At 60.3% G+C, this 45,643-nt stretch carries 34 protein-coding genes and 1 tRNA gene; 24 read left to right on the forward strand and 11 right to left on the reverse strand.

The features are described from left to right. Positions 1-284: 284 nt before the first annotated feature. Positions 285-1,007 carry a GntR family transcriptional regulator gene (locus tag AB5750_RS07790; protein WP_368145973.1) on the reverse strand — a complete coding sequence of 241 codons (723 nt, stop codon included), beginning with the start codon at positions 1,005-1,007 and terminating at the stop codon, positions 285-287. A 205-nt stretch (positions 1,008-1,212) separates the two neighbouring features. Between AB5750_RS07790 and AB5750_RS07795 the strand changes: the two genes are divergently transcribed. The 12 genes from AB5750_RS07795 (at position 1,213) to AB5750_RS07850 (ending at position 14,932) form a co-directional block, all read left to right on the forward strand. Further along, a complete protein-coding gene (locus AB5750_RS07795; protein ID WP_368145974.1) occupies positions 1,213-2,205 on the forward strand; it encodes an SIS domain-containing protein in 993 nt (330 codons plus the stop codon). Positions 2,206-2,566: 361 nt separating this feature from the next. Continuing rightward, positions 2,567-3,649: a DMT family transporter gene (locus AB5750_RS07800; RefSeq protein WP_368145975.1), complete on the forward strand. Its 1,083-nt coding sequence runs from the start codon at positions 2,567-2,569 to the stop codon at positions 3,647-3,649. Between the two features lie 182 nt (positions 3,650-3,831). Continuing rightward, positions 3,832-4,758 (forward strand): PTS sugar transporter subunit IIAB, encoded by a 927-nt coding sequence (locus AB5750_RS07805; RefSeq protein WP_368145976.1) that lies wholly within the window; start codon positions 3,832-3,834, stop codon positions 4,756-4,758. 36 nt (positions 4,759-4,794) lie between these two features. Next, the gene (locus tag AB5750_RS07810; RefSeq protein ID WP_117629035.1) at positions 4,795-5,589 is read left to right on the forward strand and encodes a PTS mannose/fructose/sorbose/N-acetylgalactosamine transporter subunit IIC; all 795 of its coding nucleotides are present in this window, start codon (positions 4,795-4,797) and stop codon (positions 5,587-5,589) included. Between the two features lie 13 nt (positions 5,590-5,602). Further along, entirely contained in the window at positions 5,603-6,436 is an 834-nt protein-coding gene (locus AB5750_RS07815; RefSeq protein WP_368145977.1) for a PTS system mannose/fructose/sorbose family transporter subunit IID, read from the forward strand. 195 nt (positions 6,437-6,631) lie between these two features. Beyond that, complete coding sequence (locus tag AB5750_RS07820; RefSeq protein ID WP_368145978.1) at positions 6,632-7,615, forward strand: SIS domain-containing protein; 984 nt, start codon at positions 6,632-6,634, stop codon at positions 7,613-7,615. A gap of 160 nt (positions 7,616-7,775) precedes the next feature. Continuing rightward, positions 7,776-8,405, forward strand: a complete 630-nt coding sequence (locus AB5750_RS07825) for an HAD family hydrolase (protein ID WP_368145979.1) — start codon at positions 7,776-7,778, stop codon at positions 8,403-8,405. A 355-nt stretch (positions 8,406-8,760) separates the two neighbouring features. After that, positions 8,761-9,768, forward strand: coding sequence for a YitT family protein (locus AB5750_RS07830; protein WP_022095157.1), 1,008 nt, complete (start codon positions 8,761-8,763; stop codon positions 9,766-9,768). 218 nt (positions 9,769-9,986) lie between these two features. Then, positions 9,987-10,706: a GntR family transcriptional regulator gene (locus tag AB5750_RS07835; protein ID WP_022095156.1), complete on the forward strand. Its 720-nt coding sequence runs from the start codon at positions 9,987-9,989 to the stop codon at positions 10,704-10,706. Positions 10,707-11,078: 372 nt separating this feature from the next. Beyond that, positions 11,079-13,061 (forward strand): RecQ family ATP-dependent DNA helicase, encoded by a 1,983-nt coding sequence (locus AB5750_RS07840; protein ID WP_368145980.1) that lies wholly within the window; start codon positions 11,079-11,081, stop codon positions 13,059-13,061. 2 nt (positions 13,062-13,063) lie between these two features. Further along, positions 13,064-13,819, forward strand: coding sequence for a GntR family transcriptional regulator (locus AB5750_RS07845; protein WP_006235127.1), 756 nt, complete (start codon positions 13,064-13,066; stop codon positions 13,817-13,819). 144 nt (positions 13,820-13,963) lie between these two features. Then, complete coding sequence (locus tag AB5750_RS07850; protein ID WP_006235126.1) at positions 13,964-14,932, forward strand: SIS domain-containing protein; 969 nt, start codon at positions 13,964-13,966, stop codon at positions 14,930-14,932. Positions 14,933-15,065: 133 nt separating this feature from the next. Here the strand turns inward: AB5750_RS07850 and AB5750_RS07855 are convergent, their stop codons facing one another. Further along, positions 15,066-16,043, reverse strand: a complete 978-nt coding sequence (locus AB5750_RS07855) for an L-lactate dehydrogenase (protein WP_117563734.1) — start codon at positions 16,041-16,043, stop codon at positions 15,066-15,068. 211 nt (positions 16,044-16,254) lie between these two features. Between AB5750_RS07855 and metA the strand changes: the two genes are divergently transcribed. Further along, positions 16,255-17,181, forward strand: a complete 927-nt coding sequence (gene metA / locus AB5750_RS07860) for a homoserine O-acetyltransferase MetA (protein WP_368145981.1) — start codon at positions 16,255-16,257, stop codon at positions 17,179-17,181. Positions 17,182-17,223: 42 nt separating this feature from the next. Here the strand turns inward: metA and AB5750_RS07865 are convergent, their stop codons facing one another. After that, positions 17,224-17,820 carry a 5-formyltetrahydrofolate cyclo-ligase gene (locus AB5750_RS07865; protein WP_270225934.1) on the reverse strand — a complete coding sequence of 199 codons (597 nt, stop codon included), beginning with the start codon at positions 17,818-17,820 and terminating at the stop codon, positions 17,224-17,226. Positions 17,821-17,954: 134 nt separating this feature from the next. After that, positions 17,955-20,987: an insulinase family protein gene (locus AB5750_RS07870; RefSeq protein ID WP_368145982.1), complete on the reverse strand. Its 3,033-nt coding sequence runs from the start codon at positions 20,985-20,987 to the stop codon at positions 17,955-17,957. Between the two features lie 505 nt (positions 20,988-21,492). Between AB5750_RS07870 and AB5750_RS07875 the strand changes: the two genes are divergently transcribed. Then, positions 21,493-22,959: an ATP-binding protein gene (locus tag AB5750_RS07875; RefSeq protein ID WP_368145983.1), complete on the forward strand. Its 1,467-nt coding sequence runs from the start codon at positions 21,493-21,495 to the stop codon at positions 22,957-22,959. 100 nt (positions 22,960-23,059) lie between these two features. Here AB5750_RS07875 and AB5750_RS07880 read toward each other — a convergent pair whose 3' ends face one another. Further along, positions 23,060-23,551, reverse strand: a complete 492-nt coding sequence (locus AB5750_RS07880; RefSeq protein WP_238022903.1) for a hypothetical protein — start codon at positions 23,549-23,551, stop codon at positions 23,060-23,062. 125 nt (positions 23,552-23,676) lie between these two features. Next, positions 23,677-24,939 (reverse strand): DNA (cytosine-5-)-methyltransferase, encoded by a 1,263-nt coding sequence (gene dcm / locus AB5750_RS07885; protein WP_138113926.1) that lies wholly within the window; start codon positions 24,937-24,939, stop codon positions 23,677-23,679. A gap of 140 nt (positions 24,940-25,079) precedes the next feature. Here dcm and AB5750_RS07890 point away from each other — a divergent pair, with 140 nt between their 5' ends. Then, positions 25,080-26,585 carry a Sau3AI family type II restriction endonuclease gene (locus AB5750_RS07890; protein WP_238022902.1) on the forward strand — a complete coding sequence of 502 codons (1,506 nt, stop codon included), beginning with the start codon at positions 25,080-25,082 and terminating at the stop codon, positions 26,583-26,585. A gap of 55 nt (positions 26,586-26,640) precedes the next feature. On the opposite strand, the gene AB5750_RS07895 is transcribed toward AB5750_RS07890, so the two are convergent. Then, positions 26,641-27,327 (reverse strand): DUF5710 domain-containing protein, encoded by a 687-nt coding sequence (locus AB5750_RS07895; protein ID WP_368145984.1) that lies wholly within the window; start codon positions 27,325-27,327, stop codon positions 26,641-26,643. Positions 27,328-27,609: 282 nt separating this feature from the next. Continuing rightward, positions 27,610-27,684: transfer RNA gene (locus AB5750_RS07900), tRNA-Val, on the reverse strand. Positions 27,685-27,973: 289 nt separating this feature from the next. On the opposite strand from AB5750_RS07900, the gene AB5750_RS07905 reads away from it, so the two are divergent. From AB5750_RS07905 to glmM, 3 genes are all read left to right on the forward strand, one after another. Beyond that, complete coding sequence (locus AB5750_RS07905; protein ID WP_368145985.1) at positions 27,974-28,996, forward strand: DMT family transporter; 1,023 nt, start codon at positions 27,974-27,976, stop codon at positions 28,994-28,996. A gap of 149 nt (positions 28,997-29,145) precedes the next feature. Beyond that, entirely contained in the window at positions 29,146-31,467 is a 2,322-nt protein-coding gene (locus tag AB5750_RS07910) for a DUF4012 domain-containing protein (protein ID WP_368145986.1), read from the forward strand. A 12-nt stretch (positions 31,468-31,479) separates the two neighbouring features. After that, positions 31,480-32,811 (forward strand): phosphoglucosamine mutase, encoded by a 1,332-nt coding sequence (gene glmM / locus AB5750_RS07915; RefSeq protein WP_368145987.1) that lies wholly within the window; start codon positions 31,480-31,482, stop codon positions 32,809-32,811. A 99-nt stretch (positions 32,812-32,910) separates the two neighbouring features. On the opposite strand, the gene AB5750_RS07920 is transcribed toward glmM, so the two are convergent. Further along, positions 32,911-34,494 carry a carboxypeptidase M32 gene (locus AB5750_RS07920; protein ID WP_368145988.1) on the reverse strand — a complete coding sequence of 528 codons (1,584 nt, stop codon included), beginning with the start codon at positions 34,492-34,494 and terminating at the stop codon, positions 32,911-32,913. 504 nt (positions 34,495-34,998) lie between these two features. Between AB5750_RS07920 and pheS the strand changes: the two genes are divergently transcribed. The 6 genes from pheS to AB5750_RS07950 all read left to right on the forward strand — a co-directional run bounded on the left by pheS (position 34,999) and on the right by AB5750_RS07950 (position 42,483). After that, positions 34,999-36,075, forward strand: a complete 1,077-nt coding sequence (pheS, locus tag AB5750_RS07925; protein WP_215694869.1) for a phenylalanine--tRNA ligase subunit alpha — start codon at positions 34,999-35,001, stop codon at positions 36,073-36,075. A 63-nt stretch (positions 36,076-36,138) separates the two neighbouring features. Beyond that, on the forward strand, positions 36,139-38,592 hold the full coding sequence (gene pheT, locus AB5750_RS07930; RefSeq protein ID WP_368145989.1) for a phenylalanine--tRNA ligase subunit beta: 2,454 nt from the start codon (positions 36,139-36,141) through the stop codon (positions 38,590-38,592). A 246-nt stretch (positions 38,593-38,838) separates the two neighbouring features. After that, on the forward strand, positions 38,839-39,924 hold the full coding sequence (gene cbiM, locus AB5750_RS07935; RefSeq protein ID WP_368145990.1) for a cobalt transporter CbiM: 1,086 nt from the start codon (positions 38,839-38,841) through the stop codon (positions 39,922-39,924). Next, positions 39,902-40,738, forward strand: a complete 837-nt coding sequence (locus tag AB5750_RS07940) for an energy-coupling factor transporter transmembrane component T family protein (RefSeq protein WP_368145991.1) — start codon at positions 39,902-39,904, stop codon at positions 40,736-40,738. The genes cbiM and AB5750_RS07940 overlap by 23 nt, the downstream gene beginning before the upstream one ends. 44 nt (positions 40,739-40,782) lie before the next feature. After that, positions 40,783-41,490 carry an energy-coupling factor ABC transporter ATP-binding protein gene (locus AB5750_RS07945; protein WP_368145992.1) on the forward strand — a complete coding sequence of 236 codons (708 nt, stop codon included), beginning with the start codon at positions 40,783-40,785 and terminating at the stop codon, positions 41,488-41,490. 144 nt (positions 41,491-41,634) lie between these two features. After that, entirely contained in the window at positions 41,635-42,483 is an 849-nt protein-coding gene (locus AB5750_RS07950) for a hypothetical protein (RefSeq protein WP_368145993.1), read from the forward strand. Here AB5750_RS07950 and AB5750_RS07955 read toward each other — a convergent pair. After that, positions 42,480-43,553 (reverse strand): putative endonuclease domain-containing protein, encoded by a 1,074-nt coding sequence (locus AB5750_RS07955; protein ID WP_368145994.1) that lies wholly within the window; start codon positions 43,551-43,553, stop codon positions 42,480-42,482. The two genes, AB5750_RS07950 and AB5750_RS07955, sit on opposite strands and share 4 nt — an antisense overlap. A gap of 426 nt (positions 43,554-43,979) precedes the next feature. Further along, the gene (gene pyk, locus AB5750_RS07960) at positions 43,980-45,440 is read right to left on the reverse strand and encodes a pyruvate kinase (protein ID WP_368145995.1); all 1,461 of its coding nucleotides are present in this window, start codon (positions 45,438-45,440) and stop codon (positions 43,980-43,982) included. Between the last annotated feature and the right edge of the window lie 203 nt (positions 45,441-45,643).

Here is a 45,643-nt window from a genome sequence, read left to right on the forward strand (position 1 = left end):
CTGCGACGCGGAAATCGCGCGCTGTTGACGCGCCCCCGCAGTGCCCGCTTCCCCCAAGGACAATTATCAGTGCAGGTCACAGAGGTGACAGTTTTTGGTGTGCTCGACAGGTCACGAAAAGTCTACTCACTTAGATTTGCGGTACTGGATATTCTGAGCAGGAACAGTTGAGCTTGGACGGCGCGTATTGCCAGGCGATGTTGGCATTTGTGCCATGCTGGCTTGAGATTTAATAAAACCGCAGGTAAAACGTTCATCAGGTACAGTTTGCCTCGTTTGGTGCGCTAGCCGATGGGTTCGGTGTATTTGGCGCGGTCGGTGCGTTGGATGCGCTTGGAGACATGGAGCGGGCGGCCGTCGGTGTCGTAGACGTAGTCGGTGATCAGGATCAGCGCCTGCCCACGCTCAACGTTGAGCAAAAACGCCTCGTTTTGCGAGGCATAGCACACCTCAAAGGTCTTGTGCCCCTGTGCCGGCGCGCGATGGAATTCTTGGCGCAGCGTGGCGTAGAGCGAACCGTTGATATCGCGGTCGATGAGTGCCTCGAAGCTTGGTGGCAGATAGGTGGTCTCCAGGCACAGCGGCGCATCGTCCAGATAACGCAGACGGACAAGTTTGACGAGCTTGCTGCCCACGGCGGCGTCAAAGAACTTAGCTATGCTGCCGGCCGCCTTGGCAAAGCCCGAGTCCACGGTGCGCGTGGTGGGCTTCATGCCCTGGCCTTCGACCTGTTTGGTATAGCTCGAAAACACCAGGTTGTTCTCGTGGAGCGCCGGCGTGTCGGCCACAAAGGCGCCGCGCCCGCGCTCGGTTCGAACCAGACCCTCATCAACGAGCACCTTAAGGGCATGGCGCACGGTGCTGCGCGACAGCCCCGATTCGTCCATGAGTTCCATCTCGGACGGCAGCTTGTCTTCGCGCGCGTAGACGCCGGCGGCGATGCGGTCACGCAGCATGCCCGCCAAGCGCTCGTATTGGGCCAGTTTCTTTTTAGACGAAGCGTTCATGCGATCAACCTGTATCTAACTTGTATGTGAGTCTAATCAAGCATGTATTCAATACAACAACAAAACAGCTGGTAGCTAGTAATCGAAAACCACATCAGCAAAATTTCTAAGACAAATATAGCATACAACTAGTCGACATAGCCAAAACATGTATGTAACTTGTATGCCATCGAGAGCATCAAACGAGAAGAAAGGCTGATGCACGATGACTACTCAGGAACAGGTTAAGGATGTCGTTTCCCAGGTTTTGGCTGACAAGGCAGACAAGGGCGGCATCAAGCGCGTCGTGTGGATTGGCGCCGGCGGATCCAACGGCGGCAACTATCCTGCTCAGTACTTTATGGAGCACGAGGCCACGCAGGTCGTGAGCTCCAGCTACACCAGCAACGAGTTCGTGCACGCAACCCCCGCCTACGTTAACGAGAACACCCTGGCCGTCGTCGTGTCCATGCGCGGCACCAAGGAGACCATCGTCGCCGCCCAGGTCGCCAAGGACCACGGCGCCAGCACCATCGCCATCTATGTCGACGAGTCCGGCCTCACCGAGGTCTGCGACTACAAGATTCAGTATGACAGCCTGGCCGTCGACGAGTCTTGCATGGGCCGTACCAACTCCGCCGTCGTGACCATGATCGCCATGGAGCTTACGCAGCAGACCGAGGGCTATGCCGAGTACGAGACCGCTATGGCTGCGTTCGACTTGGTTGACCCCATCTATCGTAAGGCCGTCGAGTACACCCGTCCGCTCGCTGCCAAGTGGGCCGAGCAGAACGCCGACAAGCCCTGCATCAACGTGATGGCTCAGGGTCCGCTCTTTGGTGCCGCCTACGTCTTTAGCATCTGCAACGTGCAGGAGATGCTGCAGATTGACTCCTGCACCATCAACACCTGCGACTTCTTCCACGGTCCCTTCGAGATCCTGGACAAGCGCACCTCGCTGTTCCAGCTCATCAGCGTCGGCCGCAGCCGCTGCAACGACGAGCGCGGTATCCGCTTCGTCAATCAGTACGGTGGCGAGCGCGTCTATCAGCTCGACGCCAAGGAGCTCGGCCTCAACGACATCAAGGACAGCGTGAGCGAGTACTTCAACCACCTGATCTTTGCCCCGGTCCTCAACAACGTGTACATGCGTGCGCTCTCTGCTGTCACCCACAAGGACTACATGACGCGCCGCTACATGTGGAAGCTGGACTACTAAGAGTTACGCGGTTTTACCAAACCGCGTAACGGGCCGACGCTGCGCGGGCCGCATTTGGACAATCTGACGTTCAACTTCAAGGGCGCGACCAGAAGGTCAGCGCCCTTTCGTTTCACGTCACCTTGTCTCAAATGCGACCCGCTCGCTGATTTATGCTCAACCAGCGGCGCTTTAGTCGTTGGGGACGTACTTAAACGACTAGGCATTCAGGAACGTCCCCAACGACAGTTCATTTAAGAACATCCCCAATGAGTATGCTGGGAAGCAGATTTTTCCGTTCGGCGATTTGTGTCTTGAAAAATGTATATAACGACTATAACGTAGTGTGAAACATATTGGAAACAATACCGAGGAGGCTGCGTTGAAGAAAAGCAATCTGGGCTATGTGCTGGTGCTGGTCGCCGCGCTTATGTGGGGCAGCATCGGAATCTTTGTAAACGGCATCTCGGCCATGGGCGTTTCGTCCCAGAGCATGGCTGCCTTTCGCTTGTTGGTCGGAGCGCTTATCTTGGCGCCGGTCCTGATGTTTATGGGCTGCCGTCCGGGTGAGGGGTCTACCGTGGCTCAGGGTCCGCTGGCCCTGTTCAAGGCAAGCCCTAAAGAGCTTGTTCCCTGTGCGCTTGTCGGCATCGTCGGTTTGGCCGCCGCCAACACCTGCTATTACGAGTGCATGGGCGAGGTGGGCATGTCCACGGCCTCGGTGCTGCTCTACACCTCGCCGGTGTTTGGCGTCATGCTCGGCCGCGTGCTTTATCGCGAGGACGTGACCCCCAACAAGCTCGTTGCCATTGTCTTTAACATCGTAGGCTGCGTGCTTGCAGTGACCAATGGCGACCTTTCCGGTTTTCATTTTTCGGTTTGGGGCGTCACGTCGGGCGTGATTGCAGGCCTTTGTGGTGCGTCGCTCGCGGTGTTTAGCCGAATAGCAACCAAGACGGTCCACCCGCTGGCTGTCACGTTTTGGGGCTTTGTTTTTGGCGGTGCGGTTATGGCGGCTATCGCGGCTCCGTGGCCGGATGTCGCCGCGGCAATGTCGCCACAGCTGCTGCTGCTGTTCCTTGGCTTTGGACTCATCCCCACAGCCGTTGCTTACATCTTATATATGCAGGGTCTGTCCATGGGGCTCGAGACATCGAAAGTTCCCGTCGTAATGTCTTTCGAGACGGTCGTCACCGTACTGGTGGGCATTGGTGTCTACGCCGAGCCCGCCGGCGCGATTAAAGTCTTGGGCATCGTGCTGGTGCTCGCGTCCATCCTGATTATGAACACCGACTTCTCCAAGCTGCGCAACAGCGCCTTTGTCGGCCATATCGTTGAGAGCATGACCTTTAAGCCCAACGCGTGGTGGACCGAAAAATCTCAGGACATGGATCTGTTTAAGGAACGCACCGGCATTGCGCTGGAACCCACCGTACAGGAAAGCCCCTGGTACTTCGTGCGATAGGGGATTGCGCGCAGGGTCTGACCTGGGGTTATCCAGCTAGCGCCGGCCTACCCAGCCCAACGTTTCGAGTACGTTAAACCCGTCAACGGTCGATTTTCACCCGCGAACGGTCTTTATACTAATTAGCAATATAAGCAACGTATAAGACGTTATAATGACCATAACGAAAAGGAGGAGGCAAGATGAATCAGATCATTCTCGCATCTCATGGCGGCCTGGCCGCAGGCGCCAAAGACACGCTCGAGATGGTTCTCGGCGACGTGTCGAACGTCCACGTCGTTTCGCTTGCTCGTGACGACAAGGAGCCCATCACCAATAAGGTTGAGGCTATGATCGCCACGTTCAACGCGGACGACACCGTCTATGTGCTGACCGATATGCTCGGCAGCTCGGTCAACAACAACATGGTCGAGCTTTCCAAGAACGGCACGAAGTTCACGGTTGTCAGCGGTTTCAACATCCCGCTGGCGCTCACGCTCGCTATGAGCCCCGTCCCCGTCAAGGGCGCCGAGCTCGCGGCCCTCATCAACGAGGCCCGCACCGGTCTGACCAACCCCAACGCACCGGTCGAGGTTGCTCCCGCAGCCCCCGCCAAGAAGGCCAAGGCGTCCCGTCACAGCTCCGCTCCCGCCAAGATCGTCCTCGCACGTCTTGACTACCGTCTGCTGCACGGCCAGGTCGTCTTTACCTGGACCACCAAGGTTCAGGCCGAGCGCATCATCGTCGTCGACAACGCTGCCGCCAACGATGACATCAAGAAGGGCGCTCTTAAGCTGGCCAAGCCCCAGGGCGTGCGCCTGAATGTCTTCACCGTCGAGCGTGCCCTCGCCAAGATGGATAAGCTCAACACCCTCGGCGAGCGCGTCATGTTCGTCTTTGGCAACACGGCCGAGATGCTGCAGTTTTGCCAGGGCTACAAGCTCGACGCCATCAACCTGGGCGCCACCGCCAACCACGACGGTGCCGATCAGGTCGGCGGCAAGGACAGCTCCGTCTTCTTCGACGCCGCCCAGAAGGCCGACGTCAACCAGCTGCTCGACATGGGCATCAAGCTCTATGTCCAGCAGACCCCTACGTATCAGAGCGTCGACATCGACGCCAAGCTGTAATCAACCAGGCTTTTGCCTGACTGAAAGGAGAAGGGTATGAATACGTTCATCAGTGCGGTGCTCGTCGGCCTCGTCGGCGTGTTCTGCATGTGGGACTCCCGCCTGCTCGGTCGTCTTAACTTCGAGCAGCCCCTCGTTGGCGCTACGCTCGTCGGTCTGCTGCTGGGCGATGTGCCCACCGGCCTCGCCGTCGGTGCCGCCGTCGAGCTCGTGTCCATGGGCCTGGTGCAGGTCGGCGCAGCCGTTCCGCCCGATATGGTCCTGGGTGGCATCGTGGCCGCTGCCTTCGCATGCCTGACCGATGCTTCCGCCGAGACCGCCATGACGATCGCCATCCCGGTCGCCGTTCTGGGTCAGCTCCTCGGCATTGTCTTCCGTTCCATCATCGCCGCTCTCACCCACGTGGCCGATAGCGCGATCGATAACGGCAAGTTCAAGACCGCCTACCGCATGCACATCTGCGCCGGCTCCGGTCTGTACGCCATCATGTACTTCCTGCCGATCTTCCTGGCCGTCTTCGTCGGTACCGACCTGGTCCAGGCCATCGTCAACATGGTTCCCGAGTGGCTGTCCGTTGGTCTGAACGTCTCGACCAAGATCATGACCGCCTACGGCTTGGCCCTGCTGCTCACCATGATGATCAAGAAGGGCATGACCCCGTTTCTGTTCATTGGCTTCCTGCTCGCCGCCTACCTCAACCTGTCCGTCATCGCGGTCGCTCTGATCGGTGTGTGCCTGGCTATCGTCTTCATGGGCTTCAAGTTCAACGGTTCCCATGCTGCTGCCGGTGTCGATTCCGACTACGATCCGCTCGAAGACGACGAAGACTAAGGAGGAACACACTATGGCAACCGCAACCAAGGACGTGTCCCTGAACAAGAAGGTCAGCCAGTTCTTCTGGCGCTCCTGGGCCATCCAGGCCTCTTGGAACTACGAGCGTCAGATGAACATGGGCTTCCTCTACGGCATGGTTCCCACGCTCGACCGCCTCTATCCGGATGAGTCCGACCCCAAGCAGCTCGCTGCTAAGAAAGAGGCTTACCACCGTCACATGGCGTTCTACAACTGCACCCCGCAGACGAGCGCCTTCATCCTGGGCCTCTCCGCTTCCATGGAGGAGGAGTACGCCAAGGATCCCGAGAACTTCGACCCCGATTCGATCAACGCGGTCAAGACCTCCCTCATGGGCCCGCTTTCCGGTATCGGTGACTCCTTCTTCCAGGGCACCATCCGCGTCATCGCCTTTGGTCTGGGCGTTCAGCTGGCTCAGCAGGGCTCCATCATGGGCCCGATTCTGGCCATGCTCATCTCCATCGTCCCCTCCGTACTGATCACTTGGTTCGCTGCCAAGATGGGTTATCAGGGCGGCCACCAGTACCTGAGCAAGCTCCAGGGCGGCGACCTCATGGAGAAGCTCGTGTATGTCTGCGGCATCGTGGGTCTTATGTCCGTGGGCGGCATGATCGCCACGCTGATCGGCGCCACCACCCCGCTGCAGTTCGCTGACGGCACCGTCGTTATCCAGGACATCCTGGACGGCATGATGCCTCAGATGATCTCCCTCGGCCTCACTGGCCTTATGTATGCGCTCATCAAGAAGAACGTCAACACCGGTTGGCTTCTCGTGATCGCCATCGTGGGCGGCATCGCCCTCTCCGCGGCCGGCATCCTGGCCTAGTCGCGATCGAGCGTCTAATCGCTTTCCCCCGGGGGCCTGCCTGGCATTCCATACCCCAGGCAGGTTCCCATCCCTAAAATGTGACAAAGGGATTGTTCCTTTGTTGCGCACGAGCCGGCGATTCGGCTCATATCACGGTAACCCTGCGAGCGTCCGGCAAAGTGGCGCCGCAAAAATTCGAAAGGAATGTGTCAGATGTACGAGATCGACCTTAACCTCCCTAAGCAGATCGTCGCTGACGTCCTGTCCAACCACGAGATCCACAGCGTCGCTTTCGTCGGCTGCGGTGCCTCCATGTCCGATCTGTACCCCGCCAAGTACTTCCTGGCCAACAACACGGACAAGCTGAACGTTCAGATCTTCACCGCTAACGAGTTCAACTACGACACGCCTTCTTGGGTCAACGAGCACACCTTCGTGATCACCTGCTCCCTCGGTGGCTCCACGCCCGAGACCGTCGAGGCCAACAAGACCGCCAAGAAGCACAACTGCCCGGTTGTCTCCCTCACCAACAAGGCTGGCTCCGCTCTGACCGTCGACGCCGACCACGTCATCGTTCACGGCTTCCACGCCAACCATGCTGCCAAGGCCGAGAAGCCCGCCTACGCCATCGCTCTTGCTCTCGAGATCCTTCAGCAGACCGAGGGCTATGATCACTACGAGGACATGATCACCGGCCTCACCAACATCTTCGAGCTCATCCAGAACGCTGCTGAGTCCGCCAAGGGCCTGGCCAAGCAGTTCGCTCAGGACTTCAAGGACGACAAGATGGTCTACTTCATGGCCTCCGGTGCCTCCGAGAAGATGGCATACTCTCACGCCGCCTTCCTGTTCACCGAGATGCAGTGGATCGACGCCGCCGCCTACAACACCGGCGAGTACTTCCACGGCCCGTTCGAGGTTTCCACCGAGGGTAAGCCCTACATCTTCTTCATGTCCGACGGTGCTACCCGTCCGATGGACGCTCGCGCCCTCACCTTCCTGCAGCGCATGGGCGCCAAGGTCGCTCTGATCGACGCCAAGGACTACGGCCTGGCCGACGCCGTGCCGGCAAGCGTCCTCACCTACTTCAACCCGCTGCTGCACCTCGCCGTTATGCGCGAGTACGGCAACCAGCTCGCCGAGGCCCGTCAGCACCCGCTGACCATGCGTCGCTACATGTGGAAGCTTTCCTACTAATCGCAAGTAAGTAGACCTTACGGGTTGATTGAGAGGGGATGGGGTTTGTGCCCTGTCCCCTTTTTTGCTTTGGGGAGGGCGTGCCCGTTGCGCTGTAAAACCCCAGATAAAACCTACCAAAATAAACCTGTCCCTTTTTGGCAGGTGGGAGGAGATGCGTATGATCAAGGCAGTGCTGTTTGATATGGACGGTGTGCTGGTCGATACCGAGTGGTTCTACAACCGCCGCCGCGTGGCGTTTATGGAGGAGAAGGGGTTTCACTTTGACGAGATCCCCGATCTTTCGGGGTCAAACGAGCCAGCCATTTGGAAGGCGCTGGTGCCCGATGATGTTGAACTGCGTGAGCGCCTGCGCGTGGAGTACAAGCAGGTCTACAGCCCGGTCCATCCCGTTCCGTATGCCGAGCTGCTTAACGAGCAGACGGCGCCGGTAATGCGTGCGCTGCACGAGCGTGGCGTGAAGTGCGCCATCGCGAGCTCGTCCTATCGTGAGCTTATCGACGAGCTGGTGGAGATTGCCGGTATCGCCGACGTGCTGGACTACACCATCAGCGGCCACGAGTGCAGCGCGTTTAAGCCCGACCCCGAGATCTACCAGCGCGCCATGGAGGCGCTGGGCGTGGAGCCCGCTGAGTGCCTGGTGATCGAGGACTCGCCCATGGGCATCGAGGCCGGCAAGCGCTCCGGTGCCCACGTCCTGGCGCTGCGTCCGCACGAGGGCGTCAACCTCGATCAATCGCGAGCCGATGCCGTTATTGATAATCTGACCGACATTTTGGCCGCTTTGTAGTGTCAATCCGCCGCGAGAAGCACGGGTTCAAACGTTTTTTGCGGTGGATTGGCTCAATTTGGTTTCGATTTTGATCCGTTTGGCTTCGATTCGGGCTAAGTGAGTAGACTTTTTGGCGTAGGCCGAGCACAATGCATATCTTCCTTTGTAAAACCGCAGGTCACAGGGGTGGCGGTTTTGGGTGTGCTCGGCAGATCGTAAAAAGTCTACTCACTTGGAATTTTGCCCTTTGGTCGTGGGGGTTGCTGGTCCCGTTTTGGTTGTCGAGGGAGGTTGAATTGAAGCGCCCCCGCACGCTCCATGCTACAATCGCGGGCATGCCCCACAACCACATCTGCCTTCGAAAGGAGCCTACGTGGCGAACGCCATCGATCAGCTCACGGACCGCGTGCTCATGCTCGGCCGCCTCACCATCGTCCGCCGTGCCATTACTGCCGTGGCGGTCACAATTTCTGCCGTCCTCCAGACATTCCTGATCCAGGCGTTCATTCAGCCCGCCGACCTGCTTCCGAGCGGCCTCACCGGCGTTGCGGTCCTGCTCGATCGCGTTACCTCGCTGGGCGGCGTTCACATCGACATTTCGCTCGGTATGCTCGCGCTCAACATCCCCGTGGCGCTCCTATGCTGGAGCGGCATTAGCAAGCGCTTCGTCATCTTCTCGATGATGCAGGTCGTGCTCTCGTCGCTGTTCCTCAACGTCTTTCACTTCGCTCCATTTTTGGGCGACAAGATCATGCTCATCATTTTTGGCGGCGTGGTCTCGGGTCTGGGCGCTGCCATCGCACTTAAATCCGGCGCATCCACCGGCGGCACCGACTTTATCGCGCTGTGGGTTTCCAACCACACGGGCAAGACCATCTGGGGCGTCATCTTTGGTTTCAACTGCTTTATCCTGGCGATCTTTGGCTTTATGTTTGGCTGGGACAAGGCGGCGTATTCCATCGTGTTCCAGTTTATTTCGACCAAGACCATCGACAGTTTCTATCGTCGCTACGATCGCGTGACGCTGCAGATTACGACGCGCAAGGCAGACGAGGTCATGACTGCCTACGTAAACCATTTTCAGCACGGCATTAGCTGCGCCGAGGTCGTCGGCGGATACAGCCGCGAAAAGATGTACCTGCTGAACACCGTTGTTTCGACCTACGAGAGCCAGGACATTATCAAGTTGGTGTGCGACGTTGATCCCGGCGCCGTGATCAACGTGTTCCACACGCTCAACTTTGTGGGCGGCTGGTGGGGCGGTCATGTCGACGAGCCCATGCCCACGGCCGTTCCCGATCCCGACAAGCCCGCACGCATGGCCAGCAGGCAGGCGCGCCTCAGCGAACAGGACAGCCTGCAGCAGGACGACGGCAAGTAGGGTATTGGCATTTTGCCGGTCCTGCGCAACCCATCCGAACGAGCCCCCCGAAAGCCCCGTTGCTTTCGAGGGCTCTCGTTTGCCCAGATAAAACCTACCAAAATGAAGCTGTCGCTTTTTGGTAGGGAGGGTGTATCGTTTTATCAATATGAGGTAACATGAAACTAGACGTTATATACGTATTAGAAATTTAGCTATTTTGATAAGAGTGATCAGATATGCCTGCGCCCAAAAATGCACCGCTTTACCAGCAGATTTATGACGAAATCAAGGATGCGATCGAGAAAGGTGTTTATGCACCCAAGGAGCGTATTCCGTCCGAGCTTGAACTAGCCGAGCAGTACGAGGTGAGCCGTATTACGGTGCGCCGCGCTGTCGAGGAGCTGTGCTCCGATGGTTACCTGGTTAAGCAGCAGGGCCGCGGCACCTTTGTCTCCACGCCGCACATCAACCGCCAGTTTCACGCCTCGACGCTGCAGACGTTTACCGCGCTGTGTGCCGGCAACGGCATGAAGGCCGGTGCGCACGTGATCGATCGCCAGATCGTTCCGGCGCGCCAAAACGAGATGGAGTTCTTTGGCCTGCAGAAGGATGCGCTGCTGCTGCATATCAAGCGCGTGCGTACGGCCGACGGCGAGCCCATCTTTGAGGAGAACATCTTTGTGCCGTTTGACGCCTACCGTGAGCTGTTGACGGCCGATCTTGAGGACAAGTCGATTTTTGCCGAGGTCGAGCGTGTTGGCGGAACGCCGATTGTCTCGGTTGGCTACCGCACGGTCGAGGCCGTTCGTGCCAATACCGAGCAGGCGGCCGAGCTGGGCATTGCTCCGCACGATCCGCTGCTCAACCTGCGTGCCGGCTTCACGGGCCCCAATGGCGAGCCGGTCCTGATGGGTAAGCAGTACTACGTGGGATCGCGCTACGTTATGGTGATGTAGGGTTGGTTCCGCCGTTCTTACGAACGGCGGACCGATCGACGCTGCAAGCCCGCCAGAGCGGCAATCTGCCTTTCAACTTCGGCGGCATGATCAAAAGATCAATGCCGCCTTGTTTCAAGGCACCTTGCTCGCTCTGGTGGGCTTTCGCTGACATTGCCAAAACATTGACGTTGCCGGGCCGGCACTTGGGGACGTTCCTTTTGTGCCGGCACCTGGGGACACTCCTTAGTCGTTGGGGACGTTCTTAAACGGCCAGTCATTCAAGAACGTCCCCAACGACTACCCGCAGAATGAGCGTGGCTGACAGCCGGGCGACGCCGGTCCGCGTGGCGGCGTATAATCGGCGGCAGATGATTCTGACGTTAGGAAACCATGATCGATAGCATGCAGCAGATGGCGCTCGACACGCTCGGCGCCTATTTTGGCTACACCTCGTTTCGCCCGGGGCAGGACCGCATGGTCGATGCGATCCTTGCCGGTCGCGATGCGCTGGGTGTTATGCCCACGGGCGCCGGCAAGTCCATTTGCTACCAGGTGCCCGCGCTCATGCTGCCCGGCATCACCTTTGTGGTGAGTCCGCTGCTGTCGCTTATGGAGGACCAGACCCGTGCGTTGCTCGCGGCGGGTGCGCGACCCAGCTATCTCAACTCCAGCCTTACCCCGGCCCAGCAAAACACCGTGCTCAAGCGGGCGCGCGAGGGCCGCTATCAGCTTATGTACGTGGCGCCCGAGCGCCTGCTCGAGCCGCGCTTTTTAGCCTTTGCGCAGGAGGCCGCGGCGGACGGCGGCATTGGCGTGCCGCTCGTGGCCATTGACGAGGCCCACTGCGTGAGCCAATGGGGCCAGGATTTCCGCCCCGCCTACCTGCAGATTCGCGAGTTTATCGATTCGTTGCCGCGGCGCCCGATCGTGGCGGCGTTTACCGCCACGGCGACCGAGCGCGTGCGTGCGGACATTCAGCAGATGCTCGGCCTGCAAAATCCTGCGACGGTGGTGACGGGCTTCGATCGCAAGAACCTCTACTTTGGTTGCGAGGAGATGGGCGACAAGGCCAAGACTGCCTGGGTGCGCGACTACGTGATTGCGCATTCGAGCGAGAGCGGCATCGTGTATTGCTCGACTCGCAAGACGGTCGATGCGCTGGCGGGCGAGCTTGCCGAGGCGTTGGGACCCAGCGGCATTCGCGTGGGCCGTTACCATGCCGGCATGGGCAACGACGCCCGCCGCCAGAGCCAGCGTGCCTTTATCGACGACGACATCCAGGTGATGGTTGCCACCAACGCCTTTGGCATGGGCATCGACAAGCCCAACGTGCGTTACGTGATTCACAACAACGTGCCCGAGAGCATCGAGGCTTACTACCAAGAGGCGGGCCGCGCCGGCCGAGATGGCGACCCGGCCAGCTGCCATCTGCTGTGGAACGGCAACGATTTCCGTATGCGCCGCTTTTTGATCGACCGTGGCGATGCGGCCGACGAGGCGCTTGACGACGAGCAGCGCGCGTGGGCGCTCCAGAACCGTTATCGCCTGCTCAGCCAGATGGAGGGCTACTGCAATACCACCGGCTGTCTGCGCGAATACATGCTGCGCTACTTTGGCGACGAGGCCGCGGCCGAGCATGCGGCTGCGGCCGGTGCGGGCAGCGCCGCCACGGACGATGCCGAGGGCTGCGGCAGCTGCAGCAACTGTCTCACGCAGTTCGAGGTTGAGGACGTCACCGATATGGCCCGCGCCGCCGTGCGCTATGTGGCCACGCGACCCATGCGCTTTGGCAAGTCGCTGATCGCCGACGTGCTCCACGGCGGCAACACCGAGCGCATTCGCCAGATGCATCTGGACGAGGACCGCGGCTACGGTGAGCTGTCGAGCGAATCGGTCGGGCGCATCAAGGACATCATCGGGCAGCTGTGCGGTCGCGGTTATTTGGCCACCTCGCAGGGGCAGTACCCGGTCGTGGGACTGGGTCCGCGTGCCGGCGAGGTCGAGGACGAGGCGTTCGTCTTTACCGTTAAGCGTCGCGCGTCCAAGCGCAAGGCCTCGGCCCGCGCCCGCCGCGCCGTCGATCTGCTGCGCGAGGAGGCCGAGCTGGACCAGCACCCGCGCGTTGGCGACGATGCCGAGCTGTTCGAGCGCCTGCGTGCTCTCCGCAAGGAGATCTCGACCGAGCTGGAGATGGCGCCGTATATGGTCTTTTCCGACAAGGCCCTGCGCGGCCTGTGCCGCCTGCGTCCGCAGACGCGCGAGGAGCTGATCCAGGTCAACGGCATTGGCGAGAAAAAAGCCGACGCCTTTGGCGAGCAGTTTATGGCGGCGATTGAAGAATTTGAGTCCGAGCATGCGCGGGATGGAGCGTAACGATGGCATTCGACGATAAAACCGACCGCACTGACGTGCCCGCCGTGCCGCTGTACCAACAGGTCATGGATGACCTAAAGGGCGAGATCGCGCGCGGTGTGTACCCCGCCGGCTCGCGCATTCCTTCCGAGATGGAGCTCGTGAAGTACTACGGCGTGGGACGCATCACCGTGCGCCGCGCCATCGAGGAGCTGTCGCGCGCGGGGTATCTCAACCGCCAGCAGGGGAGGGGCACGTTTGTGTGCGCGCCCAAGCTCAAGCGCAAGATTGTCCAGAAGGGTGACGTTCAGAGCTTTTCCGAGGGTTGCGCTGCCAACGACATGGTGGCCGGAGCACGTCTGGTGTCACGCACGGTGGTTGCGGCGACGCGCGAGGACGCGGCGTTTTTTGGGGTGGAACCCGGCTGCGAGCTCATCGTTGTCGAGCGCGTGCGCACGGCAGACGGCGTGCCCGTCATGCTCGAGAACAACGCCTTCGTGCTGGCCGACCATCCCTATCTGCAGACGCTTGCCGACAAGGACCTCACGGACAATTCCATCTTTGCGCTCGTTGCCGAGCATTCGGGCCGCGCGCCGCTCAAATCCGACCCCTGCACCGTGGAGATTGCGCTTGCCGATGCTCAGGCAGCCCCGCTGCTGGAGGTGCCGGTCGGCGAGCCGCTCTTCTATATGGAGGCGTACTTTACCGATGCGGACGAGCGGCCCTTGCTGCTCGGACGCCAAAAGATCGTGGGCTCGCGCTACGTGTTCGACATCTAACGTCCATAGATAGAACAACATAGAACAAGTTTGGTGAAATGACTTCACGAGCGTCGTCGTGCGTGCTATAAATAGGACAACATAGAACGACCGCAGGTACGAGCTGTCGTCGTTCAAAACCGCCACACAAGGAGGAAAACCAGGATGAACGCACATGATCTGGTTCAGGAAATCATCGAGCGCAAGGGCAAGATTGAGAACGTCTTTTGGATCGCTTGCGGCGGTTCGATGATCGACCTGATGCCGGCTAACGAGCTGCTCAAGCGCGAGGCCACCACGTTTACCTCGACGGTCTACACTGCACGCGAGTTTTGCCTGATGGCCCCCAAGAGCCTTGGCGAGAAGTCGCTCGTTATTGCCTGCAGCCACAGCGGCAACACGCAGGAGGTCGTCGACGGCTGCGAGATGGCGCTGGCTGCCGGCGCCGAGGTCGTTGCCCTCACCGACTGCGAGGGCTCCAAGATCGATAACGGCAAGTGGACCACCTGGGTCTATCCGTGGGGCGAGGGCGTGTCACAGGTCGAGGTGCCGCAGGGCATCGGCGCTCTGATCGCCGCCGAGCTGCTCGACCAGCAGGAAGGCTACGAGGCACTCGCTGACATGTACGAGGGCCTCAAGCAGATGGATGCGCTGCTGCCCGCCGCCCGCGAGAAGGTCAACGCCGAGCTGGGCGATCGCTTTGCCGAGCTCTGCCAGCAGCACAAGTTCTTCTATATCCTTGGTTCCGGCCCCAACTTTAGCCAGACCTATGCCATGGCCATCTGCTCGCTCATGGAGATGCAGTGGCAGCACTGCTGCTACATCCACTCCGGCGAGTACTTCCACGGCCCCTTCGAGGCCACCGAGCCCGGCGTGTTCTACTTTGTGCAGCTCGGATCGGGCGAGTGCCGCCCCATGGAGGAGCGCGCGCTGGCGTTCCTCAACACGCATACCGATACGGTAATGGTGCTCGATGCACTCGAGTACGGCGTGGGCGAGGTGCCCGCCAGCGTGCGTTCGTACCTGGAGCCGATCTTCTTCTACAACATGAGCTGCGAGCTGCGCGCCGCCCGCGGAAAGGTGTTCGACCACAGCCCTGAGATTCGTCGCTACATGGGCATCGAGCAGTACTAAGTAACGGGAAAAGTATTCACCTTCGATTCGCAGGGGCACTGCGTGAGTCAAAAAAGCGGGCCGCGCCGGTGGGTTTCCGGCGCGGCCCGCTTAGTATCGCGCATAGATTCGCAAGGTTGCGGCAGCCGGCGGCCTACTTCGCGTCGTAGGCCTCGGCGTCCCACCAGTCGAGCTGGGCGATGTTGTCGCGGATGTGCTGGCAGCTCTTGTGGAAGCCCTCAAGCTCGTGCTCGGACAGGTCGAGCGTGTAGACCTCCTCGACGCCCTCGGCACCGATCACACACGGCAGGGAGGTAAAGATGCCCTCCTCGCCATACTGGCCGGTCATGAGCGTGGAGGCCGAAAGCACGGCGTGCTCGTTGTGCAGCACGGCAGCGCAGACGCGCGCGGCGGAGTTGGCGACGGCGTACTCGGTGCACTGCTTGCCCTGGTAGGTTACGTAGCCGCCCTTGCGTGCGAGCTCCTCGACCTCCATGTGGTCGAAGGCGTACTTGTCGGGGTTCTCGGCCTGAAGCTCGTTAAGGCTCTTGCCGGCGATGGTTGCGGCCTTAAAGGCGGCCAGCTGGCTAAAGCCGTGCTCGCCGATCATGTAGGCGTCGATGGACTTGGGGCTCACGCCGACCTTTTTGGAGATCTCGGTGCGCAGGCGGGCGGAATCCAGGCCGCAGCCCGAGCCGATGATCTTCTTGGGGTCGTAGCCGGTCAGGTGCCACAGCTCGGTGCACACGACGTCGCAGGGGTTGGAGATGCTTACGAAGATGCCGTCGAAGCCGGCGTCGACGATGCGTTTGGCAAAGGTGCGGGCGGCGTCGGTGGTAAAGAACAGCTCGCCGTCGCGGTTGCCGGCGGCCAGTGCGACCTTGCCGGCGGCGTTGACGATGACGTCGCAGCAGGCAAGCTCCTCGTAGTGGTCGTAGCAGTTGACGATCTTGGTGTTGTACGGGACAAACGAAAGGGAGTCGCGCAGGTCCTGGACCTCGGACGTCACCTTGGCCTCGTTGATATCGCACAGGTACAGCTCATCGGCAATGCCCTGCATGAGCAGACTGTTGGCAACATGTGCTCCTACGTGGCCCTGGCCGACCACACCGATCTTACGCGTCTGGTACATATATGTATCCTTTCGGCCGAGTTTTTCGCGTCGAACCATTGTAGCGTCCTGCTGCCACTTTGCTAGGCTAAAGCGCCATAGATTTTTGGGACATGCCGTAATCTCTACTTTTGGAGTGATTTGGGCCGCTGACGGCATCGCTGGGCGATGTGCTCGCGCGGATGGGGCCGCTCGTTGTACCATAGCTGCAACTGACTCGTAAGGAGCATCCATGCCCATTCGCATCCCCGACGCCCTCCCTGCCGCCGCGCAGCTCGAGAGCGAGAACATCTTTGTCATGACCGAGCACCGCGCGCTGCACCAGGACATCCGTCCGCTGCGCGTGCTCATCCTCAACCTCATGCCCACCAAGATCGCCACCGAGACGCAGATCATGCGCAAACTCTCCAACACGCCGCTGCAGGTGGAAGTGGACCTGCTGCGCACCAAGACGCACGAGGCCACGCACGTGAGCGCCGGCCACCTGGAGACGTTCTACCGCACGTTCGACGACATCCGCGACATCCACTACGACGGCCTGATCATCACGGGCGCGCCGGTGGAGCAGATGCCGTTCGAGGAGGTCGACTACTGGCCCGAACTCTGCCAGATCATGGATTGGTCCACCACGCACGTGCATTCCACGCTGCACATTTGCTGGGGCGCGCAGGCTGGCCTGTACCATCATTACGGCATCCAGAAGTACGACCTGCCGGCAAAGGCGAGCGGCGTGTTCGAGCATTATCTGGTGAAGCCGCAAAGCCCGCTGGTCCGCGGCTTTGACGACCGTTTCTATGCCGTGCATTCGCGCAACACCGATGTGCGCCGCGAGGACGTGGAGGCCGAGCCGCAGCTTGAGGTCGTGGCCGTGTCCGATGAGGTTGGCCTGTACATCGTCAAGTCGACCGACAGCCGTCGCTTCTTTGTATTTGGCCACCCCGAGTACGATACCGACACGCTGCGCCTGGAGTACGAGCGCGATGTGAAGCGCGGGCTCAACCCGGAGGTGCCGGCGCATTACTTCCCGGGCGACGACCCCTCCGCCGAGCCGCGCAACGTCTGGCGCAGCCAGGCTCAGCTGTTCTACACCAACTGGCTCAACTACTACGTCTACCAGACCACGCCCTACGACCTGGCCCGCGCCGGCGAGGAGCACTAGGCTGCGATGGTACTGCTGTAGCCGTGGCTGATATGGCGGCGATTAGGCGCTGATGATGTGGGGTAGCGGCAGGTCGTGAGCGTCGGTGGGAACGCGGTCGACACGCTGCTCGTCAAAGGCGATGCCGATGATTTGGCATGCGGGCGAGAGCATGGGCAGGTAGCGGTCGTAGCAACCGCCGCCGTAGCCCAGGCGCGCGCCGGTTTGGTCGAAGGCCACGAGCGGCACGACGATCATGTCGAGAGCTTCGGCAGGCACGATAGGGAAGTGGTTGCTGTCGATGTCCGTGGCCGCAAAGGCCCGCGTAGGGTGGGCGATAAACGGAGCCGCGGACGCATCGTCGGCGGCAACTGCCCGCATACACATGCGCTGGCCACAAGCCACGGTGTCTGTTGCCGAGAGCATGCACGGATAGGCCACGCGCCAGCCGCGCGCGGCGGTCGCAGCGGCAAACGCGGCAGGGTCTGCCTCGGAACCCACCGCGGCATAGACGGCAACGGTGCGCGACACCGCGGCATCCAAGCGATCCGACAGCTCAACCAGCCGCGCACAGATAACGGCAGACTTTGCCGCCCGCACATCCAAATCAAGAGCATCGCGCCGAGCAATCACCGCCCGTCGCAACTCAGCCTTGTCCATCCCGGCCCTCTCTCCCAAACCTACCAAAAAGGGACAGGTTTATTTTGGCAGGCTTTATCTGGGCAAACGCGATAAAGACGGCAAAACCACCACGAAGGTGCTGTCTCCTTTGTGGTGGTTTTGATTGCCGTGCCTTAGCCCAGCAGGTCGATGACGTTAAAGCCGGCGTTGCTCTTTGCGATGACGTCGCGGCCGCCAAAGACGCAGGTGGGCGACTCGGCTGCGATGCGCGTCACGTCGGTGCCGAGCGAGCGCAGCTCACCGGGCGTGGCGGCGAGCATCTGGGCGCGACGCTCCTCGCGCGCATGCGGATCGAGCCCGGCCAGGTAGGTCGTGTTGCGGCGCTTGGTGAGCGCGTACGGCTTCACCGGCGCGTCCATGCCGCTCACGCAGCTCACGATAAAGCCCTCAAAGGCGGCTTCGTCGGGCTCAAAGCTGCCGAGCCATTCGCCTGCGCGCGCCACGCGCTCAATCGAGGGGTCGATTGCCGGGTCGCGGTAGGTGTAGAACGCCGCCTGACGCTCGCCGGCTGCGCGGAATCCGCAACCGTACGCACCACCCTTCACGCGGATCTCGTTCCACAGGTAGTCGTAGGAGAGCGCGTTGGCAGCCACGGCCCAAGCGCCTGTCACGTCAAGCCCCAAGCGACGCGGATCGCACGCACGCGCGGCAAAGCAGATGTCGCTGGGGATCACGAAAGCCTCGTGGCGGTCGCACGGCGCCGGCACCGCGAGCGCGTCGCGGCCGGCACCATCGCCCGCATCCAGCCCCAGGTCGCCCGCGGCATCCCAGTACGCGTCAAAGTCCTCGTCGCTGCCGGTAAAGCTCGCCATGCAGCCATCGGCCACAAAGATGCGCTCCGCCAGCTCGGCAAGCTTGGTACGCAGCCCGTCCACGCGCTCGTCAAAGTGCTCGAGCAAATCGCGCAGGAACAGATAGAAATCAACGCCCGAAAGCTGCTCGCGCACCACGGCCGAAGGCGAGCTGTAGCTCATCGCGCGACCGAGTGCCGCCGAGTGGCCGTTGTTGATAAAGCCCTGCTCAAGCCCAATGCGAATCTGCGTGAGCACGTCGCGCATGCGGTCGGCGTCGGCGTCTGCCAAAAGCGTGCTCGACCATACCTCGCGCGGCAGACTCGCCAGTGCATCGATCTTCTCGGACAGGGCGCCGGCGCTCACCAGCAGGTAGGGGCGCACGCCGTCTACTTCGGGCTGCGTCATGACTTCGGTCGTAAAGCTCAAAAAGCCGAGCTTGCCGGCGAGTAAGTTATCGAGTTCCTCGGCCGAGTGCTCGCGCGTGGGCAGCTGCTTAAGCAGGCGGCAGAGCAGTGTCACATAGGGCAGGTCCTCAAACGCGACGCAGCTCAGGTCGAAATACTGCATGGCGTAGGCCAGACGGTTGGTGGGGATGCCGTGGCGCAGGCAGGGGATGGGCGCGGTCGTGTCCACGACCAGTGGCGGCTCGGGGCGCGCCTCGCCAATGTCGGACACGCGCAGGCGCGGCAGCGTGGCCTTGGCCTCGGGTGTGTCTTCCGCCTCCTGCGCGGCACGCAGCGCGGCCGTGCGCTCGACCACGTCGGCCAGCTCGGCATCGGTCATGGCATCGCGCTTGGCTGCCAGCTCGGCGGCCTCGGCACCCTCCGAACCCTCGGCGGCGTCCACCGGCACCAGCTCGACCAGTGCCATGTGATCGTTCTGCAGCACCAGCTCGCGCAGCAGGTCCTCAAAATAGCTGCCGTCCAGCTCGCTACGCAGCTCCTCGTACACCGGGCCGTACTTGAGCGCCAGCGTCGCGGCGTCGTCATCGTAGAGCCACGTGCTCAGCGCGTCGCACGCAATGGCCACGCCGTCGGCGATACCGTAGTCGCGCTGGCGCAGGTCGTATTCGTTGCTGCTGATGATGGCTTCCAGGCGCTCGCGCGGAACGCCATGCTCGCATAGGTCGCGGCAGGCGTCCTGGAACACGCGACGCAGCTCGCGCGCCACGCCGGGCTGCGCGTTTTGCAGCATGATGAGCTCGTAGGGCTGCAGGCTCTCGGCCGCGGTGTAGCTCACCACGTTGCCGCCCAGGCCGGCGGCCAGAATGGCCTTCTTAACCGGTGCTTCGTTGGAGCCCAGCAGTGCCTCGAACAGGATATCCGCCGCGATCGTGCGTTTGCGGTCGAGCGCGCTGCCCAGCACCAGGCCCAGGCCCACCAGGGCGTTCTCGGGTGTAGTGGCCATCTCGACGCGCTTGTACTCGCAGGTCACGGGTGCCTGCACGCCCAGCGGATTGGGCGCCAGCGTGGACGGGTCCTCGCCGGCGGCGACGGCAGCGTCCATGCGGCAGCTCGCGGCACTCGGCTGCGACAGATAACGCTCGTCCAAAAACGCCAGCGCGCGGTCCACATCTAGGTCGCCGTAGAGCGTTATATAAGAGTTGGAAGGATTGTAGTGGCGCGCGTGCGTGTCCAGGAACTGCTCGTAGGTGAGCGCGGGGATCGCGCGCGGGTCGCCGCCGCTTTCGTGCGCATAGGCGGTGTCGGGATAGAGCGCGGCGTTGACAGCGTCGTCCAGCACGCTCATGGGGTCGGACAGCGCGCCCTTCATCTCGTTGAACACCACGCCGTTATAGCGCAGCGTGCCCTCGTGCAGGCTCGCGGCGTTGCCGTCGCCCTCGGCGTCCTCCGACAGGTCCAGCTCGTAGTGCCAGCCTTCCTGCTCAAAAATGGTCGGCTTGGTGTAGATGGCTGGGTTGAACACCGCGTCCAGATACACGTCCATCAGGTTGTACAGGTCCTGTTCGTTGGTGGTGGCAACGGGGTAGATGGTCTTGTCGGGGTAGGTCATGGCGTTGAGGAACGTCTGCATGGAGCTCTTGATCAGGTCGACAAACGGCTCCTTGACGGGGAATTTGGCCGATCCGCACAGCACCGAGTGCTCAAGAATATGGAACACGCCGGTGGAATCGGCTGGCGGCGTCTTAAAGCCAATGGCAAAGGCCTTGTTTTCGTCGTCGCACGCCAGGTACAGCAGACGAGCGCCCGAGGCAGTGTGTCGCAGCACGTAAGCGTCCGAGTCGAGCTCGGGCACGGTCTCGCGGCGCTCGACGGCAAAGCCGTGGCAGGTAGTGCCGGACACCAGCAGTGCAGCGGCTGCGGCGCGCGGGTCGGTTGAGGTGGTGGGCATATGCAGTCTCCTTTGACGCCCCAGCGGGGGCGAATCGAGTCGAATCCTCGAGAGTATACCCATATGGGGCCGCGACCCTGCGGCGAACTGGAGACGATGCCAGCGGATTGGGCGAAGGGCTCGCGTGCCCGCCGCACGAGCGTGGAAAATTGGACACTCGCCAAACGAGAGTGGATATTCGGAAATCCTCGCTCGTCCATCACTCGCGTATCTCTCGTCTCTCATTCGTTTCTAATATGAGAGATGACAGGAAGATGAGAGAAAATTATGAGAGATAACTGAGCAGCAAAGAGACGGGCAATCATGGTATTGTCTCAATACCGATTGTTCTACCAGCAAAAATATGTATAAATGAAGCAAATGGTAGACATTCCATCTCTATCTATCTCTTATCTCTAAGCCGAGAGATAGAGAGATAGATGAGAGATAATTACGAGAGATAACTGAGAGACGAGGGAAATCTATCCGCGGCATTCTCCGCAGGACCGAGCGAAAGGACGTGCAGATGAACGAAAACGAGCTGACCGGTCTGCTTGAGTCTTTAAGGCGTATGGGCTCGGATGATCTTAACGTCGAAGTGAAGGAGAGCGCCACGACGCTTTCCCGCGATGTGTGGGAAACGGTGAGCGCATTCGCGAACACTGCCGGCGGAATCATCGTGCTCGGAGTGAGTGAGCGCGCAGGTTTTGTCCCGGTTGAGAACTTTGAGACCGAGAAAGTGCTCAACCAATTTGTGTCAGGCATGGGTGATGCGGGCGGTCGAGGAAAGCTGGCCAATCCGCCTAAATACACGATCGAGCGAGTGGAGCTTCAGGGCGTCATCGTTCTCGTCATTACGATTGAGGAGCTCGATCCGTCGAGCAAGCCCTGCTATGTCATAGAGCGGGGCGCCCAGGGCGGCAGCTACAAGCGCATCGATGACAAAGATGTGCCGCTTTCATCGACCGAGGTGCTCACATTGGCGTCATACGGTCGAGCGACTCCGAGCGATCGGGACGCGGTGGCGGGTGCGGGCGCGGACAATCTCGACGAGACGCTGGTCGACCGTACGATAGATCGGGCTTTCTCGTTGACGCCCCGGGCAATGCGCGGCGCGCCGGACAAACAAACGAAGCTGGAGCGCCTAAATATCCTTGATTCCCAGGGCAATGTCACCAAGGCTGGACTCCTAGTTGTGGGCACCTACCCTCAGCAGTTCTATCCCAAGCTCTTCATTGACGTGGCTGTCCATGCGGGAACTCAGAAGGGCATGGCGGGGTCGCTGAGGTTCATGGACCGCACAATCTGTGAGGGAACGTTGGGCGAGATGATTTCGGATGCTGTCGCGGCCGTCGCCAAGAATTTGCGGCGAACCTCGACCGTCCAAGGCGTCTCGCGTGTCGACTCGCTGGAGATTCCCGAGGAGGTTCTGCGCGAGGCAATCGCCAACGCCGTAATCCATCGAGAATACGGGGATCGGTTCTGTGGACAATCGATTGCCGTCGACGTCTTTGACGATCGTGTCGAGGTGACGAATCCTGGCGGCCTTTACGGGGGAAAGACTCGCGAGAACTTGTTTGACGGCAGCTCCCGATGCCGTAACGCGACGCTCGTGAAACTCATGTCGATTGTCCCGCTGCCGGATGGCGCAGGTTCGCCGGCTGAGGGCAATGGCTCGGGCATCCCGATGATGATCGATGCCATGCGCGCGCATGGTCTGGCCGAGCCCCTGTTCTGCCCGGGGTTCGATCGGTTCAAGGTCGTACTTTACCGTTCAAAGATCGAGCCGGTCGATCATGGCGGGGGCTTAATTGTGACGGCACTCAAACACTACGGCGAGCTGGGGACGCGTGAGCTGGCAGAACGTACGGGGCTTACAATTTCCCAGGTAAGGTCGCGCGTCAACGCGCTCATTGCTCAAGGCGAGCTTGAGCCCACGGCGCCGGCGACGAGCCGCAACCGCAAGTATCGACTGTCAGAGCGCGTGGAATAAATGCGTTAGTGGACGAGGCGACCCAATAATCGACCCTCAATTGGCGCCCACTAAGGTAAAGCGGTTGTTGCTCAGTCGACGGTGATGCTGAAGACTCGGCTTACGCCGGCATGGCCCCGAACCCGTCCATCAAGAACAGCCTAAGAACCAGCTTGATGACATTTCCCGGTTTGACTTCAGCCGCGTCAAAGACGTGGCGCTCGGCGAGCTCGCTGCAGTATGCATAGATGTCGCGGATAAGGTCCGCGCCCGAAAGCGTAAACATGTAGCCTGCGTCCGAAAGCGCATTGGGCGCGGCGGGCAACTTGGCCATGTGGCAGAACGTTTGCAGGTCGGGCGCCATAACATTCTGGTAGTCGAGGTGGCCGCCGGCATCCTGTTCGGCAAGCTCCAATTGGCGCACGAAATCCAGCGCCGCTGCCAGCACAAAGCTCGGCGTAGGCGCGTTGACGTCCTGAGTGGTCGCCACGAGCCTGCCCGCCGCCTGCGTGACAAGCCAAGCGACCTCGCGCTGGCAACGCACGGCCTTGCGCGTAACCGGCTTGATGGACGAAGAAGAAACGCTCCCCTTAGGCGGATTCGAAGCAGCCATAAGACCCTCCCATGAACAATCCGGCCCAACAAGCCCGGATGAAACACGTGTTACATCAGTATACGGGGAAGTGGGGTGGAAAAACGGAGTCGACAGCGTGAACTGCCGGCTCCGGATTGCTTGCCTTAGAGGCCGTACACTTCGACCATAGCTTCGCCAATGCGATGGGGCACGCCGGTGACGAGTGCGTTGCCCATGCAGAAGGCCCGATGGCCGTCGGTCATGCCCGTATCGGTCCAACCTTTCGGGAATCCCTGAAGCTGATCGAGCTCGTCGGGAACAAGACGGCGGAAACGGCCATCGGGACACTCGATGACGTGCTTGAAGCGGCTCGCTCCCGTGCCGCCTTCTCCTGTGAGGATGGTGCGGCTCGGCTTGTCGGTGGCATCCGGGAAGCTCATGGCTCCCTCGGAATACGTGTACGTAAAGCCTGTCTTTTTGTTAGTGCGCTCTTCGCGCTTGCTGCCCTTAAGGTAGCGCCAGTCGGGAAGCTTTTCGTCGGAGATGTAGAACTGCTCCGGGACATCAGCCTCGTCGACAAGCACGTCGCCAAGCACGTGGCGCTCACCGTGATAGTCCTCGGCAAAGTCGCAGGTCAGAACATGACAGCCCTGCATGACGCCAGCATTCTTGAATTGAGAGGTCTTTTGGCCGACGCCAAAACGAGTTGAGTTCTCGTAGGGGTCGGGCAAAACGTCGAGCTCGGACATCTCGTCGGGATAGATGGCGGGGAAGGCTTTAGCCATGACGCCGTTGTGCATGCGATTAACGAGATCAACCTTGCCAGCGTCCTTTTCGCAGAAGATATAAACACGCTTGCGACGCTGGGGGAAACCGTATTCGGCAGAGTTGACCACGCGCCATTCGACCGTGTAGTCGAGGTCGGCAAGACAGCTTAGGATGATGGCGAAGTCGCGACCGCGTTGAGACGCGGGCGACTTGAGCAGGCGGTCGACGTTCTCAAAGAGACCGAACTTGGGCTTCTTCATTTCGAGGAAGTGATAGATGTCCCACCAAAGGACGCCCTTCTTGCCCTCGATGCCGTGTGCCTGATTGAGCGGACGCGCGACAGAGTAGTCTTGGCAGGGGAAACCGCCAACAACCATTTGGACATCGGGGATTTCGATTTCTTTCGCCTCGGCCTGCTCCAGGACCTTATTGATGTCTTCGTTGACGACGGAATCATTGCCGAAGCGATCCATGTAGCAACGGGCCGCGAACTGACGCGCCTTGGTTCCGGGCGGCTCCCACTGATTGGCCCAAATGGTGCGGAAGGGGCCGGCGGGCTTCATATAAAACTCGGGATGTCTAGGGTCGGCATAGCCTTCGAGACCCAAACGAAATCCACCGACGCCCGCAAAAAGCTCGGCAATATTAATCTCAGACACGTTTCTCCAATCGCTGCTGTGTCCGGTTATGGTGGTCACAACAATAACCGATCGAGGGGACAATCAAGACCTCAATTTTCTGGGCGTTAGTAGTTGCTCTGAACTACCATGAGGTTAGTTGCGAGTTTCGGAGGTATCCCGTGTCTAAGAAGCGCCTCGATTTCAAGCGCATGCTTGACGATACTGATTTTTCTGACCCCTCAAGTATTGAGCGCTATGCTGCCAATCTCGATGGCATGACGTTCCGCGATATTCTCGAGCTCGGTATTGCTCCGGAGGGGGAGAGTGCGCCCAAGGACTTTGGCTCCAAGAAGTACAAAGGCGGTATGGGCACTCTTATCGAAGAACGTTACTTTGGCTACAAGGCCAATAGTGACGATCGCCCCGACTTTCCCGAGGCGGGCGTTGAGCTCAAGGCAACGTGTTTTGATGTGCTCAAGAACGGCCGGAAGTCTGCTGGCGAGCGCCTTGTCCTGACCATGATTCCTTATGACCGACCTGTTTCGCTCGACTACGACAGTTCTCACCTCAAGACCAAGCTCAGCAATATCCTGTTGATTTACTACGGCCGAGATCGTTCCATCGATAAATACGACCAACGCATTGAGCGTGCGGTCATGGTTCGTCTGCCCGAAGAGGACATGAAAATCATTCGCGCCGACTACGAGAAGATCATTTCCTATATTCAGGATGGCCGTGCGGACGAGCTTTCAGAAGGCATGACGACTTATCTGGGTGCTTGCACGAAGGGCGCAACTGAGGCCACAATGTGGGCGGACCAGTATTATGAATACTTCAATACCGATACGGGCGAGATTGAGCGCCATCGCGCAAAGCGTCGCGCCTTTTCCCTCAAGCGCTCGTATATGGACTATGTGCTCCATACTTATGTCCTCGGTGCTCCGCGAGTCGGGGAGAGCATTGTTCAGGACGATGGCAAGTCTATCGATTTCGAAAGTTACGTAACTGGACTTATCGAGCGCCATTACGGTGAGACCGATCGTCAAATTGCCGAACAGTATGGACTGGAGTACACGGGCAATAAGGCGCAGTGGACAACGCTCGTTTATCGTATGCTCGGAATCAAAAACAATGCTGCCGAGGAATTCGTCAAGGCAGGCATTTCCGTCCGAACTGTTCGAGTTAACAACAGGGGGCACATCGAACAGGCTATGTCGTTCCCACCGTTTGAGTTCAAGCGTTTGATTGAAGAAGACTGGGAGACGTCGCCTCTTCATGCGTGCCTTGAGACCAATCGCTTTTTCTTCGTTGTGTTCCGTGAGGACCACGATGGCGTGCTGCGTCTCGATCGTTGTTTGTTCTGGGCAATGGGAGAAAACGAAATCGAAGGCCCAGCGAAAGCTTGTTGGGATGAGACGCGAAAGGTAATACGTGAGGGCGTTGAGCTCAATCCGTATCGGGATGCGAGCGGAAAGCTCAAAGTGACTAACAATCTGCCCGGTATGGCGGACAATCCAATTGTTCACGTTCGCCCGCATACGTCAAAAGCGGCTTACAAGTTTGCCGATGGAACAGAGATCGGTGACATCGCAAGGAATGCTTACGAACTGCCCGACGGGCGCTGGATGACGAAGCAATCGTTCTGGTTCAACAAGGGCTACCTGGAGCATATTCTGGGGCTGTAGCGTTTCGAGATTATTTAACAATCAACCCCTGCTCCTCGATACCTCGATGTTGCCCCTACAAATAAATCCCCTCACCGAGTTGCTTGTGGAACTCGGCGTGATGGTCGCGTGCCCAGGTAAAGAGCGCCTGGTCAAAGTCGGTACGCGTGGCCGGGACGCCAAAGACGCCGGCAACTTCGACGCGTATAAACTCCAGTGCCGGCAGCTTGTTGATGGCAGTGAGGGCAAACGGGGACGAGGGCTCCTCGAACAGATAGCGGCTGCCTTGCAGCGCGTCGCAACTGGTGCACGTGTTGCCGAGCGACGGGGCTTTGGAGGCTCGCGCGCCTACGGGCTTGTAGCCGCAACGCTTATGAAGGTAGTCGCGGATCTCGCCCGGCACGCAGCCAAGAGCGGGCACGATGGCGAGTGCGTTGGCGTTGGCCGTGTCGATGGCAATGTGCCCGGCTTCGTTGGGCGTGTGCGCGATGGCGATGCTCTTGTCGTTATCGGTTCGATAGGGAATGCCGAAGGCCGCGACCGAGGTCTCTTTGTGACACTTCCAGCACTCGCGCTTGCCCAGTACTAGATATATATACGGTGCTGAGGGGTCGGATCGGTCAACACCGGGCAGCCACTCGGCAAAGGGCTCGGGGTTGACGCCGCTGGGCACATACCAGATCTTCTTGGTCCGGTCCCATTTGGCGCCCAGCGCCTTGGCTTCTTCTTTGTGCGAAAAGGGGACATCGAGCTCGGTGCGCATGGTGGCTCCTTGGTGCTGCAGGTGCAAGTGGCTCAAGGATACCGCAGGACGCAGACATCGCGGCGTTTTGCTGAGAAGTTGCGGCTCGGATGGGTTCGAGACGCGTTGGTCTCGGCCTCGGTGGCTATTGGGGCGGTTTTGATTGACTGCGGAGTCAGCCGGGATAGGCACTTGGGTCGCTGACGTGGTTTTGTGCATGGGCAGGGCGGTTGGAGCTGCTAGCTGATTTGGCGACATAAAACAAAACAGCCCAGAGGACATAGCCTCTGAGCTGCGAACATTTGGTGGGCGTTAGAAGATTTGAACTTCTGACCTCTTCCGTGTCAGGGAAGCGCTCTCCCCCTGAGCTAAACGCCCGATCAAGGGTGCGCAAGCGCGCAAGGGATAATATAACGGAGCCTGAACTCGGTGGCAAGAACATTTTTAAAAATCGCTTACATTGTGGAATTCGGGGGCTTTGTCGTATCCATTTCAAAAGAGCCTGCTGCCGCGATTTGGCTGTCGCATAATGCAAGGCCATTGCGGTATCGAGCTATGGAAAGACGCCTGCGGAATTGTCCTACCGATAAGCGGACAAGCCTCCAGCTGGTGACTTCGCCGTGGTAAGGTAAACCGAATTGTTTCCAGGCTGTTTCGGGGGAGTGGAATGAGCAAAGAGTGTGTCGAGCAGGTCGAAGGCGCAGGGGCTTCGGTGCCGATGACCGATATATCGAACATTGATGTGCCCGAGGGCACCGACGAGCTCAGCCGCAACACCCGTCGCGCATGGCGCGACCGCCTGAACAGCGCTTCGACGCGCAAGATGATCACGGGCGTCTTGGCTACGCTGGTGGGCGGTTCGTTTTGGGGCTTCTCGGGCACCAGCGCGAGTTTTTTGTTCGATACCTACCATGTCGATACGCTGTGGCTTATGAGCGTGCGTCAGATTCTCGCCGGCCTGCTCTTTATGGCTGTGGTTGTCACGCGCGACCGCGCACGCCTGGTCAAGCTTTGGACCACACCCGCCGATCGCAAGCAGCTGCTGCTCTTTACCGCCTTTGGTCTGTTGTTCAACCAGTTTTGCTATCTTTCGGCCGTGCGCCTGACGAACGCCGGAACCGCGACGGTGCTCCAGTGCCTGCAGCTCGTTATCATCATGGGCTACACCTGCGTGACCGATCGCCGCATGCCGCGTACTCGCGAAGTCATCGGCATTGGCCTGGCTCTGGGTGGAACCTTTTTAATCGCCACCGGCGGCGACCCCACCAGCCTGAATATCTCGCCACTTGGCCTGGCAGCAGGTCTTATGTGTGCGGTCAGCGCCACGTGTATGGCGGTGATTCCCGCCAAGATCCTGCCCGAATACGGCAGCCCCATCGTCACGGGCTCGGCAATGCTCACGGCGGGCGTGGTCTCGTGTGTCTTCGTGCAGCCCTGGGCGCATATGCCGGCGCTCGACGCTGCCGGCGTCGAGGCGCTCGCGGTGTTCGTGGTTATCGGCTCGTTTTTTGCTTACATGCTCTATATGCAGGGCGTTAAGGACATCGGCTCGGTGCGTGCGAGCCTCATCGGAACTGTGGAGCCGGTTTCGGCGACCATCACCAGCGCCGTTATGCTGGGCACGGTGTTTTTGCCGACCGACCTTATCGGCTTTGCCATGATCATCGTGATGATGTTCCTCACGGTGTAGCTGGCGCCGCCGCCAAGATAGAAAAGGTGTTGTGCCGCATTTTCGCCAATTGATGTCCGTGTCTGGAGTTTAGCTGTCGATGCTCAAAATGCCATAAACTAGTAACGTTATGGACTTTTTCATTGCGACTCAATTGCGAGGATTTCTTTATGGCTGGTAATCACTTTAAGGGCAGCGATAGCGGCCGCCCTGCAGTTCCGCCGCGTCCGAATGGGGCTAGTAAGGCCGGCACGCCGGGCGGCGCTGGACAGGGCGGTTCCGGTAAGCGCGTGTCCCCGGGCGAGACGGCGATGTTTACCGCTCTGTACGAGCAGTCTCAAAAGGCAAAAAAGACCGGCCGTGCAAGAGGGAATGTCTTTGCGGGCGGTGCAACCTCCGCGTCGCAGCCGATCGGGGCTCCTTCGGTACCCGCGAACAACGCGGGTGCTGCCAACGCCGCGAATGCCGCCGGCAACGTTAATGCCGACAAGGCCGCCAACAATACTCCCTCTGCCGGTGGCGCGGGGCTTACGGGTAACCTTGGCACGATTTACACCGGCGCCTCCGAGACTGGCACGTTCGCCCGCCTGGATGATAGCGGTGCCGAGTTTGCGGGCTCGGGTTCCAAGGAAGATTATTACGATTTTGGCTTGAACTACGGTAGCGACGCTTCGTCGAGTTCGACTTCTGACGGTCTGGTCCGTCATCGTCATCGCAAGGGCGAGCGCAAAAAGCGTCACACCGGCGCCATTATTGCCGCTGTAGTCGCGGTGCTTCTCGTTGCGCTTGGCGCAAGCGGCTTTATGCTGCTTAACTCGGCAAAGACCGTAAAGAGCGAAGCGAAGGAGGCTGTCGAGATCGTCGGTGGCCTTAAGGACAAGGTCACGTCGGGCGATTTTTCGACGCTGCCTGACGACGCGAAGAAGATCGATGAGCTCTGCAACAGCATGAAGGCGGAGACCTCGAGCCCGCTGTGGACGGCGGCTTCGTTTATCCCGGTGTATGGCAGCGACATCAACGCAGCCCGCACCATGATTGATGCCCTGTCCGATGTCTCGAGCAACGCGCTGGTTCCCATGGCCGATAACCTCTCGCAGGCCACGCCCGGCAAGCTGTTCCAGGACGGCATGATTAACGTGTCCGCGCTACAGGCGGTCGCCGATTCGCTTTCCAGCAGCTCGAAGGTGTTCAAGAGCGCCAACGAGAAGATCCAGGGCATTGGCGATACTCATATTTCCCAGGTGACCGAGCTGGTCGATAAGGCCAAGGACGGCTTTGCCACCCTCAACGGCGCGGTTGACGCGGCGGAGAAGGTCGCCCCCGTCCTTCCCCAGATGCTCGGCGCCAACGGCCAGACGCGTCATTATCTTGTGCTCGCGATGAGCAATGTCGAGATCCGCGCCTGCGGCGGTTTCCCCGGTTCTCGCGGCGTGATGTCGGTGACTGACGGTAAGCTCGAACTGGGCGATTTTGTCAAAGTCGACATGATGAAAGAGCCTTTGAGCCCGCTTCCCATCACCGATGAAGAGGCAAACTTATTCACGACCGGATGGGGCCTGACCGGATTCAACACGCTCGGATACACGATGGGCGACGTTACGATGACGCCTGATTATCCGCGTGCGGCTCAGCTTGCCAGCGATATGCAGAAGGCCATTGTCGGAGATGACATCGACGGCGTATTTGCAGTCGATCCGGTATTTTTGCAGTATATGCTCGGCGTTGTAGGCGGCACACAGCTTCCTGACGGCACCGTCGTTGATGGAAGCAACGCTGCGAAGGTGCTGCTGCACGATATTTATTGGAATTACCCGGTAGAGGAACAGGACGCCATTTTTGCGGCGGTTGCCGGATCAGCTTTTAACAAGATCGTGGACGAACTGGGCTCCAGCGATATTACTAAGATTGCTGCCGCCATCGAAAAGGGCGCTTCCGAGGGTCGCATCCTCATGTATTCGAGAAACGATGACGAGGAAAAGGCCGCGAAGGCTCTTGGAATATCGGGCGCCCTCCAAACCGATACGTCGGAGGCTCCGATCTTGGGCGTCTATGTGAACAACTACAGCTATTCAAAGATGGATTGGTTCCTCGATAAGCGAGTCACCATCGATTCTTCGGTTGAAAATGCCGATGGCTCGACGACGTATCGAGTGACCACCTCGCTCAAGAACACGATGACCCCCCAGGAGAAGGCCGAGATGCCTGGTTATTTCCAGGGCCATAACGGCATTAGCCAGGATATTGATGATGAGGTGCTGAGGCTTTATCTCTATGCTCCTGCGGGAGGCAGCATTTCGGACATTAAGACTTCGGGCTCCGGTTCTATCGAGATGAACGAAGCGACGCACGATGGCTTGAAGGTTGCATGGGGCGGTGTCCACATGCTTCTTGGACAAGACATAAAGGTCGAGTACACGGTCACGACTTCGAAGGACTCTGGGCACAAAGAGCTTAAGGTTCGTACCACGCCAACCGCTCAAACGTTCGAATAGGATAAGTAAGATATGAAGTACTTTGGCACCGACGGCTTTCGCGGTGAGGCCAACGTTGGGCTGACGGTAGAGCACGCTTATAAGATTGGCCGTTTTGTGGGCTGGTATTACGGCGCCAACCGCAGTGCTAAGGCGCGCGTCATCGTGGGCAAGGACACACGTCGCTCGAGTTATATGTTTGAGGCGGCGCTGGTGAGCGGCCTGGTCGCGAGCGGTGCGGACGCCTATATGCTGCACGTGATCCCCACGCCAGGCGTAGCGCATCAGACTGTGGAAGGCTGCTTCGATTGCGGCATCATGATCAGCGCGAGCCACAACCCGTTTTGCGATAACGGCATTAAGCTCGTCAACAGCGACGGCTTTAAGATGGACGAGGACGTGCTGGAGCTCATCGAGGACTACATCGATGGCAAGAGCGAGGTGCCGCTGGCCACGGGCAACCACATCGGCGCCACGGTGGACTACATGCAGGGTCGCAACCGCTACATTGCTTCGCTCATCGCCAGCGCGAACTTTTCGCTGCAGGGCGTCAAGATCGGTATCGACTGCGCCAACGGCTCGGCTTCCTCGGTGGCCAAGCCGGTGTTTGACGCGCTCGGTGCCGACGTGCGCGTGATCAATGCCGCGCCCGATGGCTTTAACATCAACGTCGACTGCGGCTCCACGCATATGGAGCGCCTGCAGCGCCATGTGGTGGAGCAGGGCCTGGACGTGGGTTTTGCCTACGATGGCGATGCCGACCGCTGCCTGGCCGTGGATGAGCGCGGTCGCGTGGTAGACGGCGACCAGATCCTGTACGTGTGCGGCGTGTATCTGAACAAGCACGGGCGCCTCTCGGGCGGTACCGTGGTGCCGACGATCGCCAGCAACTTTGGCCTTGTCAAGTCGCTGGAGCTTGCCGGTCTGAGCGCCGTGACCAGCGGCGTGGGCGACCGTCACGTGTATGCCAAGATGCGCGAGGGCGGCTACAGCCTGGGCGGTGAGCAGACGGGCCATACGATCTTTGGCGATATCGAGCGCACGGGCGACGGCATTATGACCTCGCTGCGCGTGATGGAAGTGATTCGTGCCGAGCGCGAGACGCTCTCGCAGCTCACGGCTCCGTGCAAGCTGCTGCCGCAGGCGCAGGTGGCCGTGCACGTGGCGGACAAGGACGCCGCGCTCGAGAACATGAGCGTGCAGAACGCCATCGCCGAGGCCGAGGCTGCGCTGGCAGGCGAGGGCCGCGTGCTCGTGCGCAAGAGCGGAACCGAGTCGGTGATTCGCGTTTTGGCCGAAGCCCCCGACCAAGCCGCCGCCGACGCCGCCATGAAGCGCATCGCCGCCGCGCTGGAAGCTCTGTAAGGTAGTCATTGGGGACGTTCTTAAACGACTAGGTGAAAAAAGGGGACGCTGCGGATTGGTTCCGCGGCGTCCCCTTTGCGTTGGCGTGTCGGTTATGCCTTACAGCTCGTAGAGCGTGGTGAACTTGTCCTGCAGGTAGCTGCAGTAGTAGCGGGCATCGAACGCCATGCCGCACGCGCCCTTGATGAGCTCCGGCGCGTCCTTGGCGCGGCCCCACTGCCAAATGTGCTCGCCCAGCCAGGCGCGGACGGGTGTCAGGTCGCCGCTCGCACAGGCGCCGTTGAGGTCGACACCGTCGCGGCACATGGCCGGCACAAACATGGCGTCGTAGGCGCTGCCCAGCGCATAGGTGGGGAAGTAGCCAAACGAGCCGCCGCTCCAGTGCGTATCCTGTAGGCAGCCGTGCGTGTCGTCGGAAACGGGAATGCCCAGGTACTCATCCATGAAGCGGTTCCAAAGCGCGGGGATATCCTTGGCTGTGGCCTCGCCGGCAAACAGCATGCGCTCGATCTCGTAGCGCACCATAACGTGCAGCGGATAGGTGAGCTCGTCGGCCTCGGTGCGGATCAGCGAAGGCTGCGCGATGTTCACGGCGTGGTAGAGCGTGTCCTCGTCGACGTCGCCGTAGACCTCGGGTGCGTGGCGGCGCAGCACCTCGAGCAGCGGTCCCATAAAGGCGCGGCTGCGACCCACGGTGTTCTCGAAAAAGCGGCTCTGGCTCTCGTGGATGCCCATGGAGGTGCCGCCCTCAAGACAGGTGCGCGCATAGGCGGGATTGACGCCCAGCTCGTACATGGCGTGTCCCGCTTCGTGGATGATGCTGTAGACGTTGGAGATGCAATCGTCCTCGTAGATGTGTGTCGCGATGCGCGCGTCACCCACGGCAAAGCCCTCGCTAAACGGGTGCTCGGTAAAGGCAAGCGTGGTGTCGTTCAGGTTCAGGCCGACGAGCTTCATAAGGTCGAAGCTCATGGCGCGCTGGGCGGCCTCGGGCACGCGGGCGTGCAAAAAGTCGGCAGCGGGCTGCTGGCCGCGCTCGCCGATAGCGTGCACGAGCGGCACGACCGTCGCCTTGACCTCATCGCAAAACGCATCGAAGCTCTCGGCAGAAAGGCCGCGCTCGTACTGGTCGAGCCAAACGTCGTATGGGTCGCGCTTGGGGTCCATGAGTTCGGCCTGATGCTTAAGTTGGGCGACGATTTTATCCACATAGGGCTCAAAACTCGCCCAGTCGTTGGCCGTCTTGGCCTTGTGCCACACGGCATCGGCCTCGCAGGTGAGCCTGGTCCAGGCCTCGGCCTCCTCGGTAGGAATAACGCTTGCCTCGCGCTGGTCGCGGCCGAGCACGCGGATCTCGTCAAGCAGCTGCGGGTCGTCGATCTTGCCGCCGGCGACGGTCTCGCGTGCCAGCGAGTGCACGAGTTCGACAGACTTCTCGCTGGTCAGTAGCTTGTGATGCTCGCCGGCAAGCGTGCCCATGGCGTCAGCACGGGCGGCAGCACCGTTGGCAGGAGCAATCGTCGCTCCATCGAACTCGGCAATCTTGAGCAGGTACTCGCGAGTCCACAGCTTGCCCTCGAGTTTGCGGAACTTTTTGACGGCCTTGTCGACTTTAGCAACCTTGACGCCCTTGGCAGCTTTTGCCACGGCGGCCTTGGCCTTCTTATCGAGTTTCTTTCCCATACCGTATCCTTAATCTCGCAGGCCGAGCGCCGCAGGCGGGTGCGCGGCCAATTTGCACAGCTACCTGCCTTGTACCCAGCGCGAACAAAACGGAACGCGGCGATGCGCTCGCGAAATGTGTTATCCTATAGCCCAATGCGTTGACGGAGAGGGTTTTTGCCCGCCGCGTCGCCGGCAAGAGAGGGAAGGTCATGGGCTGCAAGCCTTCCTGCGGTGGCAAGGGCCAAGCGTTCACTCCCGAGCAGCAACCTCAACGGGCGCGCGGCCGACGGCGGTGAAGCCCCAGTAGGGAAGCCGTGAGCCTCGCGACAAGGGGCGCAGAGTGGGCACGGCGGGCCAGACATCCGCCGGGTCAAACAAGGTGGTACCGCGGAATTCAACCGTCCTTGGGCAATGCACATGCCCGAGGACGGTTTTTTGTTACCGAACCGGGCCGCGCATCTGCAGCATCGGGCGGCGTCAGCCGTCCCGGAGCGCGGATGCGCGAGAGACGAAAGGGAAGACATGAGTCTGATTGATGATCTGGTCAAACTCGAGGAAGAGGCCAAGGAGCTCGTCACTAGCGCCGACGACGCCGCCAAGCTCGAGGCTGCGCGCGTTGAGCTGCTCGGTCGCAAGGGCCGTATCACCGGCCTGATGCGCATGATGGGCAAGCTCGCCCCCGAGGATCGTCCCATGATGGGCAAACGCGCCAACGAGATGCGCCATCTGATCGAGGGCATGCTCGACGAGCGCACCACCGAGATGAAGGCCGCCGCCCTCAAGCACGCACTCGAGCACGAGGCCGTCGACATCACGCTGCCGGGGATCCGTCCGCAGATCGGTCACCAGCACCTGATCAAGCAGATCATCGAGGAGGCCGAGGACATCTTCTGCGGCATCGGCTACACCGTCGAGTCCGGCCCCATGGTCGATACCTCCTACTACAACTTCACCGCACTCAACGCGCCCATGGATCACCCGAGCCGCTCGGCTCGCGACACGTTCTATGTGGTCGACAACAACCCCGGCAGCGTCGCGCATCCCGAGGCTCACGCTCACGGCGAGTCCGACGTGCTGCTGCGCACCCAGACCTCGGGCGTGCAGATCCACACCATGGAGTCGCAGAAGCCGCCCATCTACATGATCTGCCCGGGCACCGTCTACCGTCCCGACACGGCCGACGCCTGCCACCTGCCGCAGTTCAACCAGATCGAGGGCCTGGTCGTCGACGAGGGTATCACCTTTGGCGATCTTAAGGGCACGCTCGACTACTTTGTTAAGTGCATGTTTGGCGAGGACCGCAAGACGCGCTACCGTCCGCACTTCTTCCCCTTCACCGAGCCTAGCTGCGAGGTGGACGTGAGCTGCCACGTCTGCGGCGGCAAGGGCTGCAACTTCTGCAAGCACAGCGGCTGGATCGAGATCCTGGGCTGCGGCATGGTCGACCCCAACGTCCTGATCAACTGCGGCATCGACCCCGAGAAGTACACCGGCTTCGCCTTTGGTATTGGCGCCGAGCGCGTCGCGGCACTGCGCTACGACCTGCCCGACCTGCGCACGTTGATGACTGGTGACATGAGGTTCTTGAACCAGTTCTAGAACGCTTTCTTCTTAGTTGCAGTTTCCGGCTCAAAGCCGCATTTATGAAAGGAGACCAGTTAGATGCGTGTTTCTTACGACTGGCTCAAGACCATGATTGATATTCCGGAGGATCCCAAGACCCTTTCGGACGAATATATCCGTACCGGCACCGAGGTCGAGGCAATCGACACCGTGGGCGAGTCCTTCGACCACGTGGTGACTGCCAAGGTGCTCACCAAGACCCCGCACCCCGATAGCGACCACATGTATGTGTGCTCGGTCGACGTGGGCGACAAGAATCTCGACGCCGAAGGCAACCCCGCCCCGCTGCAGATCGTCTGCGGCGCGCAGAATTTCGAGGCCGGCGACCACATCGTCACGGCCATGATTGGCGCTGTCCTGCCCGGCGACGTCAAGATCAAGAAGAGCAAGCTTCGCGGCGTCGTGTCCATGGGCATGAACTGCTCTGCGCGCGAGCTCGGCCTGGGCGGCGACCACTCCGGCATCATGATCCTGCCCGAGGATACGCCCTGCGGCATGCCGTTTGCCGAGTACGTGGACTCGAGCGACACCGTGCTCGACTGCGAGATCACGCCCAACCGCCCCGATTGCCTGTCCATGATCGGCATGGCCCGCGAGACCGGCGCAATTTTCGACCGCGATTTCCACGTTGAGCTGCCCGCCATCAAGGCCGAGACCGGCCGAGCGACCGACGACGAGCTTTCGGTCGAGATTGCCGACGAGGGCCTGTGCGACCGCTACGTTGCCCGCATCGTGCGCAACGTCGAGGTCGGCCCGTCGCCAGACTGGATGGTCAAGCGCCTCAACGCCCTGGGCGTGCGCCCGCACAACAACATCGTCGACATCACCAACTATGTGATGATGCTCACCGGTCAGCCGCTGCACGCCTTTGACCTGGACACCTTTGCCGAGCGCGATGGCCACCGTCGTGTGGTGGTTCGCGCCGCCCAGCAGGACGAGAAGTTCACGACGCTCGACGGCGAGGAGCGCGTGCTCGACGCCGGCATGGGCCTCATCACCGACGGCGAGCGTCCCGTGGCGCTGGCCGGTGTCATGGGCGGCATGGATTCCGAGATCGAGGACGATACCGTTGACGTGATGGTCGAGAGCGCCTGCTTCAACGCCGGCCGCACCTCGCACACCAGCCGTGACCTATCGCTGATTTCCGACGCCTCCATCCGCTTTGAGCGCCAGGTCGACGAGACCGGCTGCGTGGACGTCGCCAATGTGACGTGCGCGCTGATCGAGGAGATCGCCGGCGGCGAGGTTGCTCCCGGCTATGTGGACGTGTTCCCCGCGCCCAAGACCATCGACAGCATTAAGCTGCGCCTGGCCCGCGTGCGTGCCATCTGCGGTGCCGACATCGAGCCCGACTTTATCGAGCGCTCGCTTACCCGCCTGGGCTGCACCGTCGAGCGCGACGGCGAGGACTTTATGGTCACGCCGCCGAGCTTCCGTCCCGACCTGCCGCGTGAGATCGACCTGATCGAGGAGGTCTTGCGCCTATGGGGCATGGGCCGCGTGACGGCGACCATTCCGGCTGCCAAGAACCACATCGGCGGTCTGACCCGCGAGCAGAAGCTCACTCGTAAGGTCGGCGAGATCCTGCGCGCCTGCGGCCTCAACGAGACCACGACTTTTGGCTTTGCCGCCCCGGGCGACCTGGAGAAGATCGGTATGTCCACCGAGGGTCGCGGTTGCCCCGTGGTGCTCATGAACCCGCTGGTAGCCGAGCAGACCGAGATGCGCCGCTCGCTGTTGCCAGGCCTGTTGCAGTCTGTGGCCTACAACGAGGCCCACGGCACGCCCAACGTGCATCTGTACGAGGTCGGCAGCTTGTTCCACGGTCGCGAGAACGCCAGCCTGCCCAAGGAGACCAAGTCCGTGGCGGGCGTGCTCTCGGGCCAGTGGAGCGAGCAGTCTTGGACCATGAAGTACCGCAAGCTGCGTTTCTTCTTTGGCAAGGGCATCGTTGAGGAGCTGCTTGCCCAGCTGCGCATCGAGAAGGTTCGCTTCCGTCCCGTCGAGGGCGAGAGCTATGCCTTCCTGCAACCGGGTCGTGCTGCCGAGGTACTCTCGGGCGGTACCGTGCTGGGCTGGGTTGGCGAGATCCACCCCGAGGCGCGCGAGGCTTGTGGTATCGACGAGGTCGTCGTTGCCTTTGAGCTCGATCTGGACAAGCTGATCAAGGGCGCCCGCAACCAGGAGAACTACCGCGAGTTCTCGCAGTACCCTGCCGTTGAGCACGACCTTGCTATCGTGGTCGACAACACCGTGACCTGCGAGGATCTTGAGCGCCGTATTACCAGCGCCGGCGGCAAGCTGCTCGAGGGCGTGCGCCTGTTCGACGTCTACCGCGATCCCATCCGCATCGGAGCGGGCAAGAAGTCCATGGCCTTTGCGCTTACGTATCGCTCCGACGACCACACGCTCACCAGCGAAGAGGTCGAAAAGGCGCACCAGAAGATCGTCACCAAGGTGTGCAAGGGCGTAAACGGCGAGGTCCGCGGCTAGGTCCTGCGCTGGGGTATGGGTCAGCGGTGGCTGCTGCCGAGTCCTACGTGACTGCTGTTTTCGGTATAAGGCACCGTTGAGCCTGCATATATGACACGCGCATTACATAACGGCGTGCTGCTTTGTCGGCAGTGCGCCGTTTTGCTATGATAGCCCGCGGCGTGTTACGAATCTTACAATGCGTAACACTGACAAGGTGATTTAAGCGGCGTTGCAATTCTGTGCGCCGATAACCGGGAGGCGTGCATGCACATTCCAGATAATTATCTGTCCCCGCAGACGGATGCCGTCATGGCAGTGGCAATGGTGCCCGTTTGGGTCCACTGCATCAAAAAGGTGCGTGCCACGCTCGATCGCGAGCACATGGCTTTCCTGGGCATCTGCGCCGCATTTTCCTTCTTGCTCATGATGTTCAACGTGCCGCTGCCCGGCGGCACCACGGGTCACGCCGTCGGCGGCGCGCTCATCGCGCTGCTGCTGGGCCCGGAGGCCGCGGCCATTGCTGTCTCGGTCGCGCTGGCGCTACAGGCACTGCTGTTTGGCGACGGCGGCATCCTGTCCTTTGGCGCTAACTGCTTTAACATGGCCTTCGTGCTGCCGTTTGCCGCTGCTATCGTGTTCCGTGCGCTCAACAGCCGTCTGCACGACAAGAGCTGGGGCACCTCGGTTTCTGCCATCGTGAGCGGTTGGGTCGGCCTGTGCCTGGCGGCCCTGTGCGCGGCAATCGAGTTTGGTATTCAGCCGATGCTCTTTACCAACGCTTCGGGCGCGCCGCTGTACTGCCCCTTCCCACTGTCTATTGCCATTCCTGCCATGATGATCCCGCATATGCTGGTCGCCGGCGTGGTCGAGGGCGTGGCGACGGCCGCCATCTACGGTTTCATTAAGAAGACGGCGCCGAGCGTTATCGTCGGGCCCGAGGCCGTCGATGGCCAGCTTGCTGCCGAGGGCGCTGCTGCCAAGAAGACCTCGCTGGTCCCCACGCTCATCCTGGTTGCCGTGCTTGTCGTGGCCACGCCGCTGGGCCTGCTGGCCACGGGTGACGCCTGGGGCGAGTGGGACGCTGAGGGCGCCGCGACCGCCGTTCAGGAGGCTGGTGACAACAGTCTGCAGACTTCGGTCGGCCTCGATACCCCGACCTTTGCCGATGCCCTGCCCACGGGCGATTATCTGCAGGCCTATTCCGAGGAGCAAGGCCTTGGCTTTGCCGGCCAGGCCGCGATGTATATTCTTTCGGGTGTGATTGGCGTGGCGGTGCTCACCATCGTATTCCGCCTGGTCTCGCTGACGGTCAAGGAAAGCGGTGCTCATGGCAAGAGCCGAGCTGCCTAGCTGGCTTGCGGTCGAGCAGCGTTACGAGCCCGCGGGGGCTCGGCATCGTGTGATGCAAAAGAATGTCCTGCACCTGGCGAGCCTGCTTGAGCGGGTTCGCCTGGGTGGAGGCGTACACGAGGGCGGGTCGATGGTCGACCGCGCCCTTTCTTGCGTTTCGGCTCCGGTACGCCTGGTGGGGATGTTCGTTTGCGTCCTGTGCGTGTGTCTGACGCAGAGCCCTCTGTACCTCATGTTGATGGCGGCCATTGCGCTGGTGCTCGTTGCCGTGCGCCCCGTACGCGGGCTGCGGGCAACCTTTGTGCCGGCGCTTGGCGCTGCGGGGCTCGCGGTGGTTCTAGCGCTGCCTGCCCTGCTGCTGGGCGCGTCTGCCACGGGCGCCATGCTCAAGATTGCACTCAAGACCTTCATTAATGTGTCGCTGGTGCTGGGTGTTTCGTGGACGCTTACCTGGAGCCGCATGTCAGCGGCGCTCAAAATGCTGCATCTACCCGACGAGGTCATCTTTACCTTCGATATGGCGCTCAAGCATATCGAGGTGCTGGGACGCACGGCGCACAATCTGTGCGAATCGGTCATGCTGCGCAGCGTGGGTCGTGCGTCTGCGGGTTTTTCGCGCACCGACTCGCTGGCGGGTATCATGGGCATGACCTTTATCAAGGCGATGGAATGCAGCCGCGCGATGGACGAGGCTATGCTCTGCCGCGGCTTTGCCGGTGCGTATCCGGCGCCCGCACGCGCCGGGTTTGGCTGGCGCGATGCGGTTTACGCGGCCGTTGTGGCGTTGCTCGCCGTGTTGTGCGCTGTGTTGTAGCGCGGACGGTCGAACCGTCGATGTGAATAGGGAAGGGCGACGTTTTGACGATCGATATGAATAATGCGGCGGGCACGAACGGTGCGGGCGGCGCCGAGGTCACGCCGCTCATCGAGCTGCGCGACGTGGTGTTCTCCTATGTGGGGCATACGGTGGTCGACGGCGTTTCGCTGCAGGTCGATCGTGGTGAACTCGTTGCCCTACTCGGTCCCAACGGCTGCGGCAAGACGACAATCATGCGTCTTATCAACGGCCTTGAGCTCGCGGATGCCGGCGCATACCTGTTTGACGGACGCGTGGTCGATGCGGCGTATCTGAAGGATTCTGCTGCTGCTCAGAAGTTCCACCAGCGCGTAGGCTTCGTATTCCAAAACGCCGATGCCCAGCTGTTCTGCGCCACGGTCGGTGAGGAGGTCGCTTTTGGACCGGCTCAAATGGGGCTGCCGGCAGACGAGCTCGACCGTCGCGTGCACGATGCCATGGAACTGTTTCAAGTTGCCGACCTGGTCGATGCCTCGCCCTATCAGCTTTCGGGTGGGCAAAAGAAGCGTGTGGCGCTGGCGGCAGTCGTATCGATGAACCCCGATATCTTGGTTCTCGACGAACCCACCAATGGGCTCGACGAGGATTCATGCGACATCGTGGTCAACTTCTTGCTGGCCTACGTCGCGGCGGGTAAGACGGTCTTGATGAGCACGCATCACCAGGATTTGGTGCGACGCCTGGGTGCCCGTGCAATCTATATCGATTGATATCACCATGTGGTCGAGGCGTCTTCGCCGTCGTATGGAACCGAAAGCGGTGCTACGGACTAGTTGCTGCGTAGAGCGTGCGTAGCCGCCTGCGCGGCTTTGCCGTGATGGTATAGTTATCCAGGTTTTTTATGGGGGGTGGCTATGCCAAGCTGGAACATTCATATCGCTCAGACGGAGCGTTTGCTGGAGCGCACTGGTGCGCTTGCCAATAGCGTGCGCGACCGCAATGCCTTTTTGTTTGGCTGCGTGGTTCCGGATATCTTCGTGGGCTATATGGTCCCTGGCATCGCCGATCCCATCCCGTACCGCATTACGCACTTTGCAAAGCCCGAGCCTATCCCTAAGCCTCGTGAGCATGAGTTCTGGGATACCTATGTGGCACTGTTGCTTAAAGGGGCGCCTGTTGGTACGCCGGCTGCCGCGACCTCGATTGTCGAGGAGCGTGAGCGACTCAATCGGGTACATTATCCCCAACGCTACAAGGATGCCGAGCCGGTTGCCGGTCCCGGTGCTAGCGAGCTTTCGCTCGCGCCCGATGACGTGGCGCAGTCGCTGCTCGATCTGACGCTGGGCGTTTGGTCTCACCTCGTGGCCGATACCGTGTGGAATACGCGCGTGAATCAGTACCTGGAGGCGCACGGCGGCAAGCCGTGCGAGGAATTCCGCATTAAAAAGCAAGGCGACTTTGACTGGTTTGGCAAGACGCTCGGGATCGTTTCGATTCCGCGCGCGACCGATCGCCTGTATACTGCGGCGACGCGTTTTGGTCAGTATCCCATCCATAAGGAGTATGTGCTCAAGACCATTGGCGTTATGCACGAGATTGTACGCGAAAACCCCGGCGAGCCCGACCATCCGCCATACCGCCTGCTGACCGAGGAATTCTTCGACGCGACGTTTACCGAGGTCATCGAGCTGACCGAGGCGGGTTTTGCCGCCCGTGTCGAATCGCCCGATGTGCCTGCGCTGCCTCTGATTGCTAGCTGCTAGCTGGCCGGCCCGGCAGTGAATAGCTCAACCCAATCGACAAGTAGCTCTTGCCGTAAGGTATCTTCGGCAATGCGCTCCTGTTTGGTCTTTGGGATGTGGGGAAGCCCGGCCTTTTTATGGATGAGCTCGGCTATGTGGTCGAAGCTCTTCTTCTCCTTGATCTGGTCATAGGTAATTTGGATGACGTCGTAGCCCATGCTTGTGAGTGCGGTGGCGCGCTTGGCATCGGAGAGGCTCGCGGCTTCGCTGTCGTGGGCAGAGCGGCCTTGGCATTCCAGAATGACGCCCATGCTGTCGGTGGCGCTTTCGATGAGGATATCGGCGTAGCAGCAGGTTTTGTCATACAGCGAACGTGCGGCTTCACTGAGCGGGATGCGCGCGTTGTTGGCGATCTCGATGCCCTGGCCGCCCTCGTCGCGGGGGAGCGAGATAAGCATGGAGGTCTGTACTTCGAAGGGCGAGGCGGCCTGCCCCGTCATGTGCTCGGCCGCCCAGCGCAGTTGTTTGACGCCGCGCAGGCCTGCGGCTTGCTTGGCGAACGCGGCGATATCCGTTGCGGTAAGAAGCGGCGTGCGCTTCCACAAGTTGGTGTCATTGCCCTTGGTGTCGTTAACTCGCTCCCAGCCGCAGTTGGGTGGAATGAACTTAAGCGAAATAGCTTCATCGAGTTGTTGTTGCGTTCGCTCGCAGGGCTTAAACACTGCAAAGGAGCCGCACATCTCGTAGCAAGCCATGAGTAACTGGTTGCGTGAAACCTGCGTAGCAAGGTTGAGCAGCGTGAACTCCGGTGACGTGACATCAAACCCATGTTCAGTCTGCCTAAACGACCCCGGAGGTGGTTCTTGGGTCAGGAGGTGCGATTTAAACAGGCTTCGCGACCCGGATTGTGCCCGAGTGAATACAAGCCTGTGAAGTGGTGCGTGAAGCAGGTCTTTTACAACTGCATGACTTCCGAGGCCACAACATCTGCGATCCATATTGCCAAGGCTAATGGCGGGGTAAAGGCCTAATACCTGCGGCGGGATGCGGTAGTAGTTAAAGGCGGATTGCCCACAAAGCGTCAGGTCCATAATGCCCTCCTGGCCGAAATCATCTCTTTGAAGCGAGTGATGCCAGCGTCAATCCGGAAGTATGCGGCAAAATCTGAACCCTATGAGCGGACCTGGCTTTTGAGGCTAGTTTATCAGGCATTTTGTTGCGAAAAAACAGGGTGTGCTCGGAGGTTCCAGAATTTGCCGCATACTTCCGAAAACCAGGTCGATTTGGTTCTTGCTAAAACGATTTATCAGCCCTGTGTGAGGTGTGGGTTTGCCACCGGGCGAACACTTTTAGCGCTTGGGGCTTTATTTTTTGGGCCTCGGAGGGCGGATTTCGCGCTTTTGGTAATGAAATGGGTGCGTGCCATGTCGTGCGGTAGGCATCGGTGCACAGAAAAAGGGCCCGAAAGGCAATGCCTTCCGGGCCCTTTGCAATGCAAATTTGCTTGCAAGTGCGATTTAGCGCACCTGAGCGACGTAAGCGACGTTGGTCGAGGAGACCTTGTCCTCGAGCTGGATGCTCATGCGGGGGTCGCCGGCGGTGGCGACGGTCAGATCGCCGGTCTCGACGTAGCCGAGCTCCTTAGCGGTCTCGATCGCCTTGACGATCGTGCCGTTGACGGTGCCCTGGGTAATCTCGGCCTGGTGCGGGATAACGCCCCAGTACATAATCATCTGCTGGACGGCCCACTCGTGGCGGGAGAACGCGCAGATCGGCATGTTGGGACGGAAGTGCGAGATCAGGCGAGCGGTACGACCGGTGGTCGTCGGCACGGTGATGCACTTGGCGCCAACGGTGGTGGCCATGTTCACAGCGGACATACCCACAACGTTGTTGACAACGCGGGTGCCGTGAGCATCGGCCGGAACCTCGAGCGGAGCGTGAGCCGGGAGGTACTTCTCGGTCTCGAGAGCAATGCTGGCCTGCATCTTAACGGCCTCGACCGGGTACTTACCGGCAGCGGACTCGCCGGACAGCATGACGGCGTCGGTGCCGTCGTAAATGGCGTTAGCAACGTCGGCAACCTCGGCGCGCGTCGGGCGCGGGTTCTGCTGCATGGAGTCGAGCATCTGCGTAGCGGTGATAACGGGCTTGTAGGCCGCGTTGCACTTGGCGATGATCTCCTTCTGGATGTGCGGAACGAGCTCGGGCTTGATCTCGATACCCAGGTCGCCACGGGCGACCATGATGCCGTCGGAAGCCTCGAGGATCTCGTCGAAGTTCTCGACGCCCAGGGCGCACTCGATCTTCGGGAAGATCGTCACGTGCTCGCCACCGTTCTCGCGGCAAAGCTTGCGGATGCCGCGGACGGACTCGCCGTCACGGATGAAGGAAGCGGCGATGTAGTCGATGTTCTCGGTCAGGCCAAAGAGGATGTCCTGACGATCGCGCTCGGTGATGGCGGGCAGCGAGATGTTGACGTTGGGCATGTTGACGCCCTTGCGCTCGCCGATCAGGCCGTCGTTCTTAACGACGCAGGTCATGTCCTGGCCGCTGACGGACTCGACCTCGAGGGCAACCAGGCCGTCATCGATCAGGATGAGGGAGCCCTTCTCGACCTCGGAAGGCAGAGCCAGGTAGTCGAGGGAGATGTGCTCAGCGGTGCCGTGGAAATCCTCGGACGTGGGCTGAGCGGTGACGACGATCTTATCGCCGGTCTTGACGGCAACCTTCTTGCCGTCGACCAGAAGGCCGGTGCGGACCTCGGGGCCCTTGGTGTCGAGCAGGATGCCGACAGGCAGATCGAGCTCCTTGGAAATACGGCGGACGCGCTCGATGCGACCGTGGTGCTCGTCGTAGGAGCCGTGCGAGAAGTTAAAACGGGCGACGTTCATGCCCGCCTTGATCATCTCGCGGATGGTCTCGTCGCTATCGCAGGCGGGACCCATGGTGCATACAATCTTAGTGCGCTTGTACATTCAGACCTCCATCTGACATCATCTTGCGCTGATAGATAAACCATAAGAAATAAAACCGAGATGATTATAACGAAATGCCGACCGAATACCCCAAAAAATCGACCGTATGCCGAAATGGAAGTTCATTTCCTTGATTATCAACTTCATCCGAACACTTCCCACATTCATCCGCACATGTGCGGATGAATGTGGGAACCCGATAC

This window comes from Collinsella aerofaciens, from assembly GCF_040926185.1.
GTDB classification, from domain to species: Bacteria; Actinomycetota; Coriobacteriia; order Coriobacteriales; family Coriobacteriaceae; genus Collinsella; species Collinsella aerofaciens_BC.

What these genes read in the sequence shown, in the direction of transcription:
- AB5750_RS07790 (WP_368145973.1), bottom strand. Translation starts at nt 1,007, where the DNA reads ATGAACGCTTCGTCTAAAAAGAAACTGGCCCAATACGAGCGCTTGGCG.
- AB5750_RS07795 (WP_368145974.1), top strand. Translation starts at nt 1,213, where the DNA reads ATGACTACTCAGGAACAGGTTAAGGATGTCGTTTCCCAGGTTTTGGCT.
- AB5750_RS07805 (WP_368145976.1), top strand. Translation starts at nt 3,832, where the DNA reads ATGAATCAGATCATTCTCGCATCTCATGGCGGCCTGGCCGCAGGCGCC.
- AB5750_RS07810 (WP_117629035.1), top strand. Translation starts at nt 4,795, where the DNA reads ATGAATACGTTCATCAGTGCGGTGCTCGTCGGCCTCGTCGGCGTGTTC.
- AB5750_RS07815 (WP_368145977.1), top strand. Translation starts at nt 5,603, where the DNA reads ATGGCAACCGCAACCAAGGACGTGTCCCTGAACAAGAAGGTCAGCCAG.
- AB5750_RS07820 (WP_368145978.1), top strand. Translation starts at nt 6,632, where the DNA reads ATGTACGAGATCGACCTTAACCTCCCTAAGCAGATCGTCGCTGACGTC.
- AB5750_RS07825 (WP_368145979.1), top strand. Translation starts at nt 7,776, where the DNA reads ATGATCAAGGCAGTGCTGTTTGATATGGACGGTGTGCTGGTCGATACC.
- AB5750_RS07835 (WP_022095156.1), top strand. Translation starts at nt 9,987, where the DNA reads ATGCCTGCGCCCAAAAATGCACCGCTTTACCAGCAGATTTATGACGAA.
- AB5750_RS07840 (WP_368145980.1), top strand. Translation starts at nt 11,079, where the DNA reads ATGATCGATAGCATGCAGCAGATGGCGCTCGACACGCTCGGCGCCTAT.
- AB5750_RS07845 (WP_006235127.1), top strand. Translation starts at nt 13,064, where the DNA reads ATGGCATTCGACGATAAAACCGACCGCACTGACGTGCCCGCCGTGCCG.
- AB5750_RS07850 (WP_006235126.1), top strand. Translation starts at nt 13,964, where the DNA reads ATGAACGCACATGATCTGGTTCAGGAAATCATCGAGCGCAAGGGCAAG.
- AB5750_RS07855 (WP_117563734.1), bottom strand. Translation starts at nt 16,043, where the DNA reads ATGTACCAGACGCGTAAGATCGGTGTGGTCGGCCAGGGCCACGTAGGA.
- metA (WP_368145981.1), top strand. Translation starts at nt 16,255, where the DNA reads ATGCCCATTCGCATCCCCGACGCCCTCCCTGCCGCCGCGCAGCTCGAG.
- AB5750_RS07865 (WP_270225934.1), bottom strand. Translation starts at nt 17,820, where the DNA reads ATGGACAAGGCTGAGTTGCGACGGGCGGTGATTGCTCGGCGCGATGCT.
- AB5750_RS07870 (WP_368145982.1), bottom strand. Translation starts at nt 20,987, where the DNA reads ATGCCCACCACCTCAACCGACCCGCGCGCCGCAGCCGCTGCACTGCTG.
- AB5750_RS07875 (WP_368145983.1), top strand. Translation starts at nt 21,493, where the DNA reads ATGAACGAAAACGAGCTGACCGGTCTGCTTGAGTCTTTAAGGCGTATG.
- AB5750_RS07880 (WP_238022903.1), bottom strand. Translation starts at nt 23,551, where the DNA reads ATGGCTGCTTCGAATCCGCCTAAGGGGAGCGTTTCTTCTTCGTCCATC.
- AB5750_RS07895 (WP_368145984.1), bottom strand. Translation starts at nt 27,327, where the DNA reads ATGCGCACCGAGCTCGATGTCCCCTTTTCGCACAAAGAAGAAGCCAAG.
- AB5750_RS07905 (WP_368145985.1), top strand. Translation starts at nt 27,974, where the DNA reads ATGAGCAAAGAGTGTGTCGAGCAGGTCGAAGGCGCAGGGGCTTCGGTG.
- AB5750_RS07910 (WP_368145986.1), top strand. Translation starts at nt 29,146, where the DNA reads ATGGCTGGTAATCACTTTAAGGGCAGCGATAGCGGCCGCCCTGCAGTT.
- glmM (WP_368145987.1), top strand. Translation starts at nt 31,480, where the DNA reads ATGAAGTACTTTGGCACCGACGGCTTTCGCGGTGAGGCCAACGTTGGG.
- AB5750_RS07920 (WP_368145988.1), bottom strand. Translation starts at nt 34,494, where the DNA reads ATGGGAAAGAAACTCGATAAGAAGGCCAAGGCCGCCGTGGCAAAAGCT.
- pheS (WP_215694869.1), top strand. Translation starts at nt 34,999, where the DNA reads ATGAGTCTGATTGATGATCTGGTCAAACTCGAGGAAGAGGCCAAGGAG.
- pheT (WP_368145989.1), top strand. Translation starts at nt 36,139, where the DNA reads ATGCGTGTTTCTTACGACTGGCTCAAGACCATGATTGATATTCCGGAG.
- cbiM (WP_368145990.1), top strand. Translation starts at nt 38,839, where the DNA reads ATGCACATTCCAGATAATTATCTGTCCCCGCAGACGGATGCCGTCATG.
- AB5750_RS07940 (WP_368145991.1), top strand. Translation starts at nt 39,902, where the DNA reads ATGGCAAGAGCCGAGCTGCCTAGCTGGCTTGCGGTCGAGCAGCGTTAC.
- AB5750_RS07950 (WP_368145993.1), top strand. Translation starts at nt 41,635, where the DNA reads ATGCCAAGCTGGAACATTCATATCGCTCAGACGGAGCGTTTGCTGGAG.
- AB5750_RS07955 (WP_368145994.1), bottom strand. Translation starts at nt 43,553, where the DNA reads ATGGACCTGACGCTTTGTGGGCAATCCGCCTTTAACTACTACCGCATC.
- pyk (WP_368145995.1), bottom strand. Translation starts at nt 45,440, where the DNA reads ATGTACAAGCGCACTAAGATTGTATGCACCATGGGTCCCGCCTGCGAT.